Annotated in this window: 52 protein-coding genes (2 of these 52 only partly in view); 10 read left to right on the top strand and 42 right to left on the bottom strand. The window is 68.1% G+C overall.

Translation table 11 applies throughout. From position 1 onward, the window contains the following. From C5B97_RS07805 to C5B97_RS07770, 8 genes are all read right to left on the bottom strand, one after another. Positions 1-511: the 5' portion of a phytoene/squalene synthase family protein gene (locus tag C5B97_RS07805; RefSeq protein ID WP_104311524.1), read on the bottom strand. Its footprint begins 359 nt before the window's first position; the window shows 511 of its 870 coding nt (coding positions 1-511); its start codon is at positions 509-511; the stop codon falls past the left edge of the window. Continuing rightward, the gene (locus tag C5B97_RS07800) at positions 508-1,629 is read right to left on the bottom strand and encodes a polyprenyl synthetase family protein (RefSeq protein WP_104311523.1); all 1,122 of its coding nucleotides are present in this window, start codon (positions 1,627-1,629) and stop codon (positions 508-510) included. Before C5B97_RS07800 ends, C5B97_RS07805 begins: the two co-directional genes overlap by 4 nt. A 99-nt stretch (positions 1,630-1,728) precedes the next feature. Continuing rightward, positions 1,729-2,586, bottom strand: coding sequence for an SseB family protein (locus C5B97_RS07795; RefSeq protein WP_104311522.1), 858 nt, complete (start codon positions 2,584-2,586; stop codon positions 1,729-1,731). 18 nt (positions 2,587-2,604) lie between these two features. Continuing rightward, the gene (gene priA / locus C5B97_RS07790; protein ID WP_104286150.1) at positions 2,605-3,348 is read right to left on the bottom strand and encodes a bifunctional 1-(5-phosphoribosyl)-5-((5-phosphoribosylamino)methylideneamino)imidazole-4-carboxamide isomerase/phosphoribosylanthranilate isomerase PriA; all 744 of its coding nucleotides are present in this window, start codon (positions 3,346-3,348) and stop codon (positions 2,605-2,607) included. A gap of 121 nt (positions 3,349-3,469) precedes the next feature. Beyond that, positions 3,470-4,123: an imidazole glycerol phosphate synthase subunit HisH gene (gene hisH, locus C5B97_RS07785; RefSeq protein ID WP_104311521.1), complete on the bottom strand. Its 654-nt coding sequence runs from the start codon at positions 4,121-4,123 to the stop codon at positions 3,470-3,472. Continuing rightward, complete coding sequence (gene hisB / locus C5B97_RS07780) at positions 4,120-4,728, bottom strand: imidazoleglycerol-phosphate dehydratase HisB (protein WP_104311520.1); 609 nt, start codon at positions 4,726-4,728, stop codon at positions 4,120-4,122. Before hisB ends, hisH begins: the two co-directional genes overlap by 4 nt. A 9-nt stretch (positions 4,729-4,737) precedes the next feature. Further along, a complete protein-coding gene (locus C5B97_RS07775) occupies positions 4,738-5,826 on the bottom strand; it encodes a histidinol-phosphate transaminase (RefSeq protein WP_104311519.1) in 1,089 nt (362 codons plus the stop codon). Positions 5,827-5,893: 67 nt separating this feature from the next. Then, positions 5,894-6,208 (bottom strand): LysM peptidoglycan-binding domain-containing protein, encoded by a 315-nt coding sequence (locus C5B97_RS07770; RefSeq protein WP_104311518.1) that lies wholly within the window; start codon positions 6,206-6,208, stop codon positions 5,894-5,896. 225 nt (positions 6,209-6,433) lie between these two features. On the opposite strand from C5B97_RS07770, the gene lexA reads away from it, so the two are divergent. Next, positions 6,434-7,087: a transcriptional repressor LexA gene (lexA, locus tag C5B97_RS07765; protein WP_104253014.1), complete on the top strand. Its 654-nt coding sequence runs from the start codon at positions 6,434-6,436 to the stop codon at positions 7,085-7,087. A 96-nt stretch (positions 7,088-7,183) separates the two neighbouring features. Here lexA and hflX read toward each other — a convergent pair whose 3' ends face one another. After that, the gene (hflX, locus tag C5B97_RS07760) at positions 7,184-8,707 is read right to left on the bottom strand and encodes a GTPase HflX (protein WP_104311517.1); all 1,524 of its coding nucleotides are present in this window, start codon (positions 8,705-8,707) and stop codon (positions 7,184-7,186) included. A gap of 36 nt (positions 8,708-8,743) precedes the next feature. Here hflX and C5B97_RS07755 point away from each other — a divergent pair, with 36 nt between their 5' ends. Next, a complete protein-coding gene (locus tag C5B97_RS07755) occupies positions 8,744-9,355 on the top strand; it encodes a class I SAM-dependent methyltransferase (protein ID WP_104311516.1) in 612 nt (203 codons plus the stop codon). On the opposite strand, the gene dapF is transcribed toward C5B97_RS07755, so the two are convergent. From dapF to miaB, 3 genes are read right to left on the bottom strand one after another with little or no spacing between them, the layout of a single operon-like run. Then, complete coding sequence (gene dapF, locus C5B97_RS07750) at positions 9,324-10,235, bottom strand: diaminopimelate epimerase (protein WP_104311515.1); 912 nt, start codon at positions 10,233-10,235, stop codon at positions 9,324-9,326. The genes C5B97_RS07755 and dapF overlap by 32 nt on opposite strands. Before the next feature lie 51 nt (positions 10,236-10,286). Next, the gene (miaA, locus tag C5B97_RS07745) at positions 10,287-11,198 is read right to left on the bottom strand and encodes a tRNA (adenosine(37)-N6)-dimethylallyltransferase MiaA (protein ID WP_308471451.1); all 912 of its coding nucleotides are present in this window, start codon (positions 11,196-11,198) and stop codon (positions 10,287-10,289) included. A 2-nt stretch (positions 11,199-11,200) separates the two neighbouring features. Further along, the gene (miaB, locus tag C5B97_RS07740) at positions 11,201-12,724 is read right to left on the bottom strand and encodes a tRNA (N6-isopentenyl adenosine(37)-C2)-methylthiotransferase MiaB (protein WP_104311513.1); all 1,524 of its coding nucleotides are present in this window, start codon (positions 12,722-12,724) and stop codon (positions 11,201-11,203) included. Between the two features lie 67 nt (positions 12,725-12,791). Between miaB and C5B97_RS07735 the strand changes: the two genes are divergently transcribed. Beyond that, positions 12,792-13,733, top strand: a complete 942-nt coding sequence (locus tag C5B97_RS07735; protein WP_146080759.1) for a hypothetical protein — start codon at positions 12,792-12,794, stop codon at positions 13,731-13,733. Here C5B97_RS07735 and C5B97_RS07730 read toward each other — a convergent pair. The 10 genes from C5B97_RS07730 to lepA all read right to left on the bottom strand — a co-directional run bounded on the left by C5B97_RS07730 (position 13,695) and on the right by lepA (position 25,404). Continuing rightward, positions 13,695-14,327 (bottom strand): regulatory protein RecX, encoded by a 633-nt coding sequence (locus tag C5B97_RS07730; protein ID WP_181026945.1) that lies wholly within the window; start codon positions 14,325-14,327, stop codon positions 13,695-13,697. The two genes, C5B97_RS07735 and C5B97_RS07730, sit on opposite strands and share 39 nt — an antisense overlap. 227 nt (positions 14,328-14,554) lie before the next feature. Beyond that, the gene (gene recA / locus C5B97_RS07725; protein ID WP_104311510.1) at positions 14,555-15,637 is read right to left on the bottom strand and encodes a recombinase RecA; all 1,083 of its coding nucleotides are present in this window, start codon (positions 15,635-15,637) and stop codon (positions 14,555-14,557) included. Positions 15,638-15,895: 258 nt separating this feature from the next. Further along, positions 15,896-16,126, bottom strand: coding sequence for a DUF3046 domain-containing protein (locus tag C5B97_RS07720; protein ID WP_104311509.1), 231 nt, complete (start codon positions 16,124-16,126; stop codon positions 15,896-15,898). 90 nt (positions 16,127-16,216) lie between these two features. Then, positions 16,217-16,528 carry a helix-turn-helix domain-containing protein gene (locus C5B97_RS07715; RefSeq protein WP_104253024.1) on the bottom strand — a complete coding sequence of 104 codons (312 nt, stop codon included), beginning with the start codon at positions 16,526-16,528 and terminating at the stop codon, positions 16,217-16,219. A 170-nt stretch (positions 16,529-16,698) separates the two neighbouring features. Then, entirely contained in the window at positions 16,699-17,238 is a 540-nt protein-coding gene (locus tag C5B97_RS07710; RefSeq protein ID WP_104311508.1) for a CinA family protein, read from the bottom strand. Beyond that, on the bottom strand, positions 17,235-17,864 hold the full coding sequence (gene pgsA / locus C5B97_RS07705) for a CDP-diacylglycerol--glycerol-3-phosphate 3-phosphatidyltransferase (RefSeq protein WP_104311507.1): 630 nt from the start codon (positions 17,862-17,864) through the stop codon (positions 17,235-17,237). The genes C5B97_RS07710 and pgsA overlap by 4 nt, the downstream gene beginning before the upstream one ends. Positions 17,865-17,878: 14 nt before the next feature. After that, on the bottom strand, positions 17,879-20,734 hold the full coding sequence (locus tag C5B97_RS07700) for a DNA translocase FtsK (protein ID WP_104311572.1): 2,856 nt from the start codon (positions 20,732-20,734) through the stop codon (positions 17,879-17,881). Between the two features lie 85 nt (positions 20,735-20,819). Continuing rightward, positions 20,820-22,493, bottom strand: coding sequence for a ribonuclease J (locus tag C5B97_RS07695; protein WP_104311506.1), 1,674 nt, complete (start codon positions 22,491-22,493; stop codon positions 20,820-20,822). 45 nt (positions 22,494-22,538) lie between these two features. Next, complete coding sequence (gene dapA, locus C5B97_RS07690) at positions 22,539-23,513, bottom strand: 4-hydroxy-tetrahydrodipicolinate synthase (protein WP_104311505.1); 975 nt, start codon at positions 23,511-23,513, stop codon at positions 22,539-22,541. 46 nt (positions 23,514-23,559) lie between these two features. Beyond that, complete coding sequence (gene lepA / locus C5B97_RS07685; RefSeq protein ID WP_104253030.1) at positions 23,560-25,404, bottom strand: translation elongation factor 4; 1,845 nt, start codon at positions 25,402-25,404, stop codon at positions 23,560-23,562. Positions 25,405-25,513: 109 nt separating this feature from the next. Here lepA and C5B97_RS07680 point away from each other — a divergent pair, with 109 nt between their 5' ends. The 3 genes from C5B97_RS07680 (at position 25,514) to C5B97_RS07670 (ending at position 28,119) form a co-directional block, all read left to right on the top strand. Beyond that, positions 25,514-27,115 carry an ABC-F family ATP-binding cassette domain-containing protein gene (locus C5B97_RS07680; protein WP_104311504.1) on the top strand — a complete coding sequence of 534 codons (1,602 nt, stop codon included), beginning with the start codon at positions 25,514-25,516 and terminating at the stop codon, positions 27,113-27,115. Positions 27,116-27,257: 142 nt separating this feature from the next. Next, positions 27,258-27,518 (top strand): 30S ribosomal protein S20, encoded by a 261-nt coding sequence (gene rpsT / locus C5B97_RS07675; RefSeq protein ID WP_068493103.1) that lies wholly within the window; start codon positions 27,258-27,260, stop codon positions 27,516-27,518. Between the two features lie 10 nt (positions 27,519-27,528). After that, positions 27,529-28,119: a DUF1697 domain-containing protein gene (locus C5B97_RS07670; RefSeq protein WP_104311503.1), complete on the top strand. Its 591-nt coding sequence runs from the start codon at positions 27,529-27,531 to the stop codon at positions 28,117-28,119. Positions 28,120-28,270: 151 nt separating this feature from the next. Here the strand turns inward: C5B97_RS07670 and holA are convergent, their stop codons facing one another. From holA to C5B97_RS07630, 8 genes are all read right to left on the bottom strand, one after another. Then, a complete protein-coding gene (holA, locus tag C5B97_RS07665; RefSeq protein WP_104311502.1) occupies positions 28,271-29,284 on the bottom strand; it encodes a DNA polymerase III subunit delta in 1,014 nt (337 codons plus the stop codon). Positions 29,285-29,287: 3 nt separating this feature from the next. Further along, entirely contained in the window at positions 29,288-31,843 is a 2,556-nt protein-coding gene (locus C5B97_RS07660) for a ComEC/Rec2 family competence protein (protein WP_104311501.1), read from the bottom strand. Then, positions 31,840-32,514: a ComEA family DNA-binding protein gene (locus tag C5B97_RS07655; protein ID WP_258068068.1), complete on the bottom strand. Its 675-nt coding sequence runs from the start codon at positions 32,512-32,514 to the stop codon at positions 31,840-31,842. The genes C5B97_RS07660 and C5B97_RS07655 overlap by 4 nt, the downstream gene beginning before the upstream one ends. A 279-nt stretch (positions 32,515-32,793) precedes the next feature. Continuing rightward, complete coding sequence (leuS, locus tag C5B97_RS07650) at positions 32,794-35,343, bottom strand: leucine--tRNA ligase (RefSeq protein WP_104311500.1); 2,550 nt, start codon at positions 35,341-35,343, stop codon at positions 32,794-32,796. Between the two features lie 150 nt (positions 35,344-35,493). Next, complete coding sequence (cydC, locus tag C5B97_RS07645; protein ID WP_104311499.1) at positions 35,494-37,173, bottom strand: thiol reductant ABC exporter subunit CydC; 1,680 nt, start codon at positions 37,171-37,173, stop codon at positions 35,494-35,496. Then, entirely contained in the window at positions 37,170-38,840 is a 1,671-nt protein-coding gene (gene cydD, locus C5B97_RS07640; protein ID WP_104311498.1) for a thiol reductant ABC exporter subunit CydD, read from the bottom strand. The genes cydC and cydD overlap by 4 nt, the downstream gene beginning before the upstream one ends. Before the next feature lie 3 nt (positions 38,841-38,843). Then, complete coding sequence (cydB, locus tag C5B97_RS07635) at positions 38,844-39,872, bottom strand: cytochrome d ubiquinol oxidase subunit II (RefSeq protein WP_104311497.1); 1,029 nt, start codon at positions 39,870-39,872, stop codon at positions 38,844-38,846. Continuing rightward, positions 39,872-41,299, bottom strand: coding sequence for a cytochrome ubiquinol oxidase subunit I (locus tag C5B97_RS07630; RefSeq protein ID WP_104311496.1), 1,428 nt, complete (start codon positions 41,297-41,299; stop codon positions 39,872-39,874). Before C5B97_RS07630 ends, cydB begins: the two co-directional genes overlap by 1 nt. Before the next feature lie 248 nt (positions 41,300-41,547). Between C5B97_RS07630 and C5B97_RS07625 the strand changes: the two genes are divergently transcribed. Both C5B97_RS07625 and C5B97_RS07620 read left to right on the top strand, forming a co-directional pair. Further along, positions 41,548-42,279 carry a DedA family protein gene (locus tag C5B97_RS07625; RefSeq protein ID WP_104311495.1) on the top strand — a complete coding sequence of 244 codons (732 nt, stop codon included), beginning with the start codon at positions 41,548-41,550 and terminating at the stop codon, positions 42,277-42,279. A gap of 4 nt (positions 42,280-42,283) precedes the next feature. Then, the gene (locus C5B97_RS07620) at positions 42,284-43,459 is read left to right on the top strand and encodes an App1 family protein (RefSeq protein ID WP_258068067.1); all 1,176 of its coding nucleotides are present in this window, start codon (positions 42,284-42,286) and stop codon (positions 43,457-43,459) included. On the opposite strand, the gene C5B97_RS07615 is transcribed toward C5B97_RS07620, so the two are convergent. Beyond that, positions 43,456-43,962 carry an HtaA domain-containing protein gene (locus tag C5B97_RS07615; RefSeq protein WP_104311493.1) on the bottom strand — a complete coding sequence of 169 codons (507 nt, stop codon included), beginning with the start codon at positions 43,960-43,962 and terminating at the stop codon, positions 43,456-43,458. The genes C5B97_RS07620 and C5B97_RS07615 overlap by 4 nt on opposite strands. 53 nt (positions 43,963-44,015) lie before the next feature. Then, positions 44,016-44,945, bottom strand: a complete 930-nt coding sequence (locus C5B97_RS07610) for an AEC family transporter (RefSeq protein WP_104311492.1) — start codon at positions 44,943-44,945, stop codon at positions 44,016-44,018. 251 nt (positions 44,946-45,196) lie between these two features. On the opposite strand from C5B97_RS07610, the gene C5B97_RS07605 reads away from it, so the two are divergent. Continuing rightward, a complete protein-coding gene (locus C5B97_RS07605; RefSeq protein WP_104311491.1) occupies positions 45,197-45,541 on the top strand; it encodes an Lsr2 family protein in 345 nt (114 codons plus the stop codon). A gap of 102 nt (positions 45,542-45,643) precedes the next feature. Here C5B97_RS07605 and C5B97_RS07600 read toward each other — a convergent pair whose 3' ends face one another. The 9 genes from C5B97_RS07600 to C5B97_RS07560 form a co-directional block, all read right to left on the bottom strand. Beyond that, complete coding sequence (locus C5B97_RS07600; RefSeq protein ID WP_104311490.1) at positions 45,644-46,486, bottom strand: universal stress protein; 843 nt, start codon at positions 46,484-46,486, stop codon at positions 45,644-45,646. Between the two features lie 31 nt (positions 46,487-46,517). Next, positions 46,518-47,690 carry a hydroxymethylglutaryl-CoA synthase gene (locus tag C5B97_RS07595; RefSeq protein ID WP_104311489.1) on the bottom strand — a complete coding sequence of 391 codons (1,173 nt, stop codon included), beginning with the start codon at positions 47,688-47,690 and terminating at the stop codon, positions 46,518-46,520. 26 nt (positions 47,691-47,716) lie between these two features. Next, positions 47,717-48,763 (bottom strand): hydroxymethylglutaryl-CoA reductase, encoded by a 1,047-nt coding sequence (locus C5B97_RS07590; RefSeq protein WP_104311488.1) that lies wholly within the window; start codon positions 48,761-48,763, stop codon positions 47,717-47,719. After that, the gene (gene fni, locus C5B97_RS07585; RefSeq protein WP_104311487.1) at positions 48,760-49,845 is read right to left on the bottom strand and encodes a type 2 isopentenyl-diphosphate Delta-isomerase; all 1,086 of its coding nucleotides are present in this window, start codon (positions 49,843-49,845) and stop codon (positions 48,760-48,762) included. Before fni ends, C5B97_RS07590 begins: the two co-directional genes overlap by 4 nt. After that, positions 49,838-50,926, bottom strand: a complete 1,089-nt coding sequence (locus C5B97_RS07580) for a phosphomevalonate kinase (protein ID WP_104311486.1) — start codon at positions 50,924-50,926, stop codon at positions 49,838-49,840. Before C5B97_RS07580 ends, fni begins: the two co-directional genes overlap by 8 nt. Continuing rightward, entirely contained in the window at positions 50,923-51,936 is a 1,014-nt protein-coding gene (gene mvaD / locus C5B97_RS07575) for a diphosphomevalonate decarboxylase (protein ID WP_219819777.1), read from the bottom strand. Before mvaD ends, C5B97_RS07580 begins: the two co-directional genes overlap by 4 nt. Beyond that, the gene (mvk, locus tag C5B97_RS07570; RefSeq protein ID WP_104311484.1) at positions 51,933-52,880 is read right to left on the bottom strand and encodes a mevalonate kinase; all 948 of its coding nucleotides are present in this window, start codon (positions 52,878-52,880) and stop codon (positions 51,933-51,935) included. Before mvk ends, mvaD begins: the two co-directional genes overlap by 4 nt. Before the next feature lie 125 nt (positions 52,881-53,005). Further along, the gene (locus C5B97_RS07565) at positions 53,006-53,416 is read right to left on the bottom strand and encodes a VOC family protein (protein WP_104311483.1); all 411 of its coding nucleotides are present in this window, start codon (positions 53,414-53,416) and stop codon (positions 53,006-53,008) included. A gap of 225 nt (positions 53,417-53,641) precedes the next feature. Continuing rightward, positions 53,642-54,214: a TetR/AcrR family transcriptional regulator gene (locus C5B97_RS07560; protein ID WP_104311570.1), complete on the bottom strand. Its 573-nt coding sequence runs from the start codon at positions 54,212-54,214 to the stop codon at positions 53,642-53,644. 70 nt (positions 54,215-54,284) lie between these two features. Here C5B97_RS07560 and C5B97_RS07555 point away from each other — a divergent pair, with 70 nt between their 5' ends. Beyond that, positions 54,285-54,878, top strand: coding sequence for an NAD(P)H-dependent oxidoreductase (locus tag C5B97_RS07555; RefSeq protein WP_104311482.1), 594 nt, complete (start codon positions 54,285-54,287; stop codon positions 54,876-54,878). On the opposite strand, the gene C5B97_RS07550 is transcribed toward C5B97_RS07555, so the two are convergent. Further along, on the bottom strand, positions 54,842-57,250 hold the 3' portion of the coding sequence (locus C5B97_RS07550; protein ID WP_104311481.1) for a rhomboid family intramembrane serine protease. The gene runs 360 nt beyond the window's last position; the window shows 2,409 of its 2,769 coding nt (coding positions 361-2,769); its start codon lies beyond the right edge, outside the window — the gene reads right to left on this strand; it ends in the stop codon at positions 54,842-54,844. The two genes, C5B97_RS07555 and C5B97_RS07550, sit on opposite strands and share 37 nt — an antisense overlap.

Genomic DNA, 57,250 nt, shown 5'->3' with positions numbered 1-57,250 from the left:
ACGCAGCCGCGTCTATCCGCTCGCGTTCCTCGTCCGTGCGAGAGACGCCCGTCAGGAAGACGCGGACGCACATCAGGCCGACGACCTCGGCGGAGCCGTAGACGTACCGCCGCTGCTCCTCCACGTCGAGGGACTTCGGCTCCAGGTCCATGCGCATCGACGCGAAGAAGGGGACGACCAGTTCGGCCCCGAACCCACAGCGTCGCGCCGTCACCGCGAACGCGTGCACCACCAGGTTGGTGCTGAATCCGGATTCGATCGCCTCCAGCGTCTGCGCCTCCAACCCGTCCAGCGCAGCGTGCTGCTGTTCGAGCGAGAGGCCGGCGAGCGCTCCCACACCGTCGACGATCTCGTCGGCGACCCGGACGAGCGCGTAGATGCTGCGCACGGGCTTCACCGTGCGGCGGCCGAGCAGCCGCGTGGCCGCCCCGAAGGAACTCGAGTACGCGAAGATGACCTCTGCCGCAGACTTCTCCGCCGTGCGCGTGTACTGCTCGAGCGGAGAGATCATGAGGTGCGCCGCTCCAGCAGCATGAGCAGCCGCTCCATCATCTCCGCAAGATTCCTATCGCCCTCGCGGCCCGAGGCGCCAACGGCACGGGCCGCGGCGCTCGCCCTCGCGAACTGCGCCGCGAGCTCCTGCTCGACAGCCGCACGTGAACCGGACGCGTCAATGAGGTCGCGCGCCTTCGCTCCGTCGACCTCGCTGAGCTGCGGGTCGCCGAGCAGCGACTCGAGCTCGTTCCATACGGGTGTCCCGCACGCGAGCGCGATCAGTGCCGTGAACTTGCCCTCGCGAATATCCGAGTACGGCGCCTTCCCGAGCTTGTGCTGATCTCCGAAGACGCCGAAGAGATCATCCTGGAGCTGGAACGCCAGGCCAGCCGCATCGGAGAACTGTGCGATGAGCCGCGCGTCCACGAGGTCTTCTCCACCCGCCGCTATCAGGCCGAGTTCCAGCGGAAGCAGAACGGTGTACGCCGACGTCTTGTTCGAGCTCATGGACAGCACCTCGGCGAGCGCGGGATGGTCTGCCCGGACCGACAGGCTGACATCGCTGAACTCTCCGGCCACAGACACGGAGAGCGCACGCTCGATGGCGTCGAGCACACGGAGGCGCACCGCATGCGGCAGGTCGATGCGCGCGACGCGCAGGTGGGCTTCCGAGAGCAGGAGGTCACCGACCAGGATCGCGGCGGCCTGGCCGAGACGGTTCCCGCGTTCGTCATCGAACTCCGAACCGCCGACGATCTCCTCGACGCTCCCAAGCAGGTTCCGCACACCACGGCGCATCGTGTCGTTGTCGATGACGTCGTCGTGCGTCAGGAACGCAAGATGGAGGAGCTCGGTCGCCGTCGCCAGCTCGATCACCGCATCCGGCACCTCTTCCGCGCCCGTGTAGGCGAGGTAGCTCTGTACGACCAGGGCCGGCCGAAAGAGCTTGCCGCCCTCCGCACTCCGAGCCGTAATGCGCCAGAGGGTCGCGAGGCCTTCATCGATGACACTGGCCGCCTGGACGCGCCCGTCGAGGAACTCCTCGATGCGCCGTCGCACCTCGAGCAGCTGCTTCGCTGCAAGCTCGAAGTCCGAACCCTGGCCACGGGGGCTCGCCAGAGGCTCACGAATCACTCGGCACCACTCCCTTTAGTTCGGTTGGCTAGCTATAAGAGTATCTAATTACTTCTCGGTGAGCCTACAGGCAAGCCTTGCCCGACATGCTGAGCCAGGTCAATCCCCTCTGCGGCGCCACCAGGACCGCTTAGAATCGAGGCCCGTACGGCCCTGCGCCTCCCCCGCGTGAGACCCGGCGGCACGGGAGAAGGAGATGCCGAGGGAATCGACCTCGGTGCGGAACGCTTCACTCCCCTGCAGCAGCTCACTGGCCCGCCGCGACAGGTCGGCGAGCTCATCGCGGCCGACCGCTGGCCCCACGTGGAGCACCACCCGCAGCTCCGGTCCGGTCAGCCGGGCCTCCGGATCGCCAGGCACGAGATCGAGGCCGAGCACCTCGACCAGCTCTGCCATGACCCGTGAGAGCTCATCGGCGACCACGGGGTTGACCCACGGAGCGACCCACTCTTGCTCTTGCGCGATCGCCCACACCGCAGGTCGACGGACGACGAACTCCGTGTCACTCGTCGCGTCGACGACGATGAGGTCGCTGCCCTCGGCCGCAGCGGAGATGGCGGCACGCTGCATGAGCGCCGGGACCGGGCGGGCGGTCGGGTTCCACCGCCTCATCGCATCAGCCGAGGTGAACACGGGAAGGACGGTGCGACCATCCGGACCGGCGACGGTCACGATCGAGAGATCGGCGCTCTTGTCGACGGTGGACCCTTGCTCGTTGACACCGGCCTCACCGAGCTTCGCGACGAGAGGGATGAGCACTCTCGCCTGACGGAGAGCGTCGACGACGGCGTCCGGCCCGGCCTCGCGCGCGCGAAAGCGCTGCATCGCGGCGAGGAACGCTGCGGGCGCAGTGCCGTCGTCGTCACGGAAGGGGTTGTCGCCGAAGCTCCGCCCCGACCAGCTCTGGCCGGCCGAGTCAGCTTCGCTCGGGTGGAAGTGCTCAGGCAGGGACGGCATGGGTCGGCGCCTCTCGATTCAGGACGAGACGTCGAGCGCTTCGACCAGCGTGAACGCCCCGGAGTAGAGGGCCTTGCCGATGATCGCACCTTCGAGCCCCTGCGGGACCAACCCACGGAGAGCGACGAGGTCATCGAGACTCGAGACGCCGCCGGAGGCCACGACAGGTCGATCGGTGCGGTCGAGGATGTCGCTCAGGAGCTGCAGGTTCGGGCCCTGCAGCGTGCCGTCCTTGGTCACGTCGGTCACGACGTAGCGAGCACAACCGGCTTCTTCAAGACGCTCGAGCACTGTCCAGAGGTCGCCGGCATCGCGCGTCCAGCCGCGGGCCGCGAGCGTCGTGCCCCGCACGTCGAGACCCACGGCGATCAGCTCGCCGTAGCGGGCGATGACGCTGGCGGCCCACTCCGGGTTCTCGAGCGCCGCCGTACCGAGGTTGATGCGGCTCGCACCGGCTTCGACCGCACGCTCGAGCGACTCGTCGTCGCGGATCCCGCCGGACAGCTCGACGTTGACGTGCTTGGCGGCCCGGATGACGCGCTTGATGACGCCGCGGTTCTCACCGCGCCCGAAGGCGGCGTCGAGGTCGACGAGGTGGATCCACTCGGCGCCCTGCTCGATCCAGTCCTCGGCCGCATCGACGGGGTCGCCGTAGTTCGTGGCCGAGTCTGCTTCCCCCTGGACCAGGCGGACGGCCTTACCACCCGCGAGGTCGATTGCGGGGAAGAGCACGAGCTCCGGTGACGTGTTGAATTCGCTCACGAGCGTTGGTTCCTTGTTCTCGTTCAGAGGCGCCTGGACGTCGACGCCGGAAGGTCAGGCCCTGGCCGTCCGGGCAATAGCGTATCGGCAGGCAGTCGCCCCGCGCGCCGCGGCGATCGGCCTAGGCCCGCGTCGGGAGCGTCTCGATCCAGTTGCGGAGCAGGCGAACGCCGGCCTCGCCAGACTTCTCGGGGTGGAACTGCGTGGCCGAGAGCGGACCGTTCTCGATGGCCGCGATGAAGCGCTCGCCGTGCTCCGCGTATGTGACGAGCACCGGGCGGGCCTTGGGATGCGGCTCGAGCGGCAGCTCGTGCGCCGCGTACGAGTGCACGAAGTAGAAGCGCTCATCGGCGATGCCCGCGAAGAGCTTGGAGGCGGTCGGCGGATCGACGAGGTTCCAGCCCATGTGCGGAAGCACGTCGGCGTGGAGCTCGGTCACTTCCCCTGGCCACTCGCCGAGGCCCTCGGCGCGCTCCCCGCCCTCGATGCCGCCGTCGAAGAAGATCTGCATGCCGACGCAGATGCCGAGGACCGGGCGACCGCCGGCGAGGCGCCTGCCGACGATCTCGCCGATGCGCTGCCGGTTGATGGCTTCCATGACGTGCGCGAAGCTGCCCACGCCCGGAACGACATAGCCGTCGGCGTCGTAGGCCGCGGCGCGGTCGGCGGTGAGCTCGACGTCGGCTCCCGCCGCTTCGAGCGCCTTGACTGCCGAGTGCACGTTGCCTGAGCCGTAGTCGGCGACGACGACGCGCGGACGGGCGGGTCCGGTCACAGGGCGCCCTTCGTCGAGGGGATGCCGACGACCTCGGGGTCGAGGCGCTTCGCAGCGCGGAACGCCCTGGCGAATGCCTTGAACTCTGCCTCGGCGATGTGGTGGGGGTCGCGCCCGCGGATGAGTTCGACGTGCACGGTCAGACCGGCGTGGAAGGTGATCGCCTCGAAGACGTGGCGCACCATCGCCCCCGTGAAGTGACCGCCGATGAGGTGGTAGACGAACGCGTCCGGCTCCCCCGTGTGCACGAGGAACGGTCGCCCTGAGATGTCGACGACTGCCTCAGCCAACGACTCGTCGAGCGGAACCCGCGCGTCGCCGTACCTGGCGATACCGGACTTGTCGCCGAGGGCCTGCCGGATCGCCTGACCGAGGACGATCGCCGTGTCCTCCACCGTGTGGTGCACGTCGATCTCCGTGTCGCCCGTGGCGCGGACCGTGAGGTCGGTGAGCGAGTGCTTCGCGAAGGCCGTGAGCATGTGGTCGTAGAACGGCACCGACGTCTGGATGTCGGCGATGCCGGTGCCGTCCAGGTTCAGGCTCAGCTCGATGGAGGACTCGCTCGTTGCTCGCGAGAGCGTCGCAGTGCGTGGCGTCGTGGTCATCCCTCCAGCCTAGGCCTTTCCGGCGTTCGTGATCTCGGCGAGAGCGTCCAGGAACGCGGACGTCTCCGCCCGTGTACCCGCCGTCACCCTGAGCGTGTTCGGGATGCCGACGTCGCGGACCAGGATGTCGCGTTCCAGCAGCCGAGCGAAGGTGTCTGCCGGGTCATCGACGCCCCCGAAGAGCACGAAGTTCGCCCCGGACTCCCAGGGCGTGAAACCGAGCGCCGGGAGCTCTGCGAGAAGGCGGTCCCGCTGCTCGCGGATGGCGTCGACCTGCTGCAGCATGATCTCGGAGCACTCGAGTGCGGCGGTTGCCGCGGCCTGGGTGATCGCAGACAAGTGGTAGGGAAGGCGGACCAACCGCACGGCATCCACGACGGCGGAGTCGGCCGCGAAGTACCCGACTCGAGCACCCGCGAACGCGAATGCCTTGCTCATGGTCCTCGAGACGACGAGCCGCTCGCGCCCGGGAAGCAGCGAGAGCGCGGTCTCCTCGCCGTCTGGGAGGAACTCGGCGTAGGCCTCGTCGACGATGAGGATGCCGTCGGTCGCTTCGTAGGCCGCGGCGATCACGCTGAGGTCGGTCGCGGTGCCCGTCGGGTTGTTGGGCGAGCAGATGATCGTGATGTCGGGCTGCTCCCGCTCGATGGCCTCGGTGACGAGCTCTGCGGTGATCGTGAAGTCACCGGCGCGCGTCACGGGCACCCAGGTGGACCCCACACCTTGGGTGAGCAGCGGGTACATCGAGTAACTGGGCGTGAAGCTGAGCACACTCCGGCCTGGCCCCCCGAAGACCTGCAAGAGCTGCTGCATGATCTCGTTGGAGCCGTTCGCCGCCCACACCTGCTCGGGAGAGATGCCGTGACCCAGGTAGACACTCAGCTGCTCCCGGAGTGCGGTGAACTCGCGGTCCGGGTACCGGTTGAGACCCGGGAGCTCGCGAGCGATCGCTTCGATGATGCGTCTTGCGACGACCTCTGGAACCTGGTGCGGGTTCTCGTTGACGTTGATGGCGACGCGCACCGGTTGCTGAGGCGCACCATATGGGGTGAGTCCGCGAAGGTCGTCGCGGATGGGCAGGTCTTCGAACGAGGTCACCGGACAAGCCTACGACGAGGCCCCCACCACGCCCCGGCCGAGGTGTTCGTCGACGACATGTACGACGTCAGTCGAGCGGGAGCGCGAGGCGCTGGCCGGCCTGAACCGTGCCGTTCTCGAGCGCGTTGAGCTTGGAGATCTCGACGATGACATCGCGGACATCTGCGTCGCCCGCGACCTCCTCGGCGATTCCCCAGAGAGTGTCGCCCGCGCCGACCGTGACGTACTCGAACTCGACATCGGCTGTCTCGTTCGATGCCGCTGCAGAGGTCATGTGCGTGGCGCCGAGCGCGATGGCGGCGGCGACGGGCAGCGCGGCGAGCGCCAGGACGACCCGGCGGCCTCGAGCGGTGAGGCGGAGCGGTGCGGCAGTGTTGTTCATGATTCCTCCTGATTCGTCCACATCTTCGAGTGGTCGAATGTATGTACTGAATATAGCTACGAACAAAGTGTCAAGTCAAGGTCGAACGTTCGAATCTGTCGAACTTTCCTCCACAACACTCGAAGAAATGTTTCGTAGCTGCGTGCACCCTCGGTAGGGTTGGCGCTATCAGGCAGTGCATCACCTGCCACCGACATTCCGTGTCGGAGAGCGGACGGAGACGACATGGCCAAGAAGCCAGCGAGTGACATCTACAGAAAGCTGACCGAGAAGCAGGAGCGCATCCTGACCTGCATCATCGAGTCGGTTCGCACTCGCGGGTACCCGCCGAGCATGCGGGAGATCGGCGATACGGTCGGGCTGGTCTCGCTCTCGAGCGTGACCCATCAGCTCGGGCAGCTGGAGAAGTTCGGCTACATCAAGCGGAACCCGGGCATGCCACGCGCCCTCGAGGTGCTCGTGCACTTCGACCACGCCGACGATGGCGACTCGAACGACACGGCGGAGGCCGCCTTCGTGCCCGTCGTGGGTCGCATCGCAGCCGGCATCCCGATCACGGCTGAACAGCAGGTCGAGGATGTCTTCGCACTCCCCCGCCAGATCGTTGGCAAGGGCGAGCTCTTCCTGCTCCGCGTGGTCGGCGAGTCGATGATCGACGCCGCCATCTGCGATGGCGACTGGGTCGTGGTGCGGTCACAGCGCACTGCCGAGAACGGCGACATCGTCGCCGCCATGCTCGACGGCGAGGCCACGGTCAAGACCTTCCGCAAGCGGGACGGACACATCTGGCTGCTCCCCCGCAACAGCGACTTCGAGCCGATCCTGGGCGACGAGGCTGAGATCCTGGGCAAGGTCGTCGCGGTGCTCCGTTCCATCTGATCCTCTCCACAGAAGACCCGCCTGAACGCAGAAGAGCGGCAAGCCCATCGGGCTTGCCGCTCTTCTGCGTTCAGTGCTCAGTCGTGCTGCAGCGACTCAGCCCGCGACGGTGAACTCCTCGAACAGGCCGAGCTGATCGGGATTCACTCGCGCCTTGAGGCGCGTGCCACCCTCCTCGTGACCCAGCTCGAGCACAGCACCGCGCTCGTGGAGGTAGGAGACGAGGTCGCCGCGTTCGAACGGCACGAGCACGTCGATCGTGACCTCCGGCGTCGGAAGCAGTTCTGCGATTCGAGCGAGCAGCAGGTCGATGCCCTCGCCGGTGTGCGCAGACACGAAGATGCCGTCATTCGCGAGGCCCTGCAGTTCAAGGCGTCGATCGCTGTCGACGAGGTCGGCCTTGGTGAAGACGACGATCTCCGGGACGTCGTGCGCCTCGACCTCGCCGATGACGTCACGCACGGTGGCGAGCTGGGCGGCCGGGTCCGGGTGCGAGGCGTCGACGGCGTGCACGATGACATCGGCAGCCTGCAGCTCCTCGAGCGTCGATCGGAAGGCCTCGACAAGCTGGTGAGGCAGGTTGCGCACGAACCCGACGGTGTCGGCGATCGTGTACGGGCGGCCGTCTTCCGTGGATGCCTTGCGCACCGTCGCGTCGAGCGTCGCGAAGAGCACGTTCTCGACGAGCACACCCGCGTGGGTGATGCGGTTGAGGAGGCTCGATTTGCCGGCGTTGGTGTAGCCGACGATGGCGACGGCCGGCACCTGGTTGCGCTCGCGAGTCGCGCGCTTCACGTCGCGCGCGTCCTTCATGTCCGCGATCTGGTGCCGGAGCTTGGCCATCTTCGTGCGAATGCGGCGACGATCGAGCTCGATCTTCGTCTCACCGGGACCTCTCGAGCCCATACCGGCTCCGCCGCCGACCTGCCCACCGGCCTGGCGGGACATCGACTCACCCCAGCCTCGGAGGCGCGGGAGCATGTATTCCATCTGCGCCAGCTCGACTTGAGCCTTGCCCTCTCGGCTCTTCGCGTGCTGGGAGAAGATGTCGAGGATCACGGCCGTGCGGTCGATGACCTTGACCTTGATCTCGTCCTCGAGCGCACGCCGCTGGCTTGGCGCGAGCTCCGTGTCCGCGACCACCGTGTCGGCTTCGAGGGCCGCGACGATCTCCTTGAGCTCAGCGACCTTGCCTCGGCCCAGGTACGTGGCCGGGTCCGGGTTGGGTCGCCGCTGGAGCACGCCGTCCAGGACGACGGCGCCCGCCGTCTCCGCGAGAGCGGCCAGCTCCTGCATGGAGTTCTCGGCCTCCTCGAGGGAGTTGCGACGGTAGACCCCGACCAGGACAACCCGCTCAAGACGCACCTTGCGGTACTCGACCTCGGTGACGTCCTCGAGTTCCGTGCGCAGGCTCTCGACGCGCCGCAGGGATTGGCGCGCCTCGCGTTCGAGCTGGTCACCATCGGATTCGCCGTCGTACCCCGTGCTCGCACCGTCCTGCAATGCCTGCGCACGCCCGGACGAGAACAGGGTCATGGTGGCGCCCGGCTCTCTCGCCGCTCGCAGGATTCGGTCGATCGCGTCGTTGCTCTCGCCTGGAGGAGTTTCAGAATCTCGCATATTCGTACGATTCTACGCCGGTGCTAGCGTCTAGGGGTGACCGCTCAGCATTACTTCTCAGCAACCCCAGACGGCCCGCTCGAGCGGCGAAGCATCCAGGTCAGGCTCCGGGGGCACGCCGCGACCGTCACCACGGCCGGAGGCACCTTCAGCCCGGAGCACCTCGACCGAGGCACGCAAGCTCTCCTCGCCGCCGCCCCGAAGCCTCCAGCAACTGGCACGGCGCTGGATCTCGGCTGCGGCTGGGGCGCGATCAGCCTGGCCCTGGCGCTCGAGTCGCCCGAACTCGATGTGTGGGCGGTCGACGTCAACGAGCGAGCGCTCCTCCTGACCCGTGAGAACGCGGAGAACCTCCGCCTCGATCGGATCAGGACATCCCTGCCAGCCGATGTCCCCGCTGACGCCCGCTTCGACCTCATCTGGTCCAATCCGCCCATCAGGATCGGCAAGGACGCGCTTCATGAGCTGCTCATGGACTGGCTTCCCCGCCTCAGCGCAGACGGGGAGGCATGGCTCGTCGTCGCGAAGAAGCTCGGCGGCGACTCGCTGCAGGCCTGGATCGCGAAGCAGTTCGGCCCGGAGCTGTCGGTCGAGCGCCACTCGACGGACGCCGGATTCAGAGTGCTGCGGGTACGGCGAGCTCAGTAGCGAGGTCGTCCTCGACAACGCCGGTGAAGGCGATCTCGGCCGGCCCGGACAGGAACACGTGCTCGACGCCGTCGACAGGTGCGACGGTGACGTTGAGGACGCCACCCGGGACTCGCACGGACCACACGTCCGGCGCGCCTGCGCCAGCCCAGGAGCGGACAGCAAGCGCCGATGCGACGGCGCCTGTCCCGCAGGAGAGTGTCTCGCCGACACCGCGCTCGTGGACGCGCATCCGAATGTGCCCGACCCCGTCCTGGACGAGCTGGTCGTGCGGCACCACGAACTCGACGTTCGCGCCGAGCTCGGGGGCAGGCTCGATGAGCGGGGCGTGGAAGAGCTCGAGACGATCCAGCTCCTCCTCACTCGAGAGGGCCACGACGACGTGAGGGTTGCCGACATCGATGCCGAGGCCCGGGCGGGACACACCGATGTGCGGCACGGTCACCAGCGGCTCTCCGCCATCCAGACGCCACGGACCCATGTCAACGCGGAAGCCGTCGCCCTCGCGCTCGACGATCCGGAGGCCAGCGCGGGTCCCGATCTCGAGGCGCTCGCCCTCCGCGAGCGTCGCCAGCCCGGTCTCGGTGAGGAATAGAGCGAAGGCGCGGACACCGTTGCCGCACATCTCGGCGATGGATCCGTCGCCGTTGCGGTAGTCCATGAACCACTCTGCACCGGGGTTCACGGCCTGCAGCTCGCGGCCCTCTGCAAGGTGGGCGGAACGGACGGCGCGGATGAGCCCATCGCCGCCGACGCCGAAGTTGCGATCGCACAGCCGCGCCACCCGCTGAGGCCCGAGCTCGAGTTCGCCATCCGGGTCGGAGACGAGGACGAAGTCGTTGCCGGTGGCCTGCGCCTTGGTGAACGCGAGTTGTGTCATGGCGTCAATGCTACGGACATCTGACCCGGCCCGTGCGCAGCGGACACGGCGTCAGAGTCCGGCTGCTTCGATGATGCGCTGGGCGGCGAAGCTCTCGCCGCTGTGCGCGCGGACGGCTCTGCTGTAGCGACGGAACCACGAGACCTGTCGCCTCGCGTACTTCCGAGTGAGCAGCTGCGCCTCCGCGATCGCCTCGGCCCGAGACGACTGGCCTCGAAGTTGCGCGAGCGCCTGCTGGTAGCCGATGGCTCGTCTCGCGGTGGTGCCGCGTTCGAGGCCCGCTTCCGCCAGCATCTCCGTCTCTTCCAGGAGTCCGCTCTCCCACATCCGCTCCACCCTGGCGTCCAGCCGCGGCGTGAGCACTTCGCGGTGCTCTTCGACGACGGCGAAGGTCACGTCCCGCCAGGTCGCCTCCTGGTCGGGCAGCTGCGCGCTGAATGGCTCGCCGGTGACCTCGATCACCTCGAGCGCGCGGACGAGACGACGGCCGTTCCGCGCGTCCATCGTGGCTGCGGCGGTCGGGTCTAGCTCGCGCAGACGTGCGAACAGCGGGCCAGGTCCGGCACTCTCCAGCTCGGCCTCGAGTCGCGCGCGGACCTGCGGGTCGGTTCCAGGGAAACGCAGATCGAAGCACACGCCGGCGATGTAGAGACCGGATCCGCCGACGAGGATGGGCACGTCCCCTTCGGCCTCGATCTGCTCGATGAGCGCCCGCGCACGTTCCTGGTACCAGGCGACGCTCGCGTCCTCGGTCACCTCTAGGACGTCGAGGAGGTGGTGCCGAACTCCCTCGCGTTCCTCGAGGCTGAGCTTCGCGGTGCCGATGTCCATGCCGCGGTACAGCTGCATGGCGTCGGCGTTGATGATCTGCGCTCCTCGACCCGTGGCGCGAAGCCGCGCGGCAACCTCGAGCGAGAGCCGCGACTTGCCCGTACCGGTCGCTCCCCCGATCGTGATGAACACGGTCAGGCTCGCCGGAGCGTCGGGAGACCGAGCGAGACGCGGCTCTGGGCACCTCCCGGCGCGGGTACCGAGCAGCTCTCCGCGAGCGAACGATCCCAGGCATCCCCCGCCGTCGTCCGGCGGACGTCGAGGTGGGATGAGCGAGCGTCGGCCACGAGATGGAAGGAGGCCGCGGCCGTGATCTCGGCGGTCACGACGTCACCGGGTCGCGGACGCTCCACACCAGTCGGCACAGAGAAGTGCACGAGCCGGTTGTCTTCGGCTCGCCCGGACATGCGGTGTGTCTCGCCGTTCTTCTTCCCCTCGCCGGCGCTGACCAGGATCCGCTGCACCGAGCCGACGAGCTTCTCGTTCTCCTCGCGGCTGATGCGGTCCTGCAATGCCATCAGCCGCTCGTAGCGCTCCTGCACGACGGCCTTCGGCACCTGATCCGGCATCGTCGCGGCGGGCGTGCCCGGCCGGATCGAGTACTGGAATGTGAAGGCGCTCGCGAACCTCGAGGCCTCGACGACGCGCATGGTCTCGGCGAAGTCCTCTTCGGTCTCGCCCGGGAAGCCGACGATGATGTCGGTGGTGATGGCAGCGTGCGGCATCTGCTCCCTCACCTTGTCGAGGATGCCGAGGAACTTCGTGCTGCGGTACGAGCGCCGCATGGCTTTGAGGATGCGGTCCGAGCCGGACTGCAGGGGCATATGCAGCTGAGGCATGACGTTGGGCGTCTCCGCCATGGCATCGATGACGTCCTGCGTGAAGGCGGCGGGGTGGGGGCTCGTGAAGCGCACGCGCTCGAGGCCTTCGATCTGGCCGGCAGCTCGGAGGAGCTTGCTGAATGCCTGGCGGTCGCCGAACTCGACCCCGTAGGAGTTGACGTTCTGCCCGAGCAGCGTCACCTCGATCGCGCCGTCGTCGACGAGCGCACGCATCTCGCCGAGGACGTCGCCCGGCCTACGGTCCTTCTCTTTGCCACGGAGAGACGGGACGATGCAGAAGGTGCAGGTGTTGTTGCATCCCACAGAGATGGACACCCACCCGGAGTAGGTCGAGTCGCGCTTGGTCGGCAGGGTCGACGGGAAGACATCGAGTGACTCGAGGATCTCGAGCTGGGCCTCGTCGTTGTGACGTGCCCGCTCGAGCAGGCTCGGCAGGGCCCCCATGTTGTGTGTTCCGAAGACCACGTCGACCCAGGGGGCCTTTTCCAGGATCGTTCCGCGGTCCTTCTGGGCCAGGCATCCACCGACGGCGATCTGCATGCCTTCGTGTTCTCGCTTGATGGCCGCCAGCTGCCCGAGGTTGCCGTAGAGACGGTTGTCCGCGTTCTCTCGGACGGCGCACGTGTTGATGACGACGACGTCTGGTTCGAGGCCGTCGGCTTCGACGTACCCAGCAGCTCGCAGCGAACCGGACATGCGCTCGGAGTCGTGCACGTTCATCTGACAGCCGAGCGTGCGCACTTCGTAGCTCCTCGGCGACCCGTCTGGTCTGCGTGCAGCTGGGGAGGGTGCGATGGGTGTGGCTGTCTCGCTCATGATCCGCCAATTCTACGTTCGCTTCACGATGGCGCACTGCCACCGCTACGCTGGCGGGATGCGAGCCATGACCACTGATGACGGCGTCACACCGGCGACTTCTCTTGCTCTCCAGAGGGGGCTGCTGCAGACCGACGCTGGCCGCGTTGAGGCGCGCGGGGACCGTTCGGCTGTCATCTCGGCGCCGAGCGGGGCCCTGTATGTCGGTCCGGCGGGCGGTGAGAACGGAGTCGACGGCCTGGTGCTGAAGGTGGGCGGCGGTCCGCTGCAGGCCGTGACCACGGTGGTCACGGATGAGTTGGGAGCCTCGCGCCTCGAGGCTCTGACGATCTCGATGCATGACGAACCGGAGCGCTGGAGGGACGCCCCTCGCGATGAGGCGTACTGGCATTCCCTGCCGAGTGAGCTCCAGGGTGAGGTCCCGGTTGTCGAGCCGCGGCATGGGCTGCTGATCGTCTGCGACGCGGGGCTGCGCGATCAGTACCGGCAGGGCGAGTTCGCGTGGGATCGGTGGGTGGACGAGGTGGTCGCTCCGGCCGCGGCGTCGGACGGGGGGCCCGTGACGGCCGTGGAGTTCGCTGGGCGGACCGAGATGCTCCTGGCCCTCGGGGCGACGTCGTTCCCGTCGGGTGCTGCTGTGTTCGCTGGTTTCGATGCCAACCTGCAGATCGCGGCCCTGCACCTGGCGCCCGTTGCCGAGCGGGAGCAGGAGGCCGCGATCGTGGCGGTACGCCGTGCTCGCGCGGCGCTTCGGGACGGCGAGCCGTCACGTGCGGCGACGCAGGCGATGGCTGCCATCTCGGCCCTGGAAGCGGAACGCGACTTGCGCGCGGCAGGTCGCGTGGGCTTCGTGCTTGCTGAGGCACATGATCGGGCTGGTGCTCCAGCCGCAGCCCGGCGAGCCCTCGAGGAGGCTCTGGTCCGCCTCGAGGTCGCCCGCGACGCTGAGGGGCAGCGCGTTGCGCTGGCGCTACTCGACGGGAGTGACGCCGAAGAACACGCCGGCTGAGCCGCTCGACGGGCGGCGCGTCCTGGGACTTCCCTGGACGGCTTCCCTGGCGGCGGTGAACGCGACGCCTGCAGAGTAGCCGCGCCTGGAGAGGAACCCGGCGATGCGTCGGATTGCCGCGTCGGGCTCGACCCCCGTCACCCGCCTCGCACGCTCAGTGGCGAGCTCGGTGGCACGTTCGAGTTCATCGTCGCGATCGATCTCGGCGAGCGCCTCCTGGATCGCTTCCGTGGAGAGGTGCCGGTCGCGAAGTGTCCGCTCGACTCCCTGGATGCCCGATCGCTTCTTGTCTCTGGCCTTGTGCACGAGCAGCTCGGCGAGCCTGAAGTCGTCGAGGTAGCCGAGCTCAGTGCAGCGTTCGATCACCTGCTCGGTCTCGTCGTCGTCAAGACGATGCGACGCCTCATAGTCGGCGGCCTCCTCGGAGCCGTCCTCGGGAGCCTGCGCGCCCTGAGGGTCCTCGCCCCGCCAGTCGCGGAGCAGGCGCCGCGCCTCCTCGATGGACCGGTCGCTGCGAGCGAGCGCTCGGACCAGTGTCTCCTGTGCCTCCTCGACCAGCCGTTGCCGGGATTCCGCGTCCATCCCAGCGGGCACGACGGCCGTGAAAGCCTGTGTTTCGCCTTGCCCGCCTGGGATGGAAACGAGTCTCGGGGCTCCGCCGGTCGAGGGGCGGGACTCTGCCGCAGAGCTGGCAGCGTCTCGCCTCCCCGGACTCGACGGAGCTTGCTCTGTGGCCGGGGCCACCACGTCAGCCTCAGACGCTGACTGGTCGCTCGCCGGTGACGACCCGAAGAGCGGTGTCACCGGAGCGAGCTCGTCGGTCATGCGCCGCGCCGCTGAGCGACCTTCGCCTCGGCGGCGACAGGCGCGAGCGGTGCCTCGACGGCCTCGGCAGGCGAGTCGGCTGGCTGGCCGACACCGAGCTTGGCGAGGATCTTGCGCTCGATCTCCTCGGCGATCTCGGGGTGCTGGATGAGGAAGTTGCGGGCGTTCTCCTTGCCCTGCCCGAGCTGGTCGCCCTCGTAGGTGTACCAGGCGCCCGACTTGCGCACGAGGCCGTGCTCGACCCCGAAGTCGATGAGCGAGCCCTCACGGGAGATGCCGACCCCGTAGAGGATGTCGAACTCCGCCTGCTTGAAGGGCGGTGCCATCTTGTTCTTGACGACCTTCACGCGGGTGCGGTTGCCGACGGCGTCCGTGCCATCCTTCAGGGTCTCGATGCGACGGATGTCGAGGCGGACCGAGGCGTAGAACTTCAGCGCCTTTCCACCGGCGGTCGTCTCGGGGCTGCCGAAGAAGACGCCGATCTTCTCGCGGAGCTGGTTGATGAAGATGGCGGTGGTCTTCGTCTGGCTGAGCCCACCCGTGAGCTTGCGGAGGGCCTGCGACATGAGGCGCGCCTGGAGTCCGACGTGGCTGTCGCCCATCTCCCCTTCGATCTCAGCCTTCGGCACGAGGGCCGCCACGGAGTCGATGACAACGAGGTCGACGGAGCCAGAGCGGATCAGCATGTCCGTGATCTCGAGCGCTTGCTCACCGGTGTCTGGCTGGGCCACGAGGAGAGCGTCGATGTCGACGCCGAGCTTCTTCGCGTACTCGGGGTCGAGCGCGTGCTCCGCGTCGATGAAGGCCGCGATGCCACCGGCACGCTGCGCGTTCGCGATGGCGTGGAGCGTCAGCGTGGTCTTCCCCGAGGACTCCGGCCCGTAGATCTCGACGATGCGGCCGCGAGGGAGCCCCCCGATGCCGAGCGCGACGTCGAGTGCGACGGATCCGGTTGGGATGGTCTCGACGGGTGCGCGCTCGTCGCTCCCGAGGCGCATGACCGACCCCTTGCCGAACTGGCGGTCGATCTGGGCGAGTGCGGCGTCAAGAGCCTTTTCGCGGTCTGCTGGGTTTGGCATGGTGGTGGTCCTCTCGGAATGTGGCGGTCGCCTCTCGGCTGTCGCGCGCTGATGGAGAGCGCTGACGACAAGGCGGATCGGGTTCCTTGGCTACTCGACAATCACGCTAGAGGCGACCACCGACATTCTGTGATCGAGGTCCCTCATCTGTGGACAAGTCTCCGAGGAGTCCGACGTGAACACCCTACGCGCTTCGAACACGACTTCGAACATCCGACAGGCGTGTCGGATGGAAGGCAGTGGCTCAGGAGGTCGAGGTCAGTCCCGAGTCCGGGGGTCTATCGTGCCGACGCCGTGACGCCTGGACTCTGGCACTCCCGTGTCCGCGCAGAGCGCGAGCCAGATGTCGCGCGGCTCGACTCCGTCGTCAAGCGCCTGCAGCGCCGTGCGGTCCCCGACAGCCCCGAGCACCAGGTCGCGCATCAGGGAGCGCCCGTAGGCGTCACCGAATTCATCGACCACGGCCCTGTCGAACTCGCTCTTGCGCATCCCCCAAGCGTACGCCGACGGCGCCGCAGCTGATGCTGCGGCGCCGTCGGTCGCTTCTCTCGACCAGGAGAACCCTGCGAGAGCGTCGCGCTAACGCGTGACGAGTGGCTTGCGAACTCCGAGCAGGAGGTCGTCCGGAACGGTGTCCGGGATGCTCGTGTCGAAGCGTTCGTGGACGGCCAGACGGTCGCCCACTTCGCGATAGATGGTTGAGAGGGGGGTCTCGAGGGCTTCCGCCACCGACGCGAGGATCTCGCTCGAGGCTTCCTTCTGCCCGCGCTCGACCTCACTCAGGTAGCCGAGTGCAACCGAGGCGCGACCCGCGACCTGCCGGAGCGTGTGCCCCTTACGCAGGCGCACATCGCGCAGGACTTCACCGATCTCTTGACGCGCTAGGACCATAGCGGGGTCCTCCTTACTGCCGTATGCCAAGAACTGTAACTTACGAGACTTCGTGGAGACTTCGTCACGCTGAGAACAACCAAGCAAACATCGATGGTATTCCTGAAAGAAAGCCGAATGTTGAGGCGATTCGACTCAACCTTCGAGGAAGCTTCGCTCACGATACCGCGTCAGTGTTCCACGAGCATTTCCAGCACGTTGTGAACGGCTGCCTCGACGGTGGCGCCGCGGACCCGCTGACGGCTGCCGGCGGGGTCGTCGAGACGGACCAGCGAAGAGAAGTCGAGTTCGACGACCTTGTCGCCGAAGAGCGAGGAGATGCCGACGAAGACCACGCCGGGAGCTCGGCCGGCCTGCGCCTGCGGGCCTGCGACGCCCGTGGTCGAGAGTCCGATGTCGAGGCGCTCGCCACGACCAGCGGCAAGAGCGGTCCGCGCGCCGAGTGCCATGGCGGCGGCGACATCAGAGTCGACCGGTCCCCGCTCGGCCAGGAGGTCCTCGTCGACCCCGAGCAGCGAGTGCTTGAGCTCGGTGCGGTAGGCGACGATGCCGCCCGCGAGCGATGCGGAGATGCCAGGGATCTTGACGAGCTCTGCGACGAGTGCGCCTCCGGTGAGGGACTCGGCGACGCCGATGCTGAGGCCGGCCTCGAGCAGCACCCGCCCCAGCTCGATCGTCTGCGGCAGTGCTGGGGTGATTCCGCCGGTCATCGCTGGGTCCCGTCGTCGGCCCGAAGCTCGGGCGTTTTCTTGTTCTGCGGCCGGTAGGCCTGCCAGAGGTAGTCGATCCCGGACCACACGGTGAGGATGAACGCCGCCGACATGAAGACGATGTTGACCCAGTGCACCCAGTCCCCGAAGACGGCCCAGAGCGGGAGCAGCGCGAGCGAGATGGCGAACGCCTGGACAAGCGTCTTGAGCTTGCCGCCCCGCCCGGCCGGCAGGACGCGCTTCTTGGCGACCGCCAGTCGCCAGAAGGTGATACCCAGCTCGCGCACGAGGATGATGATCGTCACCCACCACGGGAGCTCGCCGAGCACGGAGAGCATCACCAGCGCGGTGCCGGTGAGCGCCTTGTCGGCGATGGGGTCGAGGAGCTTGCCGAGGTCCGTGATGAGGTTCCGGCTGCGGGCGATGTGCCCGTCAAGGCTGTCGGTCGCGATGGCCACAATGAACAGCACGGCGGCCGCCCAGCGCCAGGCACCATCGGTGTTGCCGTCCAGCAGGAGGAACCACACGAAGACGGGCACCAGCAGGATGCGCGCGATCGTGATGAGGTTCGGCACGCACCAGTTGCTCACCGGCCCGTCGCCTCCACGGAGTATTCGACCGGTCATGGTGCTGCCTCTCGCTAGTCGCGCCCCGTCAGACCCCAGGCGTCTTCGTCGCCGCTCTCGCCTTCGACTTCTTCAAGCCCATCGTATTGGGCGGCGACTGCGTCGAACGACGCAGCCATGCCGTCAGGCTCGGCCAGGGGCGCTGCGGCCGCCGGCGCGGCGGCACTCATGGCCGGGTCCTGTCCACGGATGCGCGCGAGAACACCGGGCAGCTCTTCGGCCGTGACGAGCACGTCGCGGGCCTTCGAGCCCTCCGATGGCCCGACGATCTCGCGGGACTCCATCAGGTCCATGAGGCGTCCGGCCTTGGCGAAGCCGACGCGCAGCTTGCGCTGCAGCATCGAGGTCGAGCCGAACTGCGAGTTCACGACGAGCTCCGCCGCCGCGAGCAGCAGCTCGAGGTCGTCCCCGATGTCGGCGTCGATCTCCTTCTTCTCCACGACCTGCGCCACGTCGGCCCGGTACTCGGGCTGCGCCTGACGCTTGACGTGAGCGACGATCTCCATGATCTCTTTGTCGTTGACCCACGCTCCTTGCACTCGAGCGGCCTTGTTCGCCCCAGACGGCAGGAAGAGCGCGTCACCCTGCCCGATGAGCGACTCGGCACCGACCTGGTCGAGGATGACGCGTGAGTCGGTGGAGCTGGTCACGGCGAACGCGAGGCGGCTCGGCACGTTGGCCTTGATGAGTCCCGTGACGACGTCGACGCTCGGACGCTGCGTGGCGAGCACGAGGTGGATTCCCGCGGCGCGGGCGAGCTGGGTGATACGGACGATGGAGTCCTCGACGTCGCGAGGGGCGACCATCATGAGCTCGGCGAGCTCGTCGACCACGACGAGCAGATACGGGTAGGGCTTGAGCTTTCGCTTCGACCCTTCAGGCAGGATGATGCCGCCGGAGCGGATCGCAGCGTTGAAGTCGTCGACGTGCCGGTAGCCGAAGCTCTCCAGATCGTCGTAGCGCATCTCCATCTCCTTCACGACCCACTGCAGCGCCTCCGCTGCCTTCTTGGGGTTCGTGATGATGGGCGTGATGAGGTGGGGGACGCCACTGTACGGGGTCAGCTCGACCCGCTTCGGGTCGACGAGCACCATGCGCACCTCGGCAGGCGTCGCCCGCATCAGGAGCGACACGATCATCGAGTTGACGAAGCTCGACTTTCCGGCTCCCGTGGCACCAGCCACGAGAAGGTGCGGCATCTTCGCGAGGTTGGCGAGCACGAAGCCGCCCTCGACGTCCTTGCCGACGCCGATCGTCATGGGGTGCCTGGCGGCGATCGACTCGGGCGACTGGAGGACGTCACCCAGGGACACGACCTCGCGGTCGGAGTTGGGGATCTCGACGCCGATGGCGCTCTTGCCGGGGATCGGAGACAGGATGCGCACCTGATTGCTCTTGACCGCGTACGCGATGTTGTTCGAGAGCTGCGTGACTCGCTCGACCTTGACGCCGGGGGCCACCTCGACCTCGTAGCGCGTCACCGTCGGGCCCCTCGAGAAGCCGGTCACCTTGGCGTCGACCTTGAACTGAGCGAAGGTGGAGTTCAGCGCTTCCACGATGAGGTCGTTCGCCTCGGTGCGGGCCAGCGCGGGCGCACCCCTGGACAGCATCGACTGCACTGGGAGGCTGTACCCCTGGCCGGACGAGTGGGCGTCGCGGGAGTCCCACTGCTCACCGTCATCATCCGCGGCTGCGGGCGCAGCCTCCGGGGACGGGGTCGTCACGACGGCCGCCGCAGAAGCCGCCGGCGCCCCGAAGAGGTCGGCGAACTCGTCCGGGTCGGTCGGCGTCGAGTCGTCCTGGATGCCGGTCGCGGAGAAGAGGGTGGGATCGGCGACGTCGATGACATCGGTCGCATCGTCCATACGCAGGCCAGGGAGCACCGCGGTGGGCTGCGGTCCGGTGACGGCGTTGTCGGGATCTTCCGAGGTGAGCCCTCGCAGCACGGTCGTCGTCGCCTCGGGATCGATGCGGTGGTGCTCGTGCTTCTTGGTGTCGGCGACCGCCGTCTCGTACGGCTGCTCCTCGTAGTCGACGTCGTCTTCACGGCCGGACTCGTTCCGGCGCCACCAGGGAAGTCGCTCGGCGTCGGCGGAACGCGAGCGGTCGTCGTCACCGAGCAGGCTCTCGTCGTCAGCACCGACTGCCTTGCCAGGCTTCGCGGAGCGTGCGTGCGCCGCGGACTCCTCGTCGATGCCGAACATCCACTCCCAGAGCTCACGCAGTCGAGAGACGACCTTGTGCGGTGGCGTCTTCGTGATGATGAAGACCGAGAGCAGAACAAGCAGGCCGGCGACGATGGCCGCGCCGATCGGGGTGATGATGACCCCGAGGGTGCCACCAAGCAGCCACCCGAAGACTCCACCGCCGAGAGCGAGCTCCGGCATGCCATTGGCAGGGTCAGGGTTGTCCGCGATGACGTGGCAGATCGCGGAGCTCGACACCAGGCCGAGGAACAGGCCGACCCCGATGCGTCCGTTATCGCTGACCGACGAAGGGTGCCGGAAGAGCCACAGCGCGAAGAAGGCCAGCACCACCGGAAGGGCATAGGAGATGCGGCCGAAGAGCGCCCCGAACGTGTAGGTGTTCAGTCCCATGGCGACGCCGTTGCCCGGGAAGAACCAGACGACCACGCCGCCGATGACCGCGAGCAGGAAGAGCAGGAACGGGAATCCGTCGCGCCGCTGATCCTTCTCAAGCGTCTCGGGCCCCAACGCACGAGCTGTCTGCCCCGCGACGTTCGCCGCTGCCATCCAGGCGCGGGTGGCGATGCCAGGCTTCTCGGTCTCCACCGGAGCCTTGGCAGCTGCCGCGCTCGCCCGCTTCTTGGGCGCGGGGGTTCGCTTCGTGTTGGACGAGGTTGTGGCCATGGTGCCCAAGGTACCTGCGGCCACCGACAGGATCGAGGATGACGCCCCGAGAGCCGCCGAGATCGGCGGCCCCCGGAGCATGACGTCAGGCTTCGATGACCACCGGGATGATCATCGGGTGACGGCGGTGCTTCGTGTTGACCCAGCGGCCGATCGTGCGACGCACGACCTGCGAGAGCTGGTAGGAGTTCGAGTTGCCTGCCTCGACGGCCTCCTTGAGCGCCTTCTGGATGCCGGGGATGATGTCGTCGAAGACAGCCTCATCCGGAGCGAAGCCTCGCGCGTGGATCTCAGGTCCGACGAGGATGTTGCCTGTCGCCGCCTCGACCACGGTGAAGATGGAGATGAATCCTTCTTCAGCGAGGATGCGGCGGTCCTTGAGGTCCGCGTCGGTGATCGTCCCGACGGTCGAGCCGTCGACGTAGATGAAGCCGATGTCGAGCTGGGCGACCTGACGAGCGACGCCGTCCTTCATGTCGATGACGGCACCGTTCTCGACGATCAGCACGTTCTCGTCGGCGATGCCGGACTTCTTCGCGATCTCGGCGTTGGCGACGAGATGACGGATCTCACCATGCACGGGCATGACCTGACGCGGCTGCAGGATGTTGTAGCAGTAGAGCAGCTCGCCCGCCGCGGCGTGGCCCGAGACGTGGACGTTGGCGTTGGCCTTGTGCACGACGTTCGCGCCGAGCTTGATGAGCGCGTTGATGACGCGGAACACCGAGTTCTCGTTGCCCGGGATGAGGCTCGAGGCGAGGATGACGGTGTCGTCCTCCCCCACCTCGATGGCGTGCGTCTTCGACGCGATGCGACTGAGGACAGCCATCGGCTCGCCCTGCGACCCCGTCGACATGAAGACGATCTCGTTGTCGGGGAGCTTCAGCGCCTTCTTGTGGTCGATGAGCACACCCTGCGGCACGTTGAGGTAGCCGAGCTCGGACGCGATGCCCATGTTGCGCACCATGGAACGCCCCATGAGCGCGACGCGGCGACCGTTGGCCGCCGCCGCGTCGATGACCTGCTGCACGCGGTGCACGTGGCTCGAGAAGCTCGCGACGACGACCTTGCCCTTGGTGCGCGAGATCACGTCCTCGATGACCGGGCCGATGTTGCGCTCCGTCGGCGTGAAGCCCGGAACCTCGGCGTTCGTGGAGTCGGCCATGAAGAGGTCGATGCCCTCTTCGCCGAGTCGCGCGAACGCGCGGAGGTCCGTCAAGCGACCGTCGAGCGGCAGCTGGTCCATCTTGAAGTCGCCCGTGTGGAGCACGGTGCCCGCGTCCGTCGTGATGTGCACGGCGAGCGCATCCGGGATCGAGTGGTTGACGGCCACGAACTCGAGCGAGAACGGGCCGAGCTCCTCGACCTGCCCCTCCGCCACCGTGAGCGTGTACGGCTTGATGCGGTGCTCTTTGAGCTTCGCCTCGACGAGCGCGAGCGTCAGCGTCGAGCCGATGAGTGGGATGTCCGGCTTGAGGCGGAGGATGTACGGCACCGCTCCGATGTGGTCCTCGTGGCCGTGGGTCAGCACGATGCCGACGACGTCGTCCAGACGAGCGCGGATCGAGTCGAAGTCCGGGAGGATCAGGTCGACGCCGGGCTGCGTCTCTTCGGGGAAGAGCACGCCGCAGTCGACGATGAGGATCTTCCCGTCGATCTCGAACGTCGCCATGTTGCGGCCGACCTCGCCCAGGCCTCCGAGCGGGATGATCCGCATGGAGCCTGCAGCGAGCTTGGGAAGGTGTTCGGTCTTTGTCATATGAGCCTTAGAGAAGTCAGCGTTGCCGCTGGTGAGATGGTCGAATCAGCGGGTTGTGCCTGGGATGCGCGGGAGCGCACCACCCGCGGCCGCGTTGCGGTCAGGCCGGAAGTTCGTGAAGCTCGCGCCTTCGACGTCGCGAACCAGGTCGAGCTCGTCCTCGATGAGGGCGGCTTCCCACTCCTCCGGACCGACAAGCGGCAACCGGACTCGCGGGGACTGGATACGGCCGAGGCCGTGCAGGATGTACTTGGTCGCCACGGTGCCCGGAACGTGGGTCATGGTGGCCCGGACGAGCGGCTCGAGGCGCTTGTGCGCATCCGTCGCCGTCCGGAGGTCGCCCGCGTTGACGGCGTCGACCATCGTGCGGTACGGCTGCGACGCGATGTTCGCGGTCACGCCGATGAGGCCGGTCGCGCCGATCGAGAGGAGCGGCAGCGTGTTGGCGTCGTCGCCCGAGAAGTAGAGCAGCTCCGTCTGGTTGAGCACACGCGACACCTGGGCGAGGTCGCCCTTGGCGTCCTTCACCGCGATGATGTTCGGGTGCTTCGCGAGGCGCAGGATCGTCTCGTACGTGATCGGGATGCCGGTGCGGCCCGGGATGTCGTAGAGGATGAGCGGCAGGTCGGTCGCGTCCGCGATCATGCGGAAGTGCGTGAGCACACCCGCCTGCGTCGGCTTGTTGTAGTACGGGGTGACGGCCATGACGCCGTCGGCACCCGCATCCGCCGACTGCTTGGCGAGCTGGATGGCGTGCGCGGTCTCGTTCGACGGGCCACCGGTGATGATCTTGGCGCGCCCTGCCGAGACCTCCTTGCCGACGACGACGAGCTTGAGCTTCTCGGCGTCGGTGAGCGTCGACGTCTCGCCGGTCGTCCCGGTGACGACGATGCCGTCAGCGCCAGCCGAGATGACGTCGTCGATGTGCTTCTCGACGCCCGCCCAATCGACTTCTCCGTCGTGCGTCATCGGGGTCACGAGTGCGACGAGCACCTGGCCGAAAGGGTTGTCCTGTTCCATCACGTCTCTCAGGCTACTTCCACTAGGTAAAGACTGCGTCTTCTTGCTACTTCTTCTTCTCGACATCGCCGCTCAGGGCGGCGATGAACGCCTCCTGCGGCACTTCCACGCGGCCGACCATCTTCATGCGCTTCTTGCCGGCCTTCTGCTTCTCGAGCAGCTTGCGCTTTCGCGAGATGTCGCCGCCGTAGCACTTGGCCAGCACGTCCTTGCGGATGGCGCGGATGGTCTCGCGGGCGATGATGCGGGCGCCGATCGCTGCCTGGATCGGCACCTCGAACTGCTGGCGCGGGATGAGCTTGCGCAGGCGCTCGGTCATGAGGAGCCCGTAGGCGTACGCCTTGTCCTTGTGGATGACGGCGCTGAACGCGTCGACGCGCTCACCCTGCAGGAGGATGTCGACCTTCACGAGGTCGGCGACCTGGTCGCCCATGGGCTCGTAGTCGAGGGAGGCGTACCCCTGCGTCCGGCTCTTCAGCTGGTCGAAGAAGTCGAACACGATCTCGCCGAGCGGCATCGAGTAGCGCAACTCGACGCGCTCCTCGCTGAGGTAGTCCATGCTGATGAGCGTTCCGCGCTTGCCCTCGCAGAGCTCCATGATCTTGCCGACGTAGTCCTTCGGCGCGAGGATCGCCGCGCGCATCATCGGCTCGCGGACCTCGAGGATCTTGCCCTCCGGGTACTCGCTCGGGTTCGTGACCGTGTGGAGCTGCTTGTCCTCCGTCTTGACCTCGTAGACGACCGACGGCGCGGTCGTGATGAGGTCGAGGTCGAACTCGCGCATGAGGCGCTCGGTGACGATCTCCAGGTGGAGGAGGCCGAGGAAGCCGACGCGGAAGCCGAAGCCGAGCGCGACGGACGTCTCCGGCTCGTAGTTGAGGGCGGCGTCGGAGAGCTTGAGCTTGTCAAGCGCCTCACGCAGCTCCGGGTAGTCGCCGGCGTCGATCGGGTAGAGGCCGGAGAAGACCATGGGCTTCGGCTCGGTGTAACCGGGCAGCGGGTCCTCGGACGGCCGCGTGCTCCCCGTGACGGTGTCGCCGACCTTCGAGAGACGGACGTCCTTGACGCCCGTGATGAGATAGCCGACCTCGCCGACGCCGAGGCCCTTGGCCACGGTGGGCTCTGGCGACGAGACGCCGATCTCGAGCATCTCGTGCGTGGAGCCGGTCGACATCATCTTGATCTTGTCGCGGGCCTTGAGCTCGCCGTCGACGACACGGACGTAGGTGACGACGCCGCGGTAGGCGTCGTAGACCGAGTCGAAGATCATCGCGCGCGCCGGTGCATCCGCCACCCCGACGGGGGCTGGGATGCGCTCGACGACTCGGTCGAGGAGCTCCTCGACGCCCATGCCCGTCTTGCCGCTCACTCGCAGCACGTCGTCGGGGTCGCCGCCGATGAGGTTCGCGATCTCGGCCGCGAAACGGTCGGGGTCGGCGGCAGGCAGGTCGATCTTGTTGAGGACCGGGATGATCTCCAGGTCGTTCTCCATCGCCAGGTACAGGTTCGCGAGCGTCTGCGCCTCGATGCCCTGCGCGGCGTCCACAAGAAGGATGGCGCCCTCGCAGGCGGCGAGCGAGCGGGAGACCTCATACGAGAAGTCGACGTGGCCGGGCGTGTCGATCATGTTCAGCGCGAAGGTGTCGCCCTCGACGGCCCACGGCATGCGCACGGCCTGGCTCTTGATCGTGATGCCGCGCTCGCGCTCGATGTCCATGCGGTCGAGGTACTGTGCACGCATGGCGCGCTCATCGACGGAGCCCGTGAGCTGCAGCATCCGGTCGGCCAAGGTGGACTTGCCATGGTCGATGTGGGCGATGATGCAGAAATTGCGGATCCGGGCGGGGTCGGTCTGAGCCGGCTCGAGCGGAGTGGAGGCGCGTGGTGACATGGTGTCGCCTATCCTCCCATGAGCCGCGAGTCCGCCGCTCATCGCCCGGTGATCGCGCGCGCTGCCAGCGGCACGCACCGCCCGAGAACGCCCAGGAAGGCACCACTGCATGAGTCTCATCCGCCTCAACGACGTCGAGGTCGGCTTCGGCCCCTCCCCCGTGCTCAAGGAGGTCTTCCTCACCCTCGACCGGGGCGACCGCATCGGGCTCATCGGCCAGAACGGATCGGGGAAGTCGACGCTCCTCAAGCTCATCCTCGAGCAGGTCTCGCCCGACAACGGGACCGTGTCGATCGACGACGGCGTGCGCATCGGCTACTTCTCGCAGTTCTCCGAGCTCGACGGCTCCTCGACGATCCTCGAGACGCTCGAGACGCTCTTCGCTCACGTCCACGAGATGGAGGCGGAGCTCGCGCAGATCGACGCCGCCATCGCGGCCGAACCGGACGCCGACTCGCTCGACCGCCTCATCCTGCGTCAGTCCGAGCTCTTCGAGGAGATGGACCGGGCGGACGGCTGGGACTACAAGCGCCACATCGACACCGCCCTCACGAAGCTCGGCTTCAACGACGACCACCGCACGAGCCCCATCGAGAAGCTCTCCGGCGGCTGGCGCAACCGCGCGGCCCTTGCCAAGCTCCTGCTCGAGCAGCCAGACGTGCTGCTGCTCGACGAGCCCACGAACTTCCTCGACGTCGCCGGCGTCGAATGGCTCGAGACGTGGTTCCGCTCGTTCCGCGGCGCCGCGATCATCGTGTCGCACGACCGCACGTTCCTGGATGCAGTGGTCACGCGCATCCTCGAGGTCGAGAACCTGCACCTGCACGAGTACCCGGGTGACTTCGGCGAGTACGTCATCCAGAAGCAGTTCAGACTCAAGACCCTCCAGGCGCAGTTCGTGCACGAGGCGGAGCTGCTCGCCTTCGAGGCCGAGGGCATCTCCGACCGGCGCGAGGCCGCGAAGGCGGGCGGCAAGGGGCTCGGCAAGCGCCTCTCGAGCATCAAGAAGAAGCGCGCGCCGCGGCCGGTCGACGAGATCGTCACCGAGATCTACGGCTCACTGCACGTCAAGGATGTGCTCGCGCGCGTCTCCGGCCTCGGCAAGAGCTACGGCGAGCGCACGCTCTTCGACGACGTCACCTTCGAAGTGCACCGCGGCGACCGCATCGCGGTCATCGGCCCGAACGGCAGCGGCAAGTCGACGCTTCTGCGCGTGCTCACGGGAGAGGAGAAGGCCGATACCGGGCGGGTCGACTGGCCGAACGGCGTCAAGGTCGTCTCCTACAACCAGGTGCTCGCCGAGCTCGACGAGTCGGACACCGTCTCGCACTCGGTCAACGCCATGCCGGACAGCATCGCGCTCCGAGCCACGAAGAAGTCCGTCGCCCGGTTCCTCAGCATGTTCCGCTTCAGCGAGGCGGAGCTGAAGTCCCGGATCGGGACCCTCTCCGGTGGCCAGCGCGCCAGAGTCGCGATGGCCCAGTGCCTGCTCTCCGGCGCCTCCGTGCTCGTGCTCGACGAGCCGACCAACCACCTCGACCTGCCGAGCACGCAGGTCATGGAGCGCGCGCTCGTGCACTTCCCCGGCGCCGTCATCGTCGTCAGCCACGACCGGTTCTTCATCGACAAGGTCGCGACCGGTACGGTCGTGTTCGGCACGAAGACGGATGCGCCGGCCGAGCTCGAGATCACCATCGCGGATCCGGCATAAACCACTGCCGGGTACCGACGTCGCCTGAAGCCTGGTAGAGTTTCTGTTTGGCTTACGCGTCGCCCACTCGGCGCGGATTGGCGGCACGGCCCTCTTCCGTGCGGCACCGTTCCAGTACACCTTCCTGTAAGAAAGAAGCAACGTGGCAAATATCAAGTCGCAGATCAAGCGCATCGGCACCAACCGCAAGGCGACCGAGCGCAACCGCGCCTACAAGAGCGAACTCCGCACGGCTATCCGTCGCGTGCGTTCGGCTGTCTCCGAGGGCAACAAGGAGCAGGCTGAGCTCGCGCTCACCTTCGCTGCCAAGAAGCTCGACAAGGCCGTCTCCAAGGGCGTCATCCACAAGAACCAGGCAGCGAACCGCAAGTCGGCCATCGCCAAGACGGTCGCAGCGCTCTAAGCCTCCCGTCATGCCGACATCGACCCCCGCATCCTCGTCCGAGGTGCGGGGGTCGATTCGTCGTATCGCCCTGCTGCAGAGCATCAACCTCGGTCAGCACCGGAAGCTCCCGATGGCGGACCTCAAGGCCGCGCTCGAGGCCGCCGGGCACACCGGTCTCGCGACGATCCTGCAGACGGGCAACGTGCTGTTCAACGCTCCGCCAGCGGAGTCGAACGCCGAACTCGAGACGAGGCTCCGCGCAGAGATAGCGGCTGCCTTCGACCTCGACGTGCCGGCGCTCGTGCGTGACGCGGTCGAGTGGCGAGCGGTGGTCGAGCTGGACCCGTTCAGGCATCTCGACCCGCATCCGAGCCGCTACGTCGTCGTGTTCTGCGCGGAGCCACCGGAGGAGCGCGTCGCGGCCGCGCTCGAGGGCGTCGACCTCGAGGACGACCGCTGGGCCGTGCACGGTCGCGAGATCTACGTCTCCTGCCCCAACGGGCAGATCCAGTCGCCCGTGCTGCAGCGCCTCGGCCGGCCGAAGAGCTCGGACCCGTCGAGCGGACCGGCCACGGTCCGCACCTGGGGCACCGTGCTGCGGATCGCCGCGAAGCTCTAGGGGCCGCCTCTCGGGCCTGCCCTGAGGCGACGGTCCGGCCTCGTGACCAACTTGCGTGCTCAGGGCCAGGCCGCAGAGCGCTGTTGGCCCGCGGGCGCGGTTCGATCACGGAAGCTGGTCAGCCGAAGCCGGCCAGGGTACGCGGATGCGGTCAGACGTCGCGAAGTGCGATGCAGCGGAGCATCCGCTCCACGGCGAACTGCGGGTCCTTGCCTCCGCCCTTGACGGCGTGGTCGGTCTCGGCGACGAGCGTGATGGCGCGTCCGAGCGACGAGTCATCCCAGTCGCGCAGCTCACGACGGGCCTGGCCGACTTGCCAGGGGGATGCCCCGGCACGGCTTGCGATCTGCGCGTCCGACCCGCTGAGGCCCTGCACCTTCGCCATGATGCGCAGCTTCGAGGCGACGGCCGAGACGATGGGCACGGGGTGCAGTCCGGTCGAGAACCCGTGCCGGACAAGCGCGAGCGCATCGCGGACTCGCCCCGCGAGCGCCGCATCCGCGATCTTGAAGCCGGTCGTCTCGACGCGGCCTCCGAAGTACTTGTCGACGTGCTCGTCGGTGATGGTGTCGCTGGTGACCGTCAAGAGCTGACGGGCGGCTCCGATGAGCTCGGCGAGGTCGGTGTTGAAGGCGGCGACGAGCAGCGCGGCCGCCTGCGGCTCGATGCGACGGCCGGCGCCGCGGACCTCGGCGACGACGACGTCGACGAGCTCGCTCGGCTTCGGCTTCTGGCAGTCGATCTCAACGGCGACGTCCTTGGCGGCGCGGACCGCGTCGAGAAGCTTCTTGCCGCGGACTCCCCCGCCGTGCCTGAGCACCAGCGTTGCGCCGTCCACGGGGATCTTCGTGTAGTCGACGACGTCTGCGATGAGCGCGTCGGTGCACTGCTGCACACCGCGGATGATGACGAGGCGCGGCTCGAAGAACAGCGACGGGCTCACGAGCGTGGTGAGGTAGCCGCTCGAGTAGCCCGAGGCGTCGATCTCGGTGATCTCGAGATCGGGCGACTCGGCGCGGAGCACATCACGCAGCCGCGTGATCGCGGTCTCGGCGAAATAGTCTTCTGGGCCGCTGACGAGGACGATGCCAGCTGGCCGCACCTCGCGATGGGTGAGGACGGGGATCGCCCTCTTGGGGGTGCTCGCCCGCTTCGCCTGTGCCATGGGTCAATGGTAGCGACGACCGGTCCGGGCTCGGGACCAAGCGCTCCGGTGCCAGCGCGGTCGAAGCCTCGTGCGTGCGACCGTCTCGATCCCGGCGACCACCGGCTCGTCCAGACCGCCGCCGGCCCCGACCGTGCCCCCGACCACGATGGTGCCGAGCTCGTCGGTGCGCAGCGGCTGCGTGCCAGCTGCGGTGAGCATCGCGAGCGCGGCATCCGTCGGATGCCCGTAGCCGTTGTCGGCGCCGACCGAGACGAGCCCGATCGACGAGCCGAGCTCCTGGTACAGCTTGGCGCTCTGGTCACGCGAACCGTGGTGCGCCATCTTGACGATGTCGGCTCGCGGATGCGGGTGCTCGCGAAGGAGGTCGCGCTGCGCCTCCTCCCCCAGGTCGCCGAGGGCCGCCAGGGACAGGCAGACGGACACGCACGCCGTCGTCGGCTCGAGCACCGTCACGAGGCTGCCATCGTTGCCACCCCCGCGTGACGGCTCTCCACTCCGTCCACGCTTTGGCCAGAGCGCGTTCCAGGTGAGGTCGCCGAGTGCCCACGAGTCGCCGCTCGCCGCGTACGTGACGTGAGCCCCGGATGCGCGGAGGTCCGCGACGAGCGGCTCCTCCCGGGCCTCGCTCGTGTCAGGGACGACCAGCACCGCGACGGTGACTCCAGACTCGACCATCGCCATCGCGGCCCCGGTGTGGTCCAGATCGAAGTGCGACAGCACCAGAATGGACAGGTGGCCGACGCCGAGCGTCTCGAAGCAGGACAGCAGCGCCTCGGGCTCGGCACCGGTGTCGATGAGCGCCGTCCCGGCATCCGTGCGCACGAGCAGCGCATCCCCCTGGCCGATGTCGCACGCCGCATACCGCCAGTTGCTCGGGATGCTCCGCCTCAGGTGGACAGCCTGCCCCACGACTGTGCCGAGGTAGGCGACGAGGGCCACGCAGAGCAGGAGCGCGAGCCACGTTCGCCAGCGTTGGATGAGCAAGACGAGCGCGAGGACCGCGAGGAGGCAGAGGAGCGCGCCGAGAAGACCGCCTCGCCACGGGAGGAGGGCGCCCGGCCACGAGCTGACCGCGCCGGCCACGAGCCCGATCCACTGGGCCGGGACCCACGCCGCCCAGAGCAGCGCATGACCCAGCCAAGGAGCGAGCCCGAGCAGGAGACAGCCGACGAGACCGACGAGCGTCGCAGCGGGCGCTGCCGGGGCGGCGAGCACGTTCGCGACAACGCCGTAGAGCGGGAGCTGTGGCGCGAGGAGCAGGAGGACGGGCTGACAGGCGAGCTGCGCCGCTGCCGGCACCGCGAGGACCAGGGAAAGAGCTCGGGGCATGAACCTCGCGAGGCGGTCGCTCATCGGACTCGCGAGGGTCAGCAGCCCCAGCGTCGCGAGCGCCGAGAGCGCGAAGCCGTAATCGCGGCTGCGCCACGGATCTGCCACGAGCACGGTGAGGACCGCGAGTGAGAGCAGCGCGAGCCCGCTCGCGCGACGAGATGTGGCCTCGAGCGCCAACACGACGCCCGCCATGACGCTGGCCCTGACGACGCTCCCCTCCGGTGTCACGAGTGCCACGAAGGCAGCGAGGACCACCGAGGCGAGGGCCAGTCTCACCCCGCGCCTGGCTCCGAGCAGGCGCCCGACCACCAGCACGGCAGCGACGACGATGGCGCAGTTCGCGCCGGAGACGGCGGTGAGGTGCGTGAGGGCGGCGGCCTTCATCTGGGCGTCGAGCTCGTGCGTCACGAGGCGGGTGTCTCCGACGGAGAGACCGGGCAGCAGCTGCGCACCGGGCCCCGGCAGCCCTCGCGCAGCACCCACGAACGCATCCCGCGCGCCCGCGGTGACCTCGAGGAGCCCGCCGGGGCTCTGCACGACCTCGGCGGGACCGTCGAGGAAGACCAGGGCTGCCACGCTGTCACCTGCCTCCGCCGGACCCAGTTCGCCGTGCAGTGCGACCCGCGAGCCGATTCCGGGGATGCGCGCGTCCGCGCCCTCCGGCATGCTCAGCTGACCGAAGACGAGCAGCGAGGCCCCACCCCCTCCGGAGCTGCCCGCAGCCGTGAACGAGTCGAGGAGCAGCTCGAAGTGCGGTGCTTCCTCGAGCTGCACCCCGGCCCAGTCGCCGCTCTGCTCACGGTCGTCGACCCCGCTCTCACCCACGAGGGTTGTGAGCGTCCCAGTCGCGCGGAGCGTCGCCCCCTCGACCGCTGCGGCCCGCAGCGTCTCAGGCGCTCGGATGGGGAGCTGGGCAGCAGCGCTCACCGCCACGAGCGTCATCGCCGCGGCCAGGACAGCCAGGGTCGCCAGCGCCCCGCTCGAGGAGGTCGATCTGGGCTGACAGACGAGCGCCGCCGCCAGGCAGCAGAGGGCCAGGAGCGCCGCGCCGACCGTGATCGGCCAGGCGGCCCCTGGGAACGTCACGCACAGCCAGGCCGCACCCCAGACAGCGCTCGCCGCAGGGACGAGTCGAGCATCCCTGATGCCGAGGCGCTCGGCCTGCAGAGGAGGCAGAAGCGCACCGCTCTGCGCCGGGTCTCGCTCGACGCCGCCGCTCTTCACACCGTGACCAGGTCGACGAGACCCTCATAGGTCGCGTCGCCGACGCCCGCGACCTCCTTCAGCTCTTCGACGGCCGTGAACCCGCCGTTCTGCTCGCGGAAGTCGATGATGCGGGCCGCCATCGCCGGCCCGATCCGAGGCAGTTCCTCGAGCTCTGCCGCCGTCGCCGTGTTCAGATTCACGACCCCGCCCGCGGCGGGGCCTCCCCCTGCGCCCGGCGGTTCGGCGCCCGCCCCGACCGGGGCCACCGGGGCCTCGCCGACGCGAGGGATGTGCAGCTGCTCGCCGTCGACCAGCAGGCGAGCCATGTTGAGGAGCGAGGGGTCGGCGTCGGCCGCCAGACCTCCCGCGGCGGCGATGCCGTCGACCACGCGTGCGCCTGGCGGAACCGCATAGACGCCAGGGGCCCCGACCGCCCCGACGACGTGCACCAGCAGCGTCTCGGTGGTCGCCCCCTCGCTGCCAGCGGGCGCCTCCGTCGAGTCGAGCTCGAAGCTGGCCGACGGAGATGGCACTCCGACAGCTCCCAGGCTCGGCGTCGGCCGGAACGCGGCGATCGCGATCGCCCCCGCGAGCACGACGAGCACGAGCACGACAGCGGCGCCCACCCCGATCCGCAGGCGCGGTCGGGTCGGACGCTCGAAGAGGTCGGCCAGCTCGGATTCGGACACGCTCGCACGCTACGACCGCTCCGGCATCCTGGTGCCTTCGAAGTCGCATCCTGTGGAGAGCTGACTCCCCTCAGCGGACATGTCTGCAGAGTCGCCGAGCGAATGGTGACCGACTCTCGGGATGGCTTTCTCGCTTCGGGATGGGAAACAAACCATCCCGAAGCGAGAAAGCCATCCCGAAATGGAAGAAGGGGCCGGAGTGAGGAAGGCGGTCAGACGCGCAGACGCGCCCCCGCTCGGGTGGGGGGGCGCGTCGGGCGTCTCTCAGCAGGGGTCCTGCTACCCCTTGACGGCGATGTTGACGAGCTTCGGGGCCCGAACGATGATCTTGACGATCTCGCGCCCGTCGATGGCGGCCTGCACCTTCGGCGAGGAGATCGCGAGCTGCTCGAGCGACGCCTCGTCGATGGTCGGGGGCACGTCGAGGCGGTGCTTCACCTTGCCGTTGACCTGGACGACTGCCGTCACCTGGTCCTGCGTGAGCAGCGAGCGGGCGGCCGTCGGCCACTTGACGTGCGAGATGCTGCCCTCGTGGCCGAGGCGCTCCCACATGTCTTCCGCCGTGTGCGGTGCGTACATGTCGAGCACGACCGCAATGGCTTCCGCGGCCTCGCGCACGGCGGGGTCGGCCGGGCCTGCGCCCGAGTCGATGGCCTTGCGGGTGGCGTTGGTGAGCTCCATGAGCCGCGCGATGACGACGTTGAACTTGAACCCGCTCGCGAGCTGCGGGACGTCGGCGAGGAACCGGTGCGTCTCGCGACGCAGGCCCCGGTCGCCCTCACCGAAGTCGACGCCGAGGGGGCTCGTGACCTCGCCGGAGATGCGCCAGGCGCGCGCGAGGAACTTGCCGGAGCCCGCGACCGACACGTCGGCCCAGTCGACGTCGTCCTCCGGCGGGCTCGCGAAGAGCATCGTCAGGCGGACGGCGTCGACGCCGTACTGGTCGAGCTCCGCCGAGAGGCTCACGACGTTGCCCTTCGACTTCGACATCTTCTTGCCGTCCATGACGACCATGCCCTGGTTGAGCAGCGCGGAGAACGGCTCCGTGAAGTCGACGTGCCCGAGGTCGTAGAGCACCTTCGTGATGAAGCGCGCGTAGAGCAGGTGCAGGATGGCGTGCTCGACGCCGCCCACGTACTGGTCGACGGGCGCCCAGCTCGAGGCGGTCTTTTCGTCGAAGGCCGCGAGCTCGTTGTTCGGCGACAGGAAGCGCAGGAAGTACCAGGAGCTGTCTACGAACGTGTCCATCGTGTCCGTGTCGCGCAGCATGGGCTCGCCCGTCTCGGGGTCGACCGCGTTCACCCAGTCGGTGGCGCCGCCCAGCGGCGAGGCGCCCTTGGGTCGCAGGTCGAGGCCCTCGGCCTCGGGCAGGCGCACGGGCAGCTGGTCGAGCGGCACGGGCACCTCCTTGCCGTTCTCGCCGTGCAGGATCGGGATGGGCGTGCCCCAGTAGCGCTGGCGGGAGATCAGCCAGTCGCGCAGCCGGTAGTTCTTGGCGGCGCGCCCCGTGCCGCGCTCGTCGAGGAGCTCGATGGCGGCCTGGATGCCCGAGCGCTTCGAGAGCCCGTCGAGCGGCCCCGAGTTGGTGAGTCGGCCGTCGCCGGACAGCGCCTCGCCCGTCTTTGCGGGGTGCAGGTCCTCGAACTCTGGCATCGAGCCGTCTTCGGGGATGATCGGGATGACGCCCGTGACGGCCTGCGTGACGTCGACGACCACCTTGACCGGCAGGTCGAAGGCGCGCGCGAAGTCGAGGTCGCGCTGGTCGTGCGCGGGCACGGCCATGATCGCGCCGGTTCCGTAGTCGGCGAGCACGTAGTCGGCCGCCCAGATCGGCAGGCGCTCGCCGCTCAGCGGGTTGATGGCGAAGCGCCCGAGGTCGACGCCCGTCTTCGGGCGGTCGCTCGACTGGCGGTCGATGGAGTCGAGCGCGCGCGTGTCGGCAAGGTACTTCGCGAAGCGCTCGCGCACCTCGTCGCTCGCGCCTTCGGCCAGCTCTGCGGCGAGGTCGGAGTCTGGGGCGACGACCATGAAAGTCGCGCCGTAGAGCGTGTCTGGTCGCGTGGTGAAGACCGTGACGGGCTCATCCCGGCCCTCGACGACGAAGTCGACGTCCGCACCGAGCGAGCGCCCGATCCAGTTGCGCTGCATCGTGATGACCTTCTGCGGCCAGTGACCCTCGAGCTGGTTGAGGTCGTCGATGAGCCGGTCTGCGTAGTCGGTGATCTTGAAGTACCACTGGTTGAGCTTCTTCTTCACGACGATCGCGTCGCAGCGCTCGCAGTGCCCGTCGATGACCTGCTCGTTGGCCAGCACGGTCTGGTCGTTCGGGCACCAGTTCACGTCGGAGTACTTGCGGTAGGCGAGGCCCCGCTCGTACATCTGCAGGAACAGCCACTGGTTCCAGCGGTAGTACTCGGGGTCGGAGGTGTGGATGACGCGGTTCCAGTCGAAGGACGCCGCGTAGCGCTTCATGGAGGCGCGCTGCTGCCCGATGTTCTCGTAGGTCCAGTCCTTTGGGTCGCCGCCGTTCTTGATGGCGGCGTTCTCGGCGGGCAGGCCGAAGGAGTCCCAGCCGATGGGGTGCAGGACATTGAAGCCCTGGTGTCGCCAGTAGCGCGCGACGGCGTCGCCGAGCGCGTACTGCTCAGCGTGGCCCATGTGCAGGTCACCGGAGGGGTACGGGAACATGTCGAGGACGTACTTGCGCGGGCGGTCGTCGCCCGCGAGGTTCGTCGCGAAAGGCTGAAGCTGATCCCATTCAGCCGACCACTTCGCCTCGAGAGCCTTGAAGTCGTAGTCCTGGGGCTCAGCGCCTGTCGCTTCGGTCACAGATTTCCTCTTCCATTTTCTTGCAGGTCGCTCGGCGGTGAGGAGATCTCATCGCGTTGCCGGTTGCTGCACGGAGGGTGGGTCTCGCCGCGAGCGACGGGATTCCACGCGAAGCACGGGGCTCTTCGCGTTGCACACCAACGCCCAAGACTACTCGCAGCCGAGGCGAAGCGCGCGAGTCACGAGGGATGGGTCGACGGGGGTGTGCGAGATGATCACGACCGAGCGTTCGGCACCGGATGCGTCGAGCAGCTCTGCCACGAGCCGGTCGGCGAGCGCTGGGTCGACGTTGGCGGTCGGCTCGTCGAGCACGAGCACCGGGAAGTCTGCCAGGATGCCGCGCGCGAGGGCGATGCGCTGCGCCTGCCCGCCGGACACGAGCGAGCCGTGCTCGCCGACTCTGGCCTCGAGTCCGCCCCGCTCTTCGAGCCATGCTCCGAGCCCCACTCGGCGGAGGACGGCCTCGAGTTCGGCGTCGTCGGCGTCCGGCTTCGCGAACAGCAGGTTCTGTCTGATGGTCTCGTCGAAGATGTGGGGCCGCTGCTCGACGAGTCCGACGACTCCGCGCACCTGCGCGGGCGCGTACTCCTTCGCCTCGACGCCGTTGAGCTGGTACGAGCCCTCGTAGTCCAGGAACCGGACGAGCACGTTGGCGAGCGTCGTCTTGCCGGCACCAGACTCGCCTTCGACGAGCAGCCGGTCGCCGGGTGCCAGCTCGAGGGAGATCTCGCGGATCGCGAGCTCGGGGTCGCCGGGCCAGAACGCGGAGACGCCGTCGAGTGCCAGCGTCACCGGTCGGGTCGGCCCCTGGCGCGGTTCCGGAAGCAGCTGGGCGTCCGGCAGGCTCTTCGGCGCATCCCCCGGTGCCACGTCGGCGACACGAACCGCGCTCGCCCTGACCTGACGCCAGGCGGCCACCGCCTGGGGCACCTGCGCGAAGATCTCGAAGAGGGCCATCGGCACGAGCGCGATGAGGGTGAGCATGGGCGCGAGCAGGGTACCGTCGACCGTCGGGGTGATGCCGACGGCGAGGGCGCCCGCCGTCGCGAAGCCCGAGAAGAGCATCACGGAACCTGCGACCGCACCGCTGCCCCTGGCGCGGGAGACCAGCGCGTCGCGCAGGCGCGCGTCTGCCGCGTCGACCTCCGCGAGCTTCGCGTCGAGGGCTCCGTATGCCTCGAGCGTCTCGAAGTTGGAGACGGTCTCGTAGATGCGGTCGTTGAGCGCCGCGCGCAGCGGCGCGGCCTCCCGGTCGGCGCGGCCGGAGATGGCCAGGTTCGTCGTTGTCGCGACGATGCCAGCCAGCAGGAGGCAGAGCGCGAGCACGATCGCTGCGGGCGCGCTCACGAGCCAGATGCCGACGACGGCGAGCGTCGACGTGAGCCCCGCGATGATGAGGGGCTGCGCGACTCGGAGCGGCAGGAACTGCAGCTCGTCGACGTCGCTCACGAGCCGGGTCAGCAGGTCGCCGCGACGATGCGTGGCGAGGCCGGCGGGTGCGAGCGGGATGAGCCGCTCGAGCACCCCGACGCGCAGTTCCGCGAGCTGCCGGAAGGAGGCGTCGTGTCCGAGCAGCCGTTCGACGTAGCGGAAGACCGCACGCCCGATGGCGAACGCGCGGACTCCCACGATGGCGATGCCGAGCAGCAGGATGTGGATGATCTCCGAGGCCCGCGTGAGCAGGTAGGCGCTCGTGGCGAGGAGCGCCACGGCGCAGATGGCGCTCAGGAGCCCCATCGCGATGGACGGCCACAGGCGACGCGCGGACGGCATGGCGAGGCGCAGGATCCGGCGCTCATCGGCGGACGGGCGCTCCTGGAGACGGGTCATGAGCTGACCACCGCATCGATGCGTTCGACGGCGTGGACGGAGTCCGCGGACGCGACGAGCGCTCGCCGGTGGCTGACGACGAGAACGACGCGCCCTTCGTCGGCGAGGGCCCGGAACGCCGCCGCGATGCGACGCTCAGTCTCGGCGTCGAGCGCCGAGCTCGGCTCGTCGAACAGCACGACAGGGCAGTCGAGGCGACGCGCTCGCAACAGCGTGCGGGCGAGGGCGACGCGCTGGGACTGCCCGCCGGAGAGACCCGCGCCGGCGACGCCGAGCATCCGATCTGCGTCAAGGGACGCGAGGCCAGCGGCGCTGAGCGCGGCGCGCACGTCTTCCGGGCTCGCGTCCGGTTGGCCGAGGGCCACGTTCTCGGCGACGCTTCCTTCGATCAGCGACGGCGACTGGCCCATCCACGCGATGGCCGCCCGACGCGCCTCACCGGTCAGGTGCTCGCCGCCGACACTCACGGAGCCGACCGAGTCGACCGTGCCACGCACGACGGCGAGCAGCGTCGACTTGCCCGCGCCAGAGGGGCCGACGATCGCCGTCACTTCCCCAGCCGGGGCGACGAGGCTGTGATGCCGCAGCACGGACCGACCCTCGTAGCCGGCAGTGACATCGTTGAGCACGAGGTCTCCCAGGGTTCTGCCCGGGCCCGGGCGTCCCGCGTCGGATGCACCCCGCGCAGCGGTCTGCGAATCACCGGGAGCCGCGTCGGCCTCCTCGATCACCGCGAACACGTCCTCGGACGCGGCGACGCCATCGGCCGCCGCGTGGAACTGGGCGCCGACCTGGCGCAGCGGAAGGTACACCTCGGGCGCGAGCAGCAGCACGAAGAGTCCCACCTCGAGCGACATCTCACGGTTGATGAGCTGGATGCCGATCGTGACGGCGATGAGCGCCACCGAGAGGCTCGCGAGGAGCTCGAGCGCGAACCCGGACATGAACGAGAGGCGGAGGACCTTCATCGTCGCGACCCGGTAGTCGTCGGTGACCTGTCGTATTCGCGTGGGCTGCCGCTCGGCTCTGCCGAAGATCTTGAGCGTCGAGAGCCCCTCGACGACCTCCAGGAACCCCGTCGCCAGCGTCGAGAGCGCCGACCACTGCCGCTGCTGCACCTTCTGCGTCGCCCACCCGATGAGGATCATGAAGACGGGGATGAGCGGCAGGGTGGTGATGACGGTGATGGCGGAGGGGAGGTCCCAGATCGCCATGACGACGATCAGCACGGGCGCTGCGATGGCCGTCAGGATGAGCTGCGGCAGGTACTTCGAGAAGTAGGTGTCGAGGGCGCCGAGCCCCGGTCCGGCAAGTGTCGTGAGCCGGGAGCTCGACGTGCTGGCCAGCCAGGCCGGGCCGAGCTTCGCGATGGATGCCAGCAGCTTCGAGCGCAGCTCGCTCTTCACCTTCGCCGCAGCCCGAGCGGAGACCGCCTCCATGCCCCAGGTCGCGGCGCTGCGCGCTGCGATGACCGCGAGCAGCGCCCCGAACCAGGGCAGGAGCTCGTCGACGCGCTCGCCCGCGATCGCCGACACGATGAGGTGGGTGACCAGCCAGGCGAAGCCGACGACGGATGCCGTCTGCACGACCCCGAGGGCCGCGCCGAGCACGAAGAAGCTTCGTGCCGACGCGGCGTGGCTCAGGAGTCGGGGGTCGAGGGGTTTCACAGGCTAGGCGGCCACGGCCGCTGGCTCCTTGGGCGCTTCTCCCGTGATCATGGTGCGGCTGATGCGCTTCCGGAAGACCCAGAAGGTCCACGCCTGGTACCCCAGCACGAACGGCACGATGATGAGCGCGGCCCAGCTCATGATCGTCAGCGTGTAGTCGCTGGAGGAGCCGTTGATGATCGTCAGCGGGTTGGCCGGGTCGAGCGTGTTCGGGATGAGGTTGGGGAAGAGCGACGCGAACAGCGTGAGCACGGCCGCGGCCACCGTCAGAGCGCCGAGCGCGAAGGCGATGCCATCGCGACGCAGCAGCGTGCCGACGTACGAGCCGACGAACGCGAGCACGGCGACCATCGCGAGCATCATGCCCGCGATCGAGAAGTTCGCGGTGACCGTCCAGCCGAGGAACGTGATCGCGAGCACCGCGACGAGCACGCCGACCTTCAGGGCGAGCGCGCGAGCACGGTCGAGGATCTCCCCCTCGGTCTTCCTCGTGATGAACACCAGCCCATGGTAGAAGAACAGCGTGAGCGTCGTGAGCCCGCCGAGCAGCGCATAGGGGTTCAGCAGGTCGAAGAACGAGCCGACGTAGTTGAAGTTCTCATCGAGCGCGAGCCCCTGGGTGATGTTCGCGAACGCGACGCCCCAGAGGAAGGCGGGCACGATCGAGCCGACGAAGATCATCCAGTCGAACCATCTCGTCCATTCGACGCCCTTGCCCTGGTGCCGGTACTCGAACGAGACCCCTCGGACGATGAGCGCCAGCAGGATGAGCAGCAGGGGCAGGTAGAAGCCGGAGAAGATCGTCGCGTACCACTCGGGGAACGATGCGAACAGCACGGCCCCGGCGACGATCACCCACGTCTCGTTGAGGTCCCAGATCGGGCCGATCGTGTTGATGAGCACTCGCCGGTCGGTGTCGTCCTTGCCGATGAACGGGAGGGCGATGCCGACGCCGAAGTCGAAGCCGTCGAGCACGAAGTACCCGATGAAGAAGAACGCGACGATCCAGAACCAGAGGACGGGCAGATCCATCAGTAGACGCTCGCTTTCACCTTGACATCGGCAACGTCGTCGACGGTGCCATCGGCATTCGAATCGAAACTCGGCGGCTCGGACTGAGCCGCCTTCAGCAGCAGCTTCACCTCGACGATCGCGAGGATCGCGTAGACGACCGTGAACGCGATGAGCGAGATGAGCACGCTCAGGCCGCTCACGTTCGGGGAGACGCCGGACTCGGTCTTGAGCAGCCCGAACACCAGCCAGGGCTGGCGTCCCATCTCGGTGAAGATCCATCCGACCGTGATGCCCAGCGTCGGGAACAGGACGGTGAGGATCGCGACGTTGAACATCCACTTCCTCGGCGGGTTCTTCGCCTTCTTGCGCGTCACCCAGAGGCCGGCCATGGCGACCGCGATGGACGCCATGCCGAAGCCCATCATCCAGCGGAAGGACCAGTACGTGACCCAGATGATCGGCGCGTAGTCGCCCGGACCGTAGAGCGCCGTGTACTGCGCCTGCAGATCGTTGATGCCCTCGACCGTTCCGTCGAACGTGTGCGTCGACAGGAACGAGAGGAGGTAGGGGATGCGGATGGAGAAGAGCTCGGACGAGCCGTCCGGGGTTCCCCATGTGAAGACCGAGAAGGATGCGTCCGCGCCGGTGGCAGTCGTGTACAGAGCCTCGGCGGCCGCCATCTTCATGGGCTGCGCCTCGACCATGGCGAGGCCGAGCTGGTCGCCGCTGAGCATGGTGCCGACGCCGCCGACGAGCATGAACCAGAGGCCGAACTTGAGGGCGGGCCACATGACGTCGTGGTTCTGGTCGCGCTTGAGGTGCCACGCGGCGGTCGCGATGATGATGGCCGCTCCCACCATGAGCGAGGCGAAGATCGTGTGCGGCAGCGCGGCGAGCGCAACCGGGTTGGTCAGCACGGCACCGAAGTCGACGAGTTCAGCTCGCCCGTTGGCCTCGTTCATCTCGTACCCGACCGGGTTCTGCATGAACGCGTTGGCGGCCAGGATGAAGTAGGCCGAGGTCCACGTTCCGATCATGGTCATCCAGATGGTGGCGAGGTGCAGCTTCGGCGGCAGCTTGTCCCAGCCGAAGATCCACAACCCGATGAAGGTCGCCTCGAGGAAGAACGCCACGAGTCCTTCGAACGCGAGCGGGGCCCCGAACACGTCGCCGACGAAACGCGAGTAGTCAGACCAGTTCATGCCGAACTGGAACTCCTGCACGATGCCGGTCACGACGCCCATGGCGAAGTTGATGAGGAACATCTTGCCGAAGAGCTTCGTGAGTCGCAGGTACGTGACCTTGCCCGTGCGCACCCATGCCGTCTGCCAGATCGCGATGGCGAGGACCAGACCCAGCGTGACGGGCACGAAGAGGAAGTGGTAGATCGTCGTGACACCGAACTGCCACCGCGCGAGAATGAGTGGATCCAGCAGGGCGTCCACGGGGCCTCCTGATGCGTCTCGGGTTGGGCGCGAGGCCCTGGAAGCGCAGCGCGATTCCTGAAGTCGATGGTACGCCGACTTCTCCTACATGTTGTCGAATAGGAGCCCCTAAGTTGGCGCCCTTCCTCTCCGCGACCAGGCTTTTCTACATTATGTAGTAAGTGTAACGAAACGGTAACGGTGGAGAATCCCCAGGGACGCCAAACTTCTGGCTCTAGAGTCGCGGACATGAATGCGGGGACGAGAGCATGAACGAGCTGATCGAGACCGCCCTCGAGTACATCGAATCCGTGCCTCCCGTCTGGCGGATCGTGCTGGTGGGCGTCGCGATCCTGCTCGAGACCAGCGTGCTCATCGGGCTCATCGTTCCCGGCGAGACGGTCCTGCTCGCACTCAGCACGGGCATAGACGCCCCGCTCCCCTGGGTCCTGACGATCGCCGCGTCGATCGTCGGTGCGCTGCTCGGCGAGTCCTTCGGGTTCTGGCTCGGCCGCACGTTCGGACCACGGATCCGCGCCTCGCGAGTGGGCCGTTGGCTCGGAGACGAGCGCTGGCAGCGAGCAGAGCTCCTCATCCAGCGTCGCGGCGGCCCCGCGGTCCTCATCTCTCGATTCCTCCCGGTCCTGCACTCCCTCGTGCCGCTCACCGCAGGCATGGGCGGCATGCGCTACCGACGATTCCTCGCCTGGACCATTCCGGCCTGCGTCATCTGGTCGACCGCCTACGTGAGTGCCGCGGCTGGGGCTTCGGCCGGCTTCAGGGAGCTCTCCTCGTCGCTGCACTGGGCCGGCTACCTCTTCGTCGGCGTCATCGTCGTATTCCTCTTCATCATGTGGCTCGTGAAGCGATCCATCGGGAAGGTCATGAACCGCGACCTCGACGAGGCGACAGCTCGAGCAGCCGACGAGCAGGCCGGGCCGGATGGCGGCAACACGGACGCAGACAACTCAGACGCCGAGACCGCCGGCGTGCGAGGATGAGCGGGTGACGCCGACCTCCGACGCCCAGTCCCCGCTCGAACGCTGGCTGCTTGGGCTCAGGCCCGTGCGGGCCGTCATCGAGAACGCCTTCCGAATCGAGGACCGCGTCCGCCTCGTGCGAGTCAAGCTCGTACGCAAGCGCGGCTACCTCACCGTCCTCGAGCCCTACACGGGGTACGGGACCACGACGTGGGTCAGAGCGCTCGCGCGCGTCCACATGGCCCCTCCCGGCAGCAGGCGCCGCTTCAGCCTCTCGAGGCTCCTCAGGCGCAAGCGCCGTGAATCGGTCGTCCGCGGCTGGCGGAGCTTCGCACGGGTATCCGCCGGGAATGTGCCCGCGACCGTCATCATCGATGGCGTCCGGCACGCGGTCAAGGCCGACCGGGGCGGCATCATCGACATCAACCTGCCCGCAAACCTCGCGCCGGGCTGGAACACGATCACCTTCGAGAGCTTCGACCGGCAGACGAGCACGGCCCCGGTCTTCATCGTCGCCGACGAGCAGCGCGTCGGACTCCTGTCCGACATCGACGACACGGTCATGGTGACAGCACTCCCCCGCCCCATGCTCGCAGCGTGGAACACCTTCGTGCTCGATGTGCACGCGCGCACCCCGACGCCCGGCATGAACGTGCTCTCCGAGCGCATCCTCACATCCTTCGGGCGCAGCGAGACGCCCGTCGTCTACCTGTCGACCGGTCCGTGGAACGTCGCTCCGACGCTTGCTCGTTTCCTCGGGCGCAACCTCTACCCCGCCGGTCCCCTGCTGCTCACCGACTGGGGCCCGACCCCGGAGCGCATCTTCCGGTCCGGGCTCGACCACAAGGTGTCGAACCTCGACCGACTCGCCCGTGAGTTCCCAGACATCAAGTGGATCCTCGTGGGTGACGACGGCCAGCATGACGAGCAGATCTACGGCGAGTTCACGAGCCGCCACCCTGACCGCGTGCTCGCCATCGCCATCCGACAGCTGTCGACGAGCGAGGCCGTGCTCGCGGGCGGCCGCGCGGCAAGCGCGCACTGGCGCAAGAACGCGCCGGTGCCGTGGGTGTACGCGCCGGATGGCGCTGGCCTCGCCAAGCAGCTCACGGAGGCGGGCATCCTGCCGGACCTGACGCAGGCGCCGGGCACGACGACGGACGAGGCCCCGGAAGAGACCGTCGTCACACCCGTGGACTAGGCGCGTTCCTCTCGAGGGGACTGCGTGCGCCCCAGGGCGAGCGTGAAGTTCAGCGAGTCCATCTCCGAGTACGGGCGGTACATGCCGTTGAAGACGCTCGAGCCCGCCGGGGTGAGGATCACGCGCACCCCGAGCCATTCGGCCACGTCATCGCGGATGAGCGGCGTCCCGACCTCGCAGCTCGCGAAGTCGATCAGCGCACCGTCCTCACCCTGCACGACGAGCCTCGCGCCATCGCCGTCGAAGACGAGCTGCGGGTTCCGGAACGTCACGTCGAGCATGCCTCCGTGTCCCGTGAGCCTCACCGAGCCGACGAAGCTGGCGCTTCCCACCGGCGATTCTCCAGCCAGCCACGCCGAGTCGGTGGCGCCTCGCGGATAGGCGAACTCATCGTCGTCGACGAAGGCTCCGCCCTCCACGCGCACGTCGCCACCCGAGCGACGCACGTACTCCACGAAGGACGACTTGATCGGCCATCGCAGTTCTCCACGCCAGAGCTCCATGCGACAAAGCTAGCCCGCCTCGAATTCGAAGCGCCAGCGGCAATCTGCGCGCGCTACTTCGAGAGCAGCAGGGTCACGACGAAGATGACCGGAACCGAGAGGAAGGTCGTCGCCAGAATCGTCTCGCGCGCGACACGCATCCCGACCCCGTAGTTGCTCGCGTAGGTGAAGACGTTCTGCGCGGACGGCAGCGCCGCGGTCACGACGACGATGAGCAGCGCCGCACCGTCGAGACCGAACAGCCACGCTCCGATGAGCCAGGCCAGAGCCGGGTGGACGAACACCTTGAGCACGGTGGCGACGATCGCGGGCGCACGGTCGGGCTCACGGAAGGGGATGGCGTTGCCCCAGAGGGACATGCCGAACGCCAGGAGCATCGCGGGGACGCTCATGCCTCCGAGGAGCTCGATGGGGTCGAGCAGGAACCCAGGGATCGTGACGCCGGACGCGCTCACTGCGATGCCAGCCAGCGCTCCGATGACGATGGGATTGCGGAAGGGCCGGAGGACGATCTGCCACCACCGGAGTCGGGGCGCGTCGTCGTCCCTGGATGCGATGTCGAGGAGCGTCATGAAGACCGGACCCATGATGAGCTGCTGCCCGAGCATCACGGGTGCGACCAGTGTTGCGTCGCCGAGCACGTAGACCGCGATCGGGATGCCGAGATTCCCGGCGTTGACGTAGCTGGCCGCCATGGCGCCGGACGTCGTCGTCCCGAGTCCCCATCTGCGGAGGGCGCCGACGGCGGTGTAGATGAGTGCCACAGCGGTCATGGCGATCGCCGTGACGACGAACTGCCTGGAGTAGAGCACCTCGAGGTGCGCGTCGGCCATGAGCGTGAAGAGCAGAGCTGGGGTCGCGACGTTGAATGCGAGCTTGGACAGGCCGGTCTGCCCGGTCTGCCCGAGTACACCGCTACGTGCCAGGAACACGCCCACGGTCACGATGACCGCGATGACCGCGAATCCCTGAAGAACATTCATAGCTTCCGCGATCGTATCCTGCCCGCCGCTCTCGGGTGACGCTGGTGAGCGCGACCGCGCGCTCACCGACGAATTCACGAGGAACTCGGATGCGAACCGAAATGACTTCGGGAGACTTTTTCTCTCATCGTGTCGCCACCTAGCTCACGCAGTGCATAGGGCGCAATCTCCCCAGCCAGAAGAAACCTGGATTCAAATCACCGGATAATCATCTAACATGTCCTCGGTCTGCAATTAACGAAGGGGATCCCATGGCTCGGAAAGTCATCTACCAGCTCGTCGACGACATCGACTCGAGTTCACTCGCCGAAGGCGAAGGCGAAACGGTTCAATTCGCTCTCGACGGAACCGACTACGAAATCGATCTCTCGGACGAAAACGCCAAGAAGCTCCGTGACGCACTCGCCGACTACGTCTCGGCCGCCCGCACGGTAGCCAAGTCGCGCAAGTCCAAGTCGGCCGGTTCCACCTCGAACCGCCCGAAGAAGGACCTGGCCGCTATCCGCGCCTGGGCTCGCGCCGAGGGCCACAAGATCTCCGACCGGGGTCGCATTCCCGGTTCGATCATCGAGGACTACGAAGCAGCCAACGCGTAAGCACGAACCCGAGAGGTCTCGTGGGTTCACCTCTCGAGATCAGACGCAGGAAGAGGGCCAGACGGCGGAAGCCGTCGGGCCCTCTTCCTGTACCGGCCGTCGCTATCTGGCGACGATCGTTGGCGTCTCGAGGTGCGCGAGGACTCCATGACTCACGGAACCGAGCAGGAGCCTTGCGAAGGCACCCCGCCCCCGGCTGCCGACGACGACCAGGGACGCCGAGTGCGCGGCGTCGAGGATGGCCATGTCCGGAATGCCCTCGACGACAACCGGGGTGATCTCGAGGTCTGGGTAGCGGCCCCTCAGGCCCGCAAGGGCGAGCGAGAGTGTCTCCTCTGCGGCGAGACGCAGCTCGTCGAAGAAGTCACCCGTGACGATGACGCCCCCTCCGTAGACGTTCGGGGCATGCCAGGCGTGCACGGGGATGAGAGGCTCCCCCGCGCGACTCGCCTCCTCCGCAGCCACCGCCAGGGCATTCTCCGAGAGGTCCGACCCGTCGACACCGACGACCACGCCGCGTCGGGCCGAGAGATCGGTGTCCGGGACGACCGCAACCGGAGATTCGCTGGCAGCGGCGACGCGAACGCTGTGCGTGCCACTCGCGCGCCCAGGAGCGTCACCACGGTTGCTGCCCACGACAAGCAGGCCGGACGACTTCGAGAGCTCGGCGAGGGTCTCAATGACCGGACCCGTCAACACGACGGTCTCCACGTCGAGGCCGGCGTCGACGGCGAGCGCCGCCTCGGTCGCCTCCTGCAGGATGCGCGCCGCAGCCGACTCCGCCTCGATCATGAGGTCTGGATTCCCGGCACCCGCAATTCTCGGATCGACGATATGCGCGAGTTTCAGGCGTTTCCGTCCGCGTGACGCACGGGCTGCCGCCCACCGCGTCGCGACGATTCCAGGATGGTTACCAGCGACTCCGACGGTGATGTTCTCGCTCATACCCGAATGCTAGCCCCGCCCACCAGTGGAATCACTGCGTAGCGGCGTACTCGCGCTTGAGGTCGCTGAAACCGGCCAACCGGAATGGACCCTCCGTCTCGTTCGGGAGCGTGAACTCCCCCAACTCGGTCGGATCCCGACGTTCATGCCACTCCAGGTATTGTGCGGCATCTATGGGAACGCGATTCGCGAGCGTTGCTCGATTCTCTTCGGTTCGCAAGTGCTCTCGATATCCAGGTTGAACCGTGCCGCCGAAGAACTCCGCCACGCTTCCGGAGCCGTAGCTCAGGAAGCCGATACGGCTGCCTTCCAGCTCTTCCTCGCTGTCGAGCAGGCTCAGGAGCGCAAGGTAGATCGATGCGGTGTATGTGTTGCCGATGACCCTGTTGTAGCGGAGTGTGGGCGCGATCTGGGCGTCGAGAGCCGCCGGTTCGAGGTCACCTCCTGCTGTCTTGATGAGGTGGCGGTGCGCTTTAGCGGCCATCTTGGTGAACGGCTGGTGGTAGCAGAAGCGGTGGAAGTCGCCGATGGGGAATCCGCCCTGCTCGGTGTAGTCGTTCCACGCGCTCTCCACGGCCTGGAGGTACGCGCGAATCGAGTACTTGCCGTCGACGAGCGCGGTGACCTGGCCGTTCGGACGCCAGAAGTCCATGATGTCGCTGGTGAACACCCCTGAGCCTGGCTCGATGACGACAAGATCCGGGTCGGCAGCCACCAGCATGGCGACTGCGCCGGCCCCCTGGGTCGGCTCACCGCTCGAACCCAGTTCGTAGCGCGCGACGTCGCTCGCCACCACGAGCACGCGTTGCCGCGGGTCGCGTGCGACGAGGGCCGTGGCGAACTGCAGCGCGGCGGTGGCCGAGTAGCAGGCCTGCTTCAGCTCGACGACTCGGCAGGTGGCCGGCAGACCGAGCAGCTGGTGCACGTACACGCCAGCCGCCTTCGACTGATCGATGCCGGTTTCCGTCGCGAAGAGAACCGTGCGGATCCCCTCGGTGCCGTGCCGGTCGATGATCTGCTTGGCTGCCGCCGCTCCCATCGTGACGACGTCCTCGTCGGCGGCGGTGATGCTCATCCGCTCCTGGCCGATGCCGATGGTGTACTTCTCGATCTCAGTGCCGAGCCGCTCGGCGATCACCGAGAGGTCGAGCACTCGGGACCCCGTCGCGAAGGCGAGGTCGTGGATGCCGATTGGTGTTGTCATAGTGTTCGCTCGTTTCCGCGCGTCGCTCAGTTCGCGGCGCGTTCCAGCTTGATGTGCGAGGCCATCAGCTCGCCCTGGTTCGTCTGGGCTGCCATGAGGGAGAGCTCGCCGCAGAGAACGGTTGCCGCACACAGTACGGCCAGTCGCCGAGCGTTCGCTCCGGGCTCGCGGTCTTCCTTGCAGCCGAGGCGTTCGAGATTCGCCTCGATGAAGTCGAGCCCCTTGCCGTTGCCGACGCTCCCGACGATGAGGTTGGGCAGCGTGCACGAGAAGTAGAGGTCTCCGTCGCGCACCTCGGCGTGGGTGATTCCCTGCGAGCCCTCGACGATGTTCGCCGCATCCTGCCCCGTGGCGAGGAAGAAGCCGAGGAGCATGTTCGCGTAGTGCGCGTTGCCCGTTCGAAGGCCGCCAGCCAGCATCGTGCCGATGAGGTTCTTGCGCACGTTGAGCTGGGCGATCTTCTCCGGAGTCGACCGGAGCCAGCGCTCGACGGTGCGCCGCGGGAGCACGAGCTCCGTGACGACGTTCTTGCCCCGGCCGAGGATGCCGTTGACCGCGGTCGCCTTCTTGTCGGAGCAGAAGTTGCCCGAGATCGACTCGTAGCGGAGCTCTGGCCAGCGACGCAGGATGAAGTCCATGAGTCGCTCGGAGGCGAGCGTCACCATGTTGTGGCCGGACGCGTCGCCGGTCGTGAGCTCGAACCTGAGGAAGAGCAGGTTGCCGGCGATCTGCGCGTGCAGGTCGATGAGGCGAGCGAAGCGGCTGCTCGTCGCGACCACCTCCTGCAGCAGGTGCATGTGCGACTGGATCTCGTGGAGCGCCGTGAGCGCGACGCCGGCGTCGTCGGCCTCGAAGAGCACCGAGCGGCTCATGCGCTCGTCGATCAGGGTCGCCTTGATCCCGTCTGGCACGAGCATGGACATCTTGGCGCCGCGGCCGACCGAGGGCCAGAGCGGCTGCTCGTAGGTCGCGAGCGGGACGAGCTGCTCACCCTCCATGACGTTGCCGGTCACGCGGACTGGACCCACCCATTTGAGCGGAACTGGTGCGTGGTCGAGGAGCTCGGTGCTCATCGCTGTCCTTTCGATGGGAGGGTGCCGCGCCCGCGGGCTCGCGAGACGACGGCCGGGTCGATGCCGCGGGAGGCGCAGAACTCGAGGAGCGCGCCGTGGAGGATGAGCTCCTGCTGGCCCAGAGCCGCAGGAGTGGGAGCGCCGAGCATGGTCTGCAGCGCAGCGAGGTGATCCTGCCAGGAGCGGATGTGCTCGACGAGCGCCTCCAGGCCGTCCTCGACGAGCACCTCGAGGAAGTGGCCGGATACGCCGACGGCGCGCGCGCCGAGGGCAAGCGCCCTCAAGACGTCGAGTGGCGTTCGCACGCCTCCCGAGGCGAGCAGGACGGGCGTGGGCGAGGTACTGGCGTCCGCCTCGATGAGCGCCTCAGGGGTCGACTGTCCCCAGCCGACCAGCGAGGCGTAGTCGCCCAGGCGCCGTCTGGAGTTCTCGATCCTGGCGAAGTCCGTGCCACCCCGGCCGCTGACGTCCGCGTATGACACTCCGAGCTCGGCGAGGCGTGCGAGCGTCTTCGAGCTGAGCCCGAATCCGACTTCCTTGACGATGACCGGAACGCCGACTCGCTGCACGATGGCCTCGATGGCCCCCGGCCACGCAGCGAAGTCCCGGTCGCCCTCCGGCATCACGGTCTCCTGCACCGAGTTGATGTGGATCTGCAGCGCATTCGCCTCGAGCAGGTCGACGGCCCGCCGCGCGTCATCCGGGCTGACGGTGGCGTTGACGTTGGCCATGACGAACCCGTGCGGGTTCTCATCGCGGATGACGCGGAAGCTGGGAGCCGTGGCGGCATCCTTGAGATAGGCGGAGAGCGAGCCGGCGGCCATGGCGATGCCGGTCTCGCGAGCCGCCACCGCGAGGTCGCGGTTGATGGCGCCGGTGCGGTCGCTGCCGCCCGTCATGCCGTTGAGGTAGAACGGCACAGGCCAGCTGGCACCGGCGACCTCGACGGCCGTCGAGACGGACCCGCGGTCGATCCCGCCGAGGGCGTGGTGGACGAAGCGCACGTCGTCGAAGTCGTTGCGAGTGATGCCTGCCCGCTGCTCGAGGGCCAGGTCGACGTGCTCGTCCTTGCGGTTACCCATGTTCGCGAACTCCAACTCGACGGTGCGGTATGACGTGCAGGTCCAGGACCTCGATGCCGGCGGCGCGCCACGCGGCATCGAGTGCCTCGTTGCGGGCCGGCGCCAGCGCGATTCCGCAGTCGCCGCCACCTGCCCCCGAGGTCTTCGCCGGTATCCCGACGCCGCGTGCCGCGGCGATGAGATCCAGCAGCGCGGGGGTGCGGATGCCGATGCTGCTCAGCTCGTCCAGCGCCTCGAGGTTGTCGGCCGCGTCGCGGATGGCCAGGAGGGCGTGCTCGACGCTGTCGGCTCGGACCGCCGCGACGAGAGCCGCCGTGATCCTGTCGCTCTCCCCGAGGAAGGCCGCGTATCCGGCGCTCGAGCGCCAGTCCCCCGCGTGGAGTGTACCGACGAGCTCGGCCGTCGAGGCTGGCGCTGAGGTCCATCCCACGTGCAGCACCATGGAACTCGGATCTGGCAGCGACTCGAGCACAAGCCCTGGCCAGGCCTCGCTCAGACTCGCCTCGACCCCGCTCGCACGACGCAGCTCGCGAACAGCGAGCCGGTCGGGCGAGGCGTAGTGCACCCATCCCCCGAGCGTGCTCGTCGCGATGTCAGCGCACGAGGCGGCCGGCCGCAGCTCGATGGTCGCGAGGCTCGCGAGGCGGAAGACCGCGTCGTCGTCGAGGCCGAGACCGAGGTGCTCGGCGACGGCGCGCACGGTGACGACAGCGACGGCACCGCTCGATCCGAGTCCGAACTTGCGACCGTGCTCGTCGTCGAGCTCGCTCTCGATCTCGAGCGCGAACGGCGAGGTCTCGATCCCCCGCTCACGTGCCAGGTCGTGGACGACGCGGATGCACTCCTGCACGAGCTCGCCACCGGCTGCGTCGATCAAGACCGAGTCGCCATCGATGGCAACCGGGACGGGCTGCGAGCCGAAGTGCAGCGACCGGACCGAGCTGACCGCGTCGTTCGCGGCGGCGTGCAGGCGGGCACGGATGAGCCTGGAGACCCCCACGATCACGGCGTGCCTGCCTGGTTCGACAACCGCGTACTCACCGGTGACGAAGAGCTTGCCCGGGGCTTCGGCGACGATCACCGCGTTGCTCCGGGGATGCCTGGGACCGCGGCCCGGTCGTCCGGACCGGAGACGGCCACGCCCGGACCTGACTCGGCGATCACGAACTCGGTGCCGGGAGCTGCGGCTGCGAGCGCTGCTCGGACCGCGGGGGCATCAGCGGAGCGGCACAGCGTCTTGACGTTCGGCCCGGCGTCCATGGTGGCGTACGCCTCGAGGCCGCCGCGGCGGAGGTCCGCCACGGCGTCGATGAGGGCCATGCTGCCCGCGGTGAGGTATCGGACGGGAGGCACGGCGCCGAGCATCGCGGCGTGCATGCGGAGCGCGTTGCGCTCGGTGATCTCACCGACCTCGGTGAAGTCGCCTCGACGTAGCGCGTCGCGCATGAGCGCGAGCTCGGTCGGGTTCGTCTCGACCCACGGCGCGTTGTACGGCGAGGTCTCGACGGTTCGGCGCATGGCGTCGCGGCTCGAGATCGGCTTCTCCCCGGCGTTGACGATGCCGAGCACCATGGCCGCGTCGACGTGCGCGTCGTTCACGGGCTCCGCGTAGGAGCTGAGGTCGTCGGTGCCGGCGTTCCAGACGGCGAAGCCGCCGAAGATCGAGCGCGAGGCGGAGCCGGAGCCACGCCTGGCGAGTCGCGAGAGGTCGCGTGCAGAGAGGTCGAGCCCGTACGCCGCAGCAGCCGCGGCAGCGAGGGCAGCGAAACCGGAGGCGGACGACGCAAGGCCTGCTCCGGTCGGTCCCGCGTTGCTCGTCTCGACGCGCGCGGCTCTCGCGCTGCCGGCCAGCTGACCGATGTGGTCGAGGAAGCGGGCCACCTTGACGGACGCCGCCTGCGGCATGGGGGCGCCGTCTTGCAGGACCTGGTGCTGCTCGGCTTCCGCCGCGAGCGTGACGGTCGTCGTGGTCGGGTAGACGGCGAGCGTCAGCGAGAGGCTCGAGGTCTGCGGGATGATCAGCGCTTCGTCGCGCTTCCCCCAGTACTTGATGAGCGCGATGTTCGGGAAGGCGACGGCAGTCGACCTCACAGCGGGGTGCCCGTGCTGGTGATGCTCCAGGTCTGGATGGCCCCCGCGCCCTGCAACGCTGCGGCGACCGCCGACGCGTTGCCGCGCTCGACGACGGCGACGATGCATCCACCGAGGCCTCCGCCCGTGAGCTTGGCCCCGAGCGCCCCTGCACCCGTCGCCGCGGCCACGAGCTCGTCGAGTGCTGGGTGGCTCACGCCGAGCGCTGACAGGAGCTCGTGCGCCTGCGTCATGCGGGCGCCGAGCGAGCGTGCCTCGTTGGTCTCAAGGTCGGTGATAGCCAGGTCCGAGAGGTCACCGAGGGTGTCGATGATGGTCATCGTCGCGTCGTGGTCGCGTTCGAGCGAGGTGCGCACGTCATCGACGGCCTGGCGCGTCGAACCGTGCACGCCCGTGTCTGCGATCACGAAGCACGCGTCGAGGGCGACAGGCACCGGCACGGCGCTGGCGTTCTGGAATCGGATGGGCGACGGGATGGTCGTCGCCAGCGCATCGAGTCCACTCGGCTTGCCGTGCGCCACCTGCTCCGCCAGCTGGACGAGCGCGAAGTGCTCGCCGCCGGAGAGCGTGACGTTGTGGAGCCGCGAGACCGCGTCGACGATGGCTCCGGCCGCTGCGGCGCTCGACCCGAGGCCGCGCCCGAGCGGGATGTTGCCGCGAACGGCCACTGTCAGACCCTCGAGGTCGCCCCCGATGGCCCTGAGGGTCTCCTCGATCGCCGTGCGTGGCGCCTCGACGATCTCGGGGGCGGCAGCGAGCGGGCCCGTGTAGTGGTCCGACTCGAAGCGGGGCTCTGTGCCCTCACGCCATGCGGTCGCCCGCATGCGCATGGCTCGAAGCGGAAGCGCGACGGCGGGCTTTCCGTAGACGACGACGTGCTCACCGAACAGGATGAGCTTGGCGTGGGCGCTCCCGCGCCCGACGGCTCGTCCGACTCGCGGCAACGCAGAAGTGTCGAGAGAAGCAAGCGACGTCACGTCGAAACTCGATGGCACCAGGGTCACTCACCTCGCAGTAGGTCGGCGTCAAGTGTACGGCGCAGTCAGGCTGATCGCATGCAGCGCACTCGTCAGCTTCCCAGGATGTTGATCATCCACGCGATCCCGAAGCGGTCGACGAGCATTCCGAACGTGTCACCCCACGGCGCCTGCACGAGGGGCTGCTCGATCTCGCCGCCATCGGCGAGCTTGTCCCAGTAGCCGCGCAGCTCGTCCGCTGCATCGCCACTGATGGAGATCTCGACCGTTCGTCCCGGGTTGGGCTCGATGAAGGAGGGGGTGTCCGAGGCCATGATCGTGAAACCGCTCGTGGTCGTGAGCTGGCCGTGCATGATCTTCTCTGATTCGGAAGGGTCCATGGGCATGCCAGAGCCACCGAAGGTGCTCAGGACGAGCTCTCCGCCGAAGACCAACCTGTAGTACTCGAGCGCCTCGCGCGCGTTGTCGATGAGGTGGATGTAGGGGTTCAGGATGACTGCCATGGTCGGGCCTCTCATAGGTCGCGACGACGGTCATCGTCGCTGGATCTGATCGTGGCACAAGCCGCCGACAATCCGACGCATCCGAGCAGCGAATCTCGCTGAACTCCTGCCTCACGACCGTCACCGCGCCGACCAGCACCCCGCGGTGCGCGAACGACGCGTCGTCGCCGTCGTCGAGTCGCTCGCCTGACTCGAGCCTCACATCGAGACCGTGGCTGAGGCGCTTCAGCGCCGAAGCGACTCGGCGATCGCGGGCCTGATCTCAGCACGGGTGAGATGCCCCGCGATCACCAGACATGCGAGTCCCTGCATGGTCGCCCAGAGGGCCGTCGCGCGCGCCTCGATTCGCCCAGCGCCACCCTCGGGGTCAAGTCCCGCCGCCGCGTCGCCGAGTGTGTCCTCGAGCTGACGGATGAGCGGGGCCATGGTCTCGCTCGGGGAACCTGGCACACACACCTCCGGGTCGTAGATCAGCGTGAACGCATGCGGGTTGTCGACGGCGAACTCGACGTAGGCGGCGCCAAGCGCAAGCGCGCGCTCCTGCGCGTCCAGGCCTGGCGCATCCGCGGCCAGGAACTGGTCGACGAGCCGCTGCATGCTCACTTCGCCGAGCCGCTTGAAGAGCCCGGTCTTGTCGCCGAAGTGGTGGTACGGCGCGTTGTGGCTGACGTCAGCCTCCCGCGCCAGCTCGCGCAGGCTGATCGATGAATGCGGCTTCTGCGCCAGCAGTTCGACGCCGGCTGCTTCGAGGACGGGGCCGAGGTTGCCGTGGTGATAGGGCGCATCCGATCTTGACATGAGCAACATTGTAGCTAGGCTGACTCTCGCCACATCTTGACACTGTCCACTTCAAGGCTCAGGAGCCACCATGCACACCCTCGTCATCGACGGCCACCCCAACCCGAACTCCCTCTGCGCCGCGCTCGCGACGCGCTACGCCGACGCGCACGGCGACGCCAGGATCCTCGCCGTGCGAGACCTCGCGTTCGACCAGAACCTGCGCTTCGGCTACACCAAGCGGCAGGAGCTGGAGCCCGACCTGCGGGAGGCCTGGACCGCCATCCAGGAGGCGACGAGGATCGTGCTCGTCACCCCGGTCTGGTGGGGCTCCGTGCCGTCACTGCTCCAGGGTTTCTTCGACAGGCTCCTGCTCCCTCGCATGGCCTATGACCCCTCGGGCACGTTCCCCAAGGGCCTCCTCAAGGGACGCAGCGCGCGCATCATCATGACTGCGGACAGCCCCGGCACCTACCTGCGGCTCACGGGGAACACACCTGTCCGGCAGCTCAAGACGCACGTGCTCGGCTTCATCGGCCTCTCGCCCATCGCGGTCACGCGCTTCTCCCCCGTCAAGACCTCGACGGCCGAGAAGCGCGAGCAGTGGCTCGCCGAAGCGTCCACGCTCGGCGAGAACGACGCCAGGCGCTACTTGCCGGCGCCGAGTCCCGCCCTGATGAGCTGACCCGTCGTCGCGGTCGGGAGGTACGCACGCGTCAGGCCGATGCCGATGCGCGGCAGGTCGGCCTCGTCCCGGTAGAGCAGGTACATGGGCTCGTACCTCGGGTTGAACTTCGTCTTGAAGTTGTGCAGGGACGAGAAGCCGTAGAGCGGCTCGAGGATCTCCGAGACCTGGCTCAGCACCTGGTCGAGCGCCGTGGCCTGGGCCTCGCCGGACCCCGCCAGTGGCGCCCCCGACAGCGAGGCGAAGGCGGCACCCTCATCCCGGAAGGCCAGCGCCGACGAGATGATGAGGAACTCCATGACGGGCTTGAAGCCACCGTCGCGTCGACGCATGAGATCGAGCGTCCAGCCGCGGACCTCGCCCTCGCTGCCGTAGACGGGCAGCCACGAGGTGACGCCGTGCACGCTGCCGTCGTCATCGATCGCGATGCCGAGCCGCACGGCCGGGTCGAGTGCCTCGTCGACGCCGCCGAGGGTGAAGCCCATCTCGGGCAGCCCCTTGTCACCCACCCAGTCCTCGGAGATCGCGCGCACCTGCGCGAGCACAGCCCACGGCTCCTCGGCGAGGGTCGTCATCTTGAAGCGGATGCCTTCGCGTTCGGCCCGGTTGACGGCGGAGCGGACGGGCTGCCAGGGCTTCCCCTTGAGCTCGAGACCGGGGAGGTCGATGATCGTGTCCTCCGCCACCTGAACTCGCTGCCAGCTGGATGGGGCGGCGTCCACGGTCGCCTGCGTCGCTGAGAAGAACGCCGGCGTGTGCCCGGCGAGCTCGGCGCGGGAGGCGAAGTCGTGGATGAGGTCGCTCAGCTCCGTCGCGGGCGCAACCGGGTCGCCGAGCGCGAGCGCGACCCCCGAGTACTCCTGGTAGGCGATGTAGCCATCCTTCTCGGGGCTCATCAGGTAGTGGTTCCGGGGCCAGAGCGTCATCCAGGAGATCGTGCTGCCCCCGACTCTCGGGAGGATCTCGCGGGCTTCCTCGACCGTTCCTCGCCGGTCCCCGGAGATCGAGTTCTTCGACGGGCGCACGCGCACGGCGAAGGACCTGCGGGCAACGACGAGGAAGAGCACGACGAGCACCCAGAGCAGCGAGCCCGTGAAGTTCATGGTCAGGCCGTCGTCGAGGCTGCCGGACGTTGCGACGTCGAGGACGATGAGCGCGAGCTCGAGCAGGTTGAAGATGCCGAGGGCCACGGCGACGATCCACGCGAAGCGCTGTCCTCGCCTGATGCCGTTCGCGACGAGGAGGATCACGACGACGTCGATCGCGACGCCGACCCAGGTCTCGGTCTCGGCGGTCGACTTGCCGAGCGGTCCGTCGAGCGTGAAGAGGGCAGCGACGACCTGCGCCGCACCGAGGCCGATGAGCGCCGTGAAGGCGATGAGGCGGTCTTCGCGCGTGCTCGTGGCGAGGCCCGTCTTGCGGTGCCGTTGCACGGCGTAGATCGTGAAGATGACGGCGACCGGCAGGAAGTGCTCGAGGTCCGCGAGGTCGCCCACATAGAGGAGGCGCAGGGAGACGAGCGCCCCGAGCGCGAGACCCAGTCGCAGGCGCCATGGCGGTCGGAGGACCCAGACGAGGGCGGCGGTCAGCGCTGCGATGCCACCGGATGCCCCCACGTCGAGGCTGCCCGCGAGTCTGGTCGCCCACTCCCACCCGGTCGGGGCGAGCGCGGCGACGATGGCGAGCGTTCCGAGCACGGCGAGTGCCTGACCGGCGAGGAAGACCAGGGCGGTTCGCTTCCAGCCGAAGCGGAACTCGAAGACACCGCCCACGATGAGCAGCTGCACGATGAGGAGCGCGTAGTGCCAGGCGCCGTTGCCGAGCAGCGACCCCGTGATGGGGGTCCACCACATGCCGGCCTGGAGCGGCGGCAGGCCGAAGGCCACGTCTCCGTACCAGGGCTGCGCTCGTGACAGGTGCCACATCGCGCCGGTGGCGACGCCTCCGACGATGAGGACCAGGACCAGGATGGTCGTGAACGGAGCACGACGGGCGAACGTGACGAGTGGGCGGACCGCCGCCCCGATGGCGTCGCGACCCGCGGCCCCTCCCGGAGCGGTCTCCTGCGCATCCTGGGCGGCAGGGATGAGCAGGTCGAGTTCCTGCTCGGTCTCGCTGCTCGCATCCGCCCCCTCAGGTCGGTTGCGGGCTCGGTAGACGACGACCGCGACGATGACGATGACCAGGACGACGGCGACGGCGAGCGCGGCCCAGCCGAACGCGTGGATGAGCGCGAGGGCGCTCTTCCCGAGGGCGACCGTGATGGCGGTGACACCGGCCGCCCAGGCGACGCCACCGAGGGCGTTCGCGACGAAGAAGCGACCGTACGGCATGGCCATGGCGCCCGCGAGGGGTCCCGCGAAGACGCGGAG

Origin of the sequence: Pseudoclavibacter sp. RFBB5, assembly GCF_002931555.1 — a bacterium.
Taxonomy (GTDB): Bacteria; Actinomycetota; Actinomycetes; order Actinomycetales; family Microbacteriaceae; genus Pseudoclavibacter.
This window is presented reverse-complemented; position numbering and strand designations above follow the sequence as displayed.

What these genes read in the sequence shown, in the direction of transcription:
- C5B97_RS07795 (WP_104311522.1), bottom strand. Translation starts at nt 2,586, where the DNA reads ATGCCGTCCCTGCCTGAGCACTTCCACCCGAGCGAAGCTGACTCGGCC.
- hisB (WP_104311520.1), bottom strand. Translation starts at nt 4,728, where the DNA reads ATGACCACGACGCCACGCACTGCGACGCTCTCGCGAGCAACGAGCGAG.
- C5B97_RS07770 (WP_104311518.1), bottom strand. Translation starts at nt 6,208, where the DNA reads ATGAACAACACTGCCGCACCGCTCCGCCTCACCGCTCGAGGCCGCCGG.
- lexA (WP_104253014.1), top strand. Translation starts at nt 6,434, where the DNA reads ATGGCCAAGAAGCCAGCGAGTGACATCTACAGAAAGCTGACCGAGAAG.
- hflX (WP_104311517.1), bottom strand. Translation starts at nt 8,707, where the DNA reads ATGCGAGATTCTGAAACTCCTCCAGGCGAGAGCAACGACGCGATCGAC.
- dapF (WP_104311515.1), bottom strand. Translation starts at nt 10,235, where the DNA reads ATGACACAACTCGCGTTCACCAAGGCGCAGGCCACCGGCAACGACTTC.
- miaB (WP_104311513.1), bottom strand. Translation starts at nt 12,724, where the DNA reads ATGAGCGAGACAGCCACACCCATCGCACCCTCCCCAGCTGCACGCAGA.
- C5B97_RS07735 (WP_146080759.1), top strand. Translation starts at nt 12,792, where the DNA reads ATGACCACTGATGACGGCGTCACACCGGCGACTTCTCTTGCTCTCCAG.
- recA (WP_104311510.1), bottom strand. Translation starts at nt 15,637, where the DNA reads ATGCCAAACCCAGCAGACCGCGAAAAGGCTCTTGACGCCGCACTCGCC.
- C5B97_RS07720 (WP_104311509.1), bottom strand. Translation starts at nt 16,126, where the DNA reads ATGCGCAAGAGCGAGTTCGACAGGGCCGTGGTCGATGAATTCGGTGAC.
- C5B97_RS07715 (WP_104253024.1), bottom strand. Translation starts at nt 16,528, where the DNA reads ATGGTCCTAGCGCGTCAAGAGATCGGTGAAGTCCTGCGCGATGTGCGC.
- C5B97_RS07710 (WP_104311508.1), bottom strand. Translation starts at nt 17,238, where the DNA reads ATGACCGGCGGAATCACCCCAGCACTGCCGCAGACGATCGAGCTGGGG.
- pgsA (WP_104311507.1), bottom strand. Translation starts at nt 17,864, where the DNA reads ATGACCGGTCGAATACTCCGTGGAGGCGACGGGCCGGTGAGCAACTGG.
- C5B97_RS07700 (WP_104311572.1), bottom strand. Translation starts at nt 20,734, where the DNA reads ATGGCCACAACCTCGTCCAACACGAAGCGAACCCCCGCGCCCAAGAAG.
- C5B97_RS07695 (WP_104311506.1), bottom strand. Translation starts at nt 22,493, where the DNA reads ATGACAAAGACCGAACACCTTCCCAAGCTCGCTGCAGGCTCCATGCGG.
- dapA (WP_104311505.1), bottom strand. Translation starts at nt 23,513, where the DNA reads ATGGAACAGGACAACCCTTTCGGCCAGGTGCTCGTCGCACTCGTGACC.
- lepA (WP_104253030.1), bottom strand. Translation starts at nt 25,404, where the DNA reads ATGTCACCACGCGCCTCCACTCCGCTCGAGCCGGCTCAGACCGACCCC.
- C5B97_RS07680 (WP_104311504.1), top strand. Translation starts at nt 25,514, where the DNA reads ATGAGTCTCATCCGCCTCAACGACGTCGAGGTCGGCTTCGGCCCCTCC.
- C5B97_RS07670 (WP_104311503.1), top strand. Translation starts at nt 27,529, where the DNA reads ATGCCGACATCGACCCCCGCATCCTCGTCCGAGGTGCGGGGGTCGATT.
- holA (WP_104311502.1), bottom strand. Translation starts at nt 29,284, where the DNA reads ATGGCACAGGCGAAGCGGGCGAGCACCCCCAAGAGGGCGATCCCCGTC.
- cydC (WP_104311499.1), bottom strand. Translation starts at nt 37,173, where the DNA reads ATGACCCGTCTCCAGGAGCGCCCGTCCGCCGATGAGCGCCGGATCCTG.
- cydB (WP_104311497.1), bottom strand. Translation starts at nt 39,872, where the DNA reads ATGGATCTGCCCGTCCTCTGGTTCTGGATCGTCGCGTTCTTCTTCATC.
- C5B97_RS07625 (WP_104311495.1), top strand. Translation starts at nt 41,548, where the DNA reads ATGAACGAGCTGATCGAGACCGCCCTCGAGTACATCGAATCCGTGCCT.
- C5B97_RS07615 (WP_104311493.1), bottom strand. Translation starts at nt 43,962, where the DNA reads ATGGAGCTCTGGCGTGGAGAACTGCGATGGCCGATCAAGTCGTCCTTC.
- C5B97_RS07610 (WP_104311492.1), bottom strand. Translation starts at nt 44,945, where the DNA reads ATGAATGTTCTTCAGGGATTCGCGGTCATCGCGGTCATCGTGACCGTG.
- C5B97_RS07605 (WP_104311491.1), top strand. Translation starts at nt 45,197, where the DNA reads ATGGCTCGGAAAGTCATCTACCAGCTCGTCGACGACATCGACTCGAGT.
- C5B97_RS07600 (WP_104311490.1), bottom strand. Translation starts at nt 46,486, where the DNA reads ATGAGCGAGAACATCACCGTCGGAGTCGCTGGTAACCATCCTGGAATC.
- C5B97_RS07595 (WP_104311489.1), bottom strand. Translation starts at nt 47,690, where the DNA reads ATGACAACACCAATCGGCATCCACGACCTCGCCTTCGCGACGGGGTCC.
- C5B97_RS07590 (WP_104311488.1), bottom strand. Translation starts at nt 48,763, where the DNA reads ATGAGCACCGAGCTCCTCGACCACGCACCAGTTCCGCTCAAATGGGTG.
- fni (WP_104311487.1), bottom strand. Translation starts at nt 49,845, where the DNA reads ATGGGTAACCGCAAGGACGAGCACGTCGACCTGGCCCTCGAGCAGCGG.
- C5B97_RS07565 (WP_104311483.1), bottom strand. Translation starts at nt 53,416, where the DNA reads ATGGCAGTCATCCTGAACCCCTACATCCACCTCATCGACAACGCGCGC.
- C5B97_RS07560 (WP_104311570.1), bottom strand. Translation starts at nt 54,214, where the DNA reads ATGTCAAGATCGGATGCGCCCTATCACCACGGCAACCTCGGCCCCGTC.
- C5B97_RS07555 (WP_104311482.1), top strand. Translation starts at nt 54,285, where the DNA reads ATGCACACCCTCGTCATCGACGGCCACCCCAACCCGAACTCCCTCTGC.